Source organism: Saccharomonospora sp. CUA-673, assembly GCF_001942305.1.
Classification (GTDB): Bacteria; Actinomycetota; Actinomycetes; order Mycobacteriales; family Pseudonocardiaceae; genus Prauserella.
In genome coordinates, this window is record NZ_MKKE01000032.1 from 1 (window position 1) to 50,858 (window position 50,858).

The 50,858-nt window shown below is 71.3% G+C and carries 44 protein-coding genes and 9 pseudogenes; 33 read left to right on the plus strand and 20 right to left on the minus strand.

Going from position 1 to position 50,858, the window contains the following annotated elements:
- The first annotated feature begins 45 nt into the window (after nt 1–45).
- Nucleotides 46–1,200, plus strand: a complete 1,155-nt coding sequence (locus BJF85_RS14970; RefSeq protein WP_255375652.1) for an HNH endonuclease signature motif containing protein — start codon at nt 46–48, stop codon at nt 1,198–1,200.
- Nucleotides 1,201–1,244: 44 nt separating this feature from the next.
- Complete coding sequence (locus tag BJF85_RS14975; RefSeq protein ID WP_075848314.1) at nt 1,245–1,865, plus strand: GyrI-like domain-containing protein; 621 nt, start codon at nt 1,245–1,247, stop codon at nt 1,863–1,865.
- A 5-nt stretch (nt 1,866–1,870) separates the two neighbouring features.
- Here the strand turns inward: BJF85_RS14975 and BJF85_RS30215 are convergent, their stop codons facing one another.
- From BJF85_RS30215 to BJF85_RS30230, 8 genes and pseudogenes are all read right to left on the minus strand, one after another.
- Nucleotides 1,871–2,053, minus strand: coding sequence for a hypothetical protein (locus tag BJF85_RS30215; protein ID WP_255375653.1), 183 nt, complete (start codon nt 2,051–2,053; stop codon nt 1,871–1,873).
- The gene (locus tag BJF85_RS14980) at nt 2,053–2,640 is read right to left on the minus strand and encodes a FadR/GntR family transcriptional regulator (protein WP_369822183.1); all 588 of its coding nucleotides are present in this window, start codon (nt 2,638–2,640) and stop codon (nt 2,053–2,055) included. The genes BJF85_RS30215 and BJF85_RS14980 overlap by 1 nt, the downstream gene beginning before the upstream one ends.
- Nucleotides 2,637–3,760 (minus strand): annotated as a pseudogene (locus BJF85_RS14985) (3-isopropylmalate dehydrogenase). The gene BJF85_RS14980 and the pseudogene BJF85_RS14985 overlap by 4 nt, the downstream one beginning before the upstream one ends.
- A gap of 86 nt (nt 3,761–3,846) precedes the next feature.
- A complete protein-coding gene (locus tag BJF85_RS14990) occupies nt 3,847–6,036 on the minus strand; it encodes a hydantoinase B/oxoprolinase family protein (RefSeq protein WP_075848316.1) in 2,190 nt (729 codons plus the stop codon).
- Between the two features lie 17 nt (nt 6,037–6,053).
- Nucleotides 6,054–6,710 (minus strand): hypothetical protein, encoded by a 657-nt coding sequence (locus BJF85_RS30220; protein WP_369822185.1) that lies wholly within the window; start codon nt 6,708–6,710, stop codon nt 6,054–6,056.
- A 9-nt stretch (nt 6,711–6,719) separates the two neighbouring features.
- Nucleotides 6,720–8,152: pseudogene (locus BJF85_RS14995) on the minus strand (hydantoinase/oxoprolinase family protein); the annotation flags it as partial.
- A gap of 9 nt (nt 8,153–8,161) precedes the next feature.
- On the minus strand, nt 8,162–8,497 hold the full coding sequence (locus tag BJF85_RS30225; protein WP_255375655.1) for an FCD domain-containing protein: 336 nt from the start codon (nt 8,495–8,497) through the stop codon (nt 8,162–8,164).
- A gap of 187 nt (nt 8,498–8,684) precedes the next feature.
- A pseudogene (locus tag BJF85_RS30230) lies at nt 8,685–9,044 on the minus strand (GntR family transcriptional regulator); the annotation flags it as partial.
- 94 nt (nt 9,045–9,138) lie between these two features.
- Between BJF85_RS30230 and BJF85_RS15005 the strand changes: the two are divergent.
- The 3 genes from BJF85_RS15005 to BJF85_RS15015 are packed head-to-tail and all read left to right on the plus strand — an operon-like array spanning nt 9,139 to nt 12,021.
- Nucleotides 9,139–10,611 (plus strand): aldehyde dehydrogenase family protein, encoded by a 1,473-nt coding sequence (locus BJF85_RS15005; RefSeq protein ID WP_083666424.1) that lies wholly within the window; start codon nt 9,139–9,141, stop codon nt 10,609–10,611.
- Entirely contained in the window at nt 10,608–11,390 is a 783-nt protein-coding gene (locus tag BJF85_RS15010) for an SDR family NAD(P)-dependent oxidoreductase (protein ID WP_075848318.1), read from the plus strand. The genes BJF85_RS15005 and BJF85_RS15010 overlap by 4 nt, the downstream gene beginning before the upstream one ends.
- Before the next feature lie 52 nt (nt 11,391–11,442).
- The gene (locus BJF85_RS15015; protein ID WP_075848320.1) at nt 11,443–12,021 is read left to right on the plus strand and encodes a TetR/AcrR family transcriptional regulator; all 579 of its coding nucleotides are present in this window, start codon (nt 11,443–11,445) and stop codon (nt 12,019–12,021) included.
- Between the two features lie 34 nt (nt 12,022–12,055).
- Here the strand turns inward: BJF85_RS15015 and BJF85_RS15020 are convergent, their stop codons facing one another.
- From BJF85_RS15020 to BJF85_RS15030, 4 genes are all read right to left on the minus strand, one after another.
- Complete coding sequence (locus tag BJF85_RS15020) at nt 12,056–13,099, minus strand: SDR family NAD(P)-dependent oxidoreductase (protein WP_075848322.1); 1,044 nt, start codon at nt 13,097–13,099, stop codon at nt 12,056–12,058.
- Nucleotides 13,100–13,157: 58 nt separating this feature from the next.
- Entirely contained in the window at nt 13,158–13,520 is a 363-nt protein-coding gene (locus BJF85_RS31480; protein WP_369822184.1) for a CGNR zinc finger domain-containing protein, read from the minus strand.
- On the minus strand, nt 13,430–13,660 hold the full coding sequence (locus tag BJF85_RS30240) for a hypothetical protein (RefSeq protein ID WP_255375656.1): 231 nt from the start codon (nt 13,658–13,660) through the stop codon (nt 13,430–13,432). The genes BJF85_RS31480 and BJF85_RS30240 overlap by 91 nt, the downstream gene beginning before the upstream one ends.
- A gap of 296 nt (nt 13,661–13,956) precedes the next feature.
- The gene (locus BJF85_RS15030; protein WP_075848324.1) at nt 13,957–15,645 is read right to left on the minus strand and encodes a bifunctional 3'-5' exonuclease/DNA polymerase; all 1,689 of its coding nucleotides are present in this window, start codon (nt 15,643–15,645) and stop codon (nt 13,957–13,959) included.
- A 148-nt stretch (nt 15,646–15,793) separates the two neighbouring features.
- Between BJF85_RS15030 and BJF85_RS15035 the strand changes: the two genes are divergently transcribed.
- Nucleotides 15,794–17,419, plus strand: coding sequence for an acyl-CoA synthetase (locus BJF85_RS15035; RefSeq protein ID WP_075848326.1), 1,626 nt, complete (start codon nt 15,794–15,796; stop codon nt 17,417–17,419).
- 172 nt (nt 17,420–17,591) lie between these two features.
- Here the strand turns inward: BJF85_RS15035 and BJF85_RS15040 are convergent, their stop codons facing one another.
- On the minus strand, nt 17,592–18,467 hold the full coding sequence (locus BJF85_RS15040) for a hypothetical protein (RefSeq protein ID WP_075848372.1): 876 nt from the start codon (nt 18,465–18,467) through the stop codon (nt 17,592–17,594).
- 245 nt (nt 18,468–18,712) lie between these two features.
- On the opposite strand from BJF85_RS15040, the pseudogene BJF85_RS15045 reads away from it, so the two are divergent.
- The 3 genes and pseudogenes from BJF85_RS15045 (at nt 18,713) to BJF85_RS15055 (ending at nt 21,514) form a co-directional block, all read left to right on the plus strand.
- Nucleotides 18,713–19,911, plus strand: a pseudogene (locus BJF85_RS15045) (S8 family peptidase).
- A 186-nt stretch (nt 19,912–20,097) separates the two neighbouring features.
- Nucleotides 20,098–20,853, plus strand: a complete 756-nt coding sequence (locus BJF85_RS15050; RefSeq protein WP_075848328.1) for an SDR family oxidoreductase — start codon at nt 20,098–20,100, stop codon at nt 20,851–20,853.
- Nucleotides 20,853–21,514, plus strand: a pseudogene (locus BJF85_RS15055) (histidine phosphatase family protein). The gene BJF85_RS15050 and the pseudogene BJF85_RS15055 overlap by 1 nt, the downstream one beginning before the upstream one ends.
- Here the strand turns inward: BJF85_RS15055 and BJF85_RS15060 are convergent.
- The gene (locus tag BJF85_RS15060; protein ID WP_075848330.1) at nt 21,501–22,136 is read right to left on the minus strand and encodes a TetR/AcrR family transcriptional regulator; all 636 of its coding nucleotides are present in this window, start codon (nt 22,134–22,136) and stop codon (nt 21,501–21,503) included. The pseudogene BJF85_RS15055 and the gene BJF85_RS15060 overlap by 14 nt on opposite strands.
- A 28-nt stretch (nt 22,137–22,164) precedes the next feature.
- Nucleotides 22,165–23,847, minus strand: a complete 1,683-nt coding sequence (locus BJF85_RS15065) for a GMC oxidoreductase (protein ID WP_075848332.1) — start codon at nt 23,845–23,847, stop codon at nt 22,165–22,167.
- A gap of 144 nt (nt 23,848–23,991) precedes the next feature.
- Between BJF85_RS15065 and BJF85_RS15070 the strand changes: the two genes are divergently transcribed.
- Nucleotides 23,992–24,783, plus strand: coding sequence for a siderophore-interacting protein (locus tag BJF85_RS15070; RefSeq protein WP_075848334.1), 792 nt, complete (start codon nt 23,992–23,994; stop codon nt 24,781–24,783).
- 39 nt (nt 24,784–24,822) lie between these two features.
- On the opposite strand, the gene BJF85_RS15075 is transcribed toward BJF85_RS15070, so the two are convergent.
- The 3 genes from BJF85_RS15075 to BJF85_RS15085 all read right to left on the minus strand — a co-directional run bounded on the left by BJF85_RS15075 (nt 24,823) and on the right by BJF85_RS15085 (nt 27,425).
- Entirely contained in the window at nt 24,823–25,188 is a 366-nt protein-coding gene (locus tag BJF85_RS15075) for a hypothetical protein (protein ID WP_075848336.1), read from the minus strand.
- Nucleotides 25,189–25,285: 97 nt separating this feature from the next.
- On the minus strand, nt 25,286–26,104 hold the full coding sequence (locus BJF85_RS15080; protein WP_075848338.1) for a serine hydrolase: 819 nt from the start codon (nt 26,102–26,104) through the stop codon (nt 25,286–25,288).
- Between the two features lie 28 nt (nt 26,105–26,132).
- Nucleotides 26,133–27,425 carry a PTS transporter subunit EIIC gene (locus BJF85_RS15085; protein ID WP_075848340.1) on the minus strand — a complete coding sequence of 431 codons (1,293 nt, stop codon included), beginning with the start codon at nt 27,423–27,425 and terminating at the stop codon, nt 26,133–26,135.
- A 345-nt stretch (nt 27,426–27,770) separates the two neighbouring features.
- On the opposite strand from BJF85_RS15085, the gene BJF85_RS15090 reads away from it, so the two are divergent.
- The 8 genes from BJF85_RS15090 (at nt 27,771) to BJF85_RS15125 (ending at nt 34,410) form a co-directional block, all read left to right on the plus strand.
- Nucleotides 27,771–28,007: a glucose PTS transporter subunit EIIB gene (locus BJF85_RS15090; RefSeq protein ID WP_075848342.1), complete on the plus strand. Its 237-nt coding sequence runs from the start codon at nt 27,771–27,773 to the stop codon at nt 28,005–28,007.
- The gene (locus tag BJF85_RS15095; RefSeq protein WP_075848344.1) at nt 28,004–28,468 is read left to right on the plus strand and encodes a PTS glucose transporter subunit IIA; all 465 of its coding nucleotides are present in this window, start codon (nt 28,004–28,006) and stop codon (nt 28,466–28,468) included. Before BJF85_RS15090 ends, BJF85_RS15095 begins: the two co-directional genes overlap by 4 nt.
- 156 nt (nt 28,469–28,624) lie before the next feature.
- The gene (locus BJF85_RS15100) at nt 28,625–29,179 is read left to right on the plus strand and encodes a prepilin peptidase (RefSeq protein WP_255375657.1); all 555 of its coding nucleotides are present in this window, start codon (nt 28,625–28,627) and stop codon (nt 29,177–29,179) included.
- Between the two features lie 252 nt (nt 29,180–29,431).
- Nucleotides 29,432–30,625, plus strand: a complete 1,194-nt coding sequence (aroC, locus tag BJF85_RS15105; protein WP_075848348.1) for a chorismate synthase — start codon at nt 29,432–29,434, stop codon at nt 30,623–30,625.
- A gap of 2 nt (nt 30,626–30,627) precedes the next feature.
- On the plus strand, nt 30,628–31,242 hold the full coding sequence (locus tag BJF85_RS15110; protein ID WP_075848374.1) for a shikimate kinase: 615 nt from the start codon (nt 30,628–30,630) through the stop codon (nt 31,240–31,242).
- On the plus strand, nt 31,242–32,357 hold the full coding sequence (aroB, locus tag BJF85_RS15115) for a 3-dehydroquinate synthase (RefSeq protein ID WP_075848376.1): 1,116 nt from the start codon (nt 31,242–31,244) through the stop codon (nt 32,355–32,357). Before BJF85_RS15110 ends, aroB begins: the two co-directional genes overlap by 1 nt.
- Nucleotides 32,354–32,785 (plus strand): type II 3-dehydroquinate dehydratase, encoded by a 432-nt coding sequence (gene aroQ / locus BJF85_RS15120; RefSeq protein ID WP_075848350.1) that lies wholly within the window; start codon nt 32,354–32,356, stop codon nt 32,783–32,785. Before aroB ends, aroQ begins: the two co-directional genes overlap by 4 nt.
- A gap of 392 nt (nt 32,786–33,177) precedes the next feature.
- Entirely contained in the window at nt 33,178–34,410 is a 1,233-nt protein-coding gene (locus BJF85_RS15125) for a beta-xylosidase (protein ID WP_139320650.1), read from the plus strand.
- A 46-nt stretch (nt 34,411–34,456) separates the two neighbouring features.
- On the opposite strand, the gene BJF85_RS31485 is transcribed toward BJF85_RS15125, so the two are convergent.
- Complete coding sequence (locus tag BJF85_RS31485; RefSeq protein WP_369822186.1) at nt 34,457–35,317, minus strand: B-4DMT family transporter; 861 nt, start codon at nt 35,315–35,317, stop codon at nt 34,457–34,459.
- A gap of 17 nt (nt 35,318–35,334) precedes the next feature.
- Between BJF85_RS31485 and BJF85_RS15135 the strand changes: the two genes are divergently transcribed.
- From BJF85_RS15135 to nusB, 3 genes are read left to right on the plus strand one after another with little or no spacing between them, the layout of a single operon-like run.
- Entirely contained in the window at nt 35,335–36,399 is a 1,065-nt protein-coding gene (locus tag BJF85_RS15135; RefSeq protein ID WP_075848354.1) for a Xaa-Pro peptidase family protein, read from the plus strand.
- 39 nt (nt 36,400–36,438) lie between these two features.
- Nucleotides 36,439–36,996, plus strand: coding sequence for an elongation factor P (gene efp / locus BJF85_RS15140; protein ID WP_075848356.1), 558 nt, complete (start codon nt 36,439–36,441; stop codon nt 36,994–36,996).
- Between the two features lie 8 nt (nt 36,997–37,004).
- The gene (gene nusB, locus BJF85_RS15145; RefSeq protein WP_075848378.1) at nt 37,005–37,457 is read left to right on the plus strand and encodes a transcription antitermination factor NusB; all 453 of its coding nucleotides are present in this window, start codon (nt 37,005–37,007) and stop codon (nt 37,455–37,457) included.
- Between the two features lie 112 nt (nt 37,458–37,569).
- Here the strand turns inward: nusB and BJF85_RS15150 are convergent, their stop codons facing one another.
- Nucleotides 37,570–38,058, minus strand: coding sequence for a transcriptional regulator (locus tag BJF85_RS15150; protein ID WP_003096372.1), 489 nt, complete (start codon nt 38,056–38,058; stop codon nt 37,570–37,572).
- A 259-nt stretch (nt 38,059–38,317) separates the two neighbouring features.
- Between BJF85_RS15150 and pyrR the strand changes: the two are divergent.
- The 12 genes and pseudogenes from pyrR to BJF85_RS15210 form a co-directional block, all read left to right on the plus strand.
- Nucleotides 38,318–38,949 (plus strand): annotated as a pseudogene (gene pyrR / locus BJF85_RS15155) (bifunctional pyr operon transcriptional regulator/uracil phosphoribosyltransferase PyrR).
- Between the two features lie 25 nt (nt 38,950–38,974).
- Nucleotides 38,975–39,909: pseudogene (locus BJF85_RS15160) on the plus strand (aspartate carbamoyltransferase catalytic subunit).
- Nucleotides 39,910–39,976: 67 nt separating this feature from the next.
- Complete coding sequence (locus BJF85_RS15165) at nt 39,977–41,275, plus strand: dihydroorotase (RefSeq protein ID WP_075848358.1); 1,299 nt, start codon at nt 39,977–39,979, stop codon at nt 41,273–41,275.
- Nucleotides 41,275–41,808, plus strand: coding sequence for a transporter (locus BJF85_RS15170; RefSeq protein WP_075848360.1), 534 nt, complete (start codon nt 41,275–41,277; stop codon nt 41,806–41,808). The genes BJF85_RS15165 and BJF85_RS15170 overlap by 1 nt, the downstream gene beginning before the upstream one ends.
- Nucleotides 41,805–42,928 (plus strand): annotated as a pseudogene (carA, locus tag BJF85_RS15175) (glutamine-hydrolyzing carbamoyl-phosphate synthase small subunit). Before BJF85_RS15170 ends, carA begins: the two are co-directional and overlap by 4 nt.
- Nucleotides 42,928–46,275 carry a carbamoyl-phosphate synthase large subunit gene (carB, locus tag BJF85_RS15180; RefSeq protein WP_075848362.1) on the plus strand — a complete coding sequence of 1,116 codons (3,348 nt, stop codon included), beginning with the start codon at nt 42,928–42,930 and terminating at the stop codon, nt 46,273–46,275. The pseudogene carA and the gene carB overlap by 1 nt, the downstream one beginning before the upstream one ends.
- On the plus strand, nt 46,272–47,138 hold the full coding sequence (gene pyrF, locus BJF85_RS15185; protein WP_075848364.1) for an orotidine-5'-phosphate decarboxylase: 867 nt from the start codon (nt 46,272–46,274) through the stop codon (nt 47,136–47,138). Before carB ends, pyrF begins: the two co-directional genes overlap by 4 nt.
- 375 nt (nt 47,139–47,513) lie before the next feature.
- The gene (mihF, locus tag BJF85_RS15190) at nt 47,514–47,831 is read left to right on the plus strand and encodes an integration host factor, actinobacterial type (RefSeq protein ID WP_030531795.1); all 318 of its coding nucleotides are present in this window, start codon (nt 47,514–47,516) and stop codon (nt 47,829–47,831) included.
- Nucleotides 47,828–48,538 carry a guanylate kinase gene (gene gmk, locus BJF85_RS15195; protein WP_075848366.1) on the plus strand — a complete coding sequence of 237 codons (711 nt, stop codon included), beginning with the start codon at nt 47,828–47,830 and terminating at the stop codon, nt 48,536–48,538. Before mihF ends, gmk begins: the two co-directional genes overlap by 4 nt.
- Nucleotides 48,539–48,627: 89 nt before the next feature.
- On the plus strand, nt 48,628–48,903 hold the full coding sequence (rpoZ, locus tag BJF85_RS15200) for a DNA-directed RNA polymerase subunit omega (protein WP_030531793.1): 276 nt from the start codon (nt 48,628–48,630) through the stop codon (nt 48,901–48,903).
- Between the two features lie 88 nt (nt 48,904–48,991).
- Entirely contained in the window at nt 48,992–50,215 is a 1,224-nt protein-coding gene (gene coaBC, locus BJF85_RS15205) for a bifunctional phosphopantothenoylcysteine decarboxylase/phosphopantothenate--cysteine ligase CoaBC (protein ID WP_075848368.1), read from the plus strand.
- A gap of 167 nt (nt 50,216–50,382) precedes the next feature.
- Nucleotides 50,383–50,858: pseudogene (locus BJF85_RS15210) on the plus strand (S-adenosylmethionine synthetase N-terminal domain-containing protein); the annotation flags it as partial.

Here is a 50,858-nt window from a genome sequence, read left to right on the forward strand (position 1 = left end):
GGTGTTGTGAGAGATGTTGAGGGGATCGTTGATGAGGCCCGTTCGGTGCTTGCTTTGCGGGCTCGGGCTGATGCTGCTGAGGTGTCGTTTCTGGCCTCGGTGGATGGTGGGTCGTCGTCGGATTCGTGGGAGCGGCGGTCGTTGGCTGAGGCGTTGGCGCCTGAGCTTCGGTTGTCGCCGCAGGGTGTGTTGGATCGGATTCATACCGCGCTGGCGTTGACGTATCGGATGCCGCGGCTGTTGCAGTCGATGAGCGAGGGGCGGGTGGATCGGTATTGCGCCGAGCGGGTGTTGAACGTTGTTGTTCCGGTTTCGGATTCCGATGCTCTTGAGGTTGATCGGCTATTGGAAGAGAAGCTTGGCCGTCTGTCTCTTACTGCGTGGCAGCCGCGGAATATGGCTTGGCATGCCTCGCAGATCGTCAAGCAAGTCGATCCAGGCGCTGAGACGGCAGCCGCTCGTATGGCTCATGAGGGGCGCAAGGTCACCCTCGATCACGGGGTCCATGCCCAGTCGCGGATCTCGGCCGACCTGCCCTCCGCCGTCGCCTCGGCTGCCTATGCCCGGGTGGATGCGATGGCGCGCAAGCTTCGCCTCTCCGACTCCTCGCGCAACCTCGACCAACTACGCGCGGACGTGTTCGCCGACCTGCTGTTGGGCAACGATCCCGGTGTCCAGGTGCCTCAGTCTGCGGCGATGGTCTATCTGCACATGCCCATCGACACCGCGCTGTCGATGTCGGAGACAGGCGCGTCGATCGACGGGATCGGACCCATCCCGGCCACCTACGCCCGCGAGATCATGACGAACCCGAAGTCGGTCTGGCGCAAGGTGTTGTGCGACCCGGCCACCGGCAACCCGGTCGACCTCGGCCGATCCTCGTATCGTCCGACTTCGACGATCCGCACACTCGTCGAGGTCCGCGACCGCATGTGCGTCGTGCCCTGGTGTCGCAGGCCCGCCCGGCACTGCGACTTCGACCACCAACAACAGTGGGCCAAGGACCAAGGCTCAACATCCACCGACAACGCCGCACCACGCTGCCGCAAGCACCACCGGCTCAAGAACGCGCCCGGCTGGATCCACTCGTACGACCCCGTCCACGGCACGTCCTCGGTCACCACACCGCTGGGCGTGACCTACACCGACAAACGCGAAACCGTCCTCGAACCACGCCCGTCGGAACCCGACAACGAGTAGGCTGACCTGCACGGACATGTCGACGGGACGCGGGGGACGGAACGGTGGACAAGGTCGACTTCAAGAAGACCATCGCGGCCTATCGCGCACGCCGCGTGCGGTTCGACGTCGTCGACGTTCCCGAGCTGCGGTACCTGATGATCGACGGGCACGGCGACCCGAACAGCTCGACGCTGTTCCGCGGCGCGGTCGAGGCGCTGTACCCCGTGGCGTACACCCTGAAATTCACCAGCAAATCGGAACTCGGCCGCGACTACGTCGTCATGCCGCTCGAAGGGCTGTGGTGGGCCGACGACATGGCTTCCTTCACCACCGCGCGCGACAAGAACCGCTGGCACTGGACACTCATGATCATGGTTCCCGAGTGGACGGACAACGCTGCCTTCGCCGCAGCCGTCGACACGGTGGCCAGGAAGCGGTCACCCGAGCGGTTGAACGACGTTCGACTGGAAACGGCGACCGAAGGGCGCTGCGTGCAAACCCTCCACGTCGGGTCGTTCGACGACGAGGCCGACGTGCTCGACCACATGCACCACACGGTCATCCCCGACCACGGCCTGCGGATGACCGGACGCCACCACGAGATCTACCTCACCGACCCACGCCGCACGCCACCCCACAAACAACGCACCATCCTCCGCCAACCCGTCGACGACGCGAGCTGACCGGGTCAATCGGACACCGTGCCGCCGCACTCGCGCACAAGATCGGCCATGACGGCGCGATCGGCGGGGGAGACGCGCTCGGCGTAATAGGCGTACAAACTCTCCCGCGCCAGACGCGACGCGGTCAGACCGTCACCCTCGGAGATGGCGGCGAACACGTCCCGATGGTGCCGGATCGACTGCAACATCAGCGCCGTACGATCGTCGCGTCGAGAATGGTGCGGGCGATCAGATCGAGAATCGCCTCGCGAATCACATCGCCGTACACCTGCACCACACGATTGCCGCCCGCCTCGGCGATCACCTCGTGGAACTCCAGATCCGCACGACTGAACGCGGCGTGATCCCGGCCCATGGACGCACGCATGCGCGCCATCGCACGCTCCATGCGCAGCAAATGGTCCTCGGTCCTCCGCGACGCCGCCAGCAGATTGGCCGACGCATCCGCGATCATGCGGAACTGCACCAGCTCCGCCAGCTCCATGCCGCCGCTCAACGTCAACATCGCGACCGACCGGCGCATCGGCTCGGTCGACACCGGCAACACCAACGGGCCCCGCGGATCGCGCGGACTGGAACGGACCAGATGCATGTTCTCCAGCACCCGCAGGCCCTCGCGTACCGACGCCCTGCCGATCCCGAACTGCTCCACCAACTCCCGCTCGCTCGGCAGCCGATCACCCGGCCGGAGCTCACCCGAGGCCATCGCACCCTGCACCCAGTCGACAACGCGCTGGAACAGGCGTTGACCGCCGGTACCGTCGCCGGCGCTCATGCGCGCGCGGGCGCGAGATCGGCCAGCGCGGTCAACAGCGAACGGCCCGCATCGGCCACCTCGATGCCGGCCGCACGGGCCGCGATGCGGTCGCCCAGCTCGTCGGTCGTCGCGCCATCCCCGGCCCGGCGAGCGCGGGCAACTCCGCCAACACCGACGCCGCGGCCGACTCCAGAGCCAGCGCGGCGTCCCGCTCGCCGAGGCCTGCCAGGCACATCGCCGCCGACAAGGCCGCCGCGGCCGGGTTCGCCTGACCCGTGCCCGCGATGTCGGGCGCCGAACCGTGCACCGGCTCGTACATGCTCGGAGCCGAACCGTGCGGATTGTGATTGGCACTCGCGGCCAACCCCAGTCCACCCTGGACAGTCGCCCCGAGGTCGCTGATGATGTCGCCGAACAGGTTGTCGGTGACCACCACGTCGAACCGCCCCGGATCCATCGGCAGGTGCAGGCACATCGCATCGGCGTGCACGTAGTCGTGCTCCACCTCCGGATAGCGGGCACCGACCTCGTCGACGACGTCCTGCCACAACCCACCCGCATGGGTGAGGATGTTCGTCTTGTGGCACAGCGTCAACCGGCCCCGCCGCGCCGCGGCCAACCGGAACGCGAACTCGACCGCCTCCGTCGTCGCGGCCGCCGTCGTCACCGAATTCTGCAGCGCGACCGCGTTCGGCGTGCCCGGATGCGACAACCCGCCGCCACCGGCGTACAGCCCCTCGGTGTTCTCCCGCACGATCACCAGGTCGCAGTTGTCCGCGGTGACACCCGAGACCGGGCTCGTCACCCCCGGGTACAGGCGCACCGGCCGCAGGTTCACCGACTGGACGAACGCGATCCGCAACGCCACGATCAACCCGCGCTCCAACACCCCCGGCGCCACCCGCGGGTCGCCGACGGCGCCCAACAGGATCGCGTCGTGCTTGCGCAGCGCCGTCAACGCCTCGTCGTCGAGCACCTCACCCGTGCGCAGATACCGCTCGGCGCCCAGATCGAAATCGGTGGTCTCGACCTCGAAACCGAAACGCCCCGCCACCGCGCGCACCCCGGCCAATGCCGCCGAGGTCACATCCGGACCGATACCGTCACCGCCGATGACCGCGAGCCGATAGCTGCGCATGCGTCGTGTTCTCCTCGTTCGTCGCTGCGGTGTGGTGCGGGCCGTCGTCCCGCACCACACCGCAGGGCATCAGTGGTGCGGCACCGTCAGGCTCGCAGGGCGAAATCGTGCCACGTCTTGCCGTCGGCCGGAACGACGTCCACCCACAGCGCCGTGACGCAGTGCGGGCAGACGTAGGCGAGCGCGCCGAGCTGCTCGTGCACGTGGACCCGGGCACCCAGGTCGTCCGGGCCGAGCGGAACCCGGCCCGCAACGGCCTCCCAGCCGCCGGTGACGTCACCGAGCACGTGCTCGCAGTGCCGGCACACCCCGACCAGCGCCTCGCCGTCGGCATGAATCCGCAACGCACCGCCCCAGATGCCGGACGGTTCGCCCGTCGGCGGCACGTCGCCGGCGGGCCGTTCGGGGGCGAGCATGCGGGCGCGGCGCGCGTCGCGGATGCTCTCCCGCTGCCGGTGCGTGCCGGACTCGTCCACGGCGCCGTCGGCGACGACGACCCCGTACAGCCGCCGGGCGGCGGACTCGCCGACCGCGCCGGAGGCGACGTCGGCCGCGACGCGCTGGGGTTCGCGCAACAGCGGGTCGCCGTAGCCGCCGCCGTTCTGGACGGTGCACTCGAACACATCGCCGCGCGCGATCCGCGCCGCCGGCGCCACACCCGGCAGCACCTGGTGGTCACCGTCCACATCGGCCAGTTCCGCGATCGGCGCGCCGGCGGCGAACCGGTCCAGCGGCGCGGCGCCGGTGACCCGTTCGAAACGGGCACACGAGCCGGGCAGTCCGCCGAACACGCCCGTCCGGTTCGGCAGCGCCACGCCGTGGGTGCCGAGCACACCGGTCACCTCGTCGGTGTCGATGGGCGTCATGGCGAACTGGACTCCGTTGCCACCGCGGAACATGCCCGCACCGCCGGAGTCCGGCACGATCCGCCGCCACAGATACAGCAGCGGATGGCGCATCTCCTGTTGCTCCACGTCACCGGCGCCGCCGGCGAGGATGACCATCGCACCGCCGGCGTCCACCCCGTCGCGGAACGAGAACGCGGGACCGCCCCACAGCAACGAGTCCATGTACATCGACGCGAACGGCTCGCCGTGCTGGTCGATCCCACCGAACTGGCTGAGCTGCCACGACCCGTCCGACGGTCCGAACGCGTAACTCTCGTACTTCTCGGAGAACGACAGCATCTTCGCGATCGCCCCGCCCGCCGAGCAGGTCGCCGTCCAGTTCGCGCCGGCCGCACCGCCGGAGACCGGCATCGGCTCGACCGCCGTGACACACAGTCCGTCGGGTGCGGTCACCTCGACCGGCCGCATCAGCCCGTGGTTCCACGGGATGTCCGACCCGAACGTGCACAGCATCAGCGTCGCCACGGCGCCCAGCAGGCCGCCGCGGGTGGTCATGCCGTACGCGGGCGACTGCGGGCTCGACTCCGAGAAGTCGAACACGATCCGGTCACCGGTCTTCTCCAGCCGACACGGCACCTGCAGCAGTTCGATGCCCTCGTCGCCGGTGCGCTCGCTGCCGTCCGGACGGTCGAGATAGGACGTGTGCTCGTAGACACCGTCGGGCAGTTCCCGCAGCATGGCGCGGAGTTCTGCCTCGGAATTGTCGAGCGAACGCGCCATCGTTGCGCGCACGGCATCGGCGCCGTAGCGGTCGCACAGTTCGTGGAAGCGCTGCTCGGCCACGCGCAATCCCGCAAGGAACGCGCGGAAGTCGTTCGCCACGGTGTCGTGCACGCGCGAGTTCAGCACGATCGTGTCCCACAGCTCCTGGTTGACGACGTCCCCGCGGATCTCGTCGCCCCGCACGATCCGGCCGGGCGGGATGCGCAAACCCTCCTGGAAGACGTCGGTCGCCGTGGTGCACCAGCTGCCCGGGTCCATGCCGCCCAGGTCGACCTGGTGGGCCATGCACCCGAGCCAGGCCACGATCTCGCCGTCGCGGAACACCGGCTTGCAGAACTGGACGTCGTTCTGGTGCATCGCCGCGAGATACGGGTCGTTGATGATGAATACGTCGCCCGGCTCGATGTCGTCGAAGCGTTCCAGGAACACCTCGATCGCCATCGATCCGGTGTAGATCGGGGTGAGCAGGTAGGTGCCGATGACGGCCATCTCACCGGAGGCGGTGTAGATGCCGAAGTTGTAGTCGGTGGCGTGCACGACGGGCGAACCGGAGACGTGCTCGACGGTCGTGGATCCCTCGGAGTTGATCGACCAGAGCTTGTGCCGGATGACCTCGTAGGTGACCGGGTCGACGGTGGTGGTCATGGCTTCGTCCTTCCGCCTCAGCGCTTCTCGATGACGATGTTGCCGAGGCCGTCCACGACGGCGCTCTGGTCGGGTCCGATCACGACGGTCGTGTCGCGCAGCTCGACGATCGCGAGACCGTCGATGCCCAGGCCCTCCCGCAGTTGCTCGATGCGATACACGGCGGCATCGCGCCACGCCCCCTGCGAGAACACCTGCCGGGTCGCCGGGGGGGCGGTCGACGAGCCGTGCGAGCCGGCGTCGACCTCGACGTGGGGGACCGGACTCGTGGCCACGACGCGGAACGTGGTGATCTCGACGCCGCCGTCGAGGAACGCGGCGCCCTTGCCGAACCGGCCTTCGTAGATGTCGACGAACCGTTCCACCATGGCGTTGACCTGCCCCGCGGTGACCGGTTCCGCGCCGATCGGCACGGTCAGCACGTGGATCTGCGCGCGGAAGCGGATCTCGACGAACGTCGCGACCGACACCGAGTCCTCGTCGGCGCCTGCGGCCACCAGGTTCCGGCGGGCGCGGCCGGCGAGCTCGCGGAACGTCGCGTCGAGCTCGTCGGGCGGCAGCGCCGCGGAATGATCGGTCGTGCCCGGCGGCGTCTGCATCGGCTTCGAGAGCTCCTCGACCATCGTCAGGTCGGAGCTGCCGATCCCGAACGCCGAATGCACCGACGCGGTCATCGGCACGACGACCTGGGGACAGCCCAGCTCGGCGCCGTAGGAGAACGCGTGCAGCGGACCGGCACCGCCGTAGGCGAACACGGCGAAATCGGCTGGGTCGTACCCCTGTTCCACCGTCACCTGCCGCACCAGGTCGGCCATCCGCGCGTCGACGATCGTCTTGATGCCCTCGGCCGCCTCCTCGACCGACAGCCCTGCGGGTTCGGCGACGTGCTCGGCGATCGCGGCGCGCGCCCGACCGACGTCGAGGCTGAGGCGGCGCCGAGGAAGTTGTCCGGGTTGAGATAGCCGAGCACGAGGTCGGCGTCGGCCACGGTGGGCCGGGTGCCGCCGGTGCCGTAGCACGCCGGCCCGGGCCGCGCGCCCGCCGATTCGGGGCCTACCTGCAGCACCCCGCCGCGCACCGAGGCGATCGACCCGGCCCCGGCGCCGATGGCGCGCACGGCTACCGACGGCAGGGCCAGCTGGTCCCGGCCGATGAGCGTGGTGTTGGCCATGACCGGCCGCCCGTCCAGGACGAGTCCGACGTCGAAACTGGTACCGCCCATGTCGGTGGTGACGATGTTGCGGTAGCCGGCCCTGGCCCCCAGCGACTGGGACGCGACGACCCCGCCGACCGGACCCGACATCACGGTCGCCGCCGGCCTGCGTTCGACGTCGGCGAAGGTGGCCAACCCGCCGTTGGACTGCATCAACAGCGGACCGGCGGCCAGCCCCGCGCCGCTCAGGGTCGATTCGAACGAGTCGAGCGACGTGCGCAGCACCGGCCGCAGGCTCGCGTTCACCGCCGTGGTGAGCGTGCGCGCGTACTCGCCGATGCGCGGCAGGAACTCCGAGGACAGCGTCACCGGCACGTCCGGGGCCTCCTCGGCGATGATCTCCGCGACGCGCCGCTCGTGGACGTCGTTGGCGAACGACCACAGCAGCGACACCGCGAACACCTCGGCACCGGCCGCGAGGAGCTCGCGCACCGCCCGGCGGACGTCGACCTCGTCGAGCGGGCAGACGACACGGCCGGCGTAGTCGAGCCGCTCGGTGACCTCCGCGGTGCGCTGCCGCGGTACCACCACGGGTTGCTTGACCAACGTGCGGAACCGTTTCGTCGCGTCCTCGTCGAGTCCGCCCGCCTTGAACCCGCGCATGATCGGCAGCGTGTCGCCGAAGCCGCGGGTCTGGATCAGGCCGACGGCGCGGCCGCGGCCCTCGAGCATCGCGTTCGTGGCGACGGTCGTGCCGTGGGCGAACACGTCGACGTCGGCGAGGAACGCCTCGAGGTCGACGCCGCGGTCCTCCGCGGCGAGCACGAGCGTGTCCAGCACGCCGCGGGCCGGATCGTCGGGCACGGTCGAGGACTTGTAGCGGCCGACGGCACCGGCCTGGTCGATGACGACCGTGTCGGTGAAGGTGCCTCCGATGTCGGAGGCGACGTGGTAGGCGGGCATACCGGCGGATCACTCCTTTGTGGCGCTGGCTGGGCTGGATCGCGCCTTCCTGGCGCGGAGTTCGGTGATGGTGGCGTCGATGTGGGCGCGGGCGAGGCGTTCGGCGTCGGGTCCGTCGCCGGCCGCGATCGCGTCGGTGATGGCGGTGTGCTGCTCGATGGCCCGCCGCGCGGTGTCGGGTTCGACGAGCGCGACGGGGGCGAACACCTGCGCGGTCATGCGCAGGATGGGTAGTTGCCCGACGACGAACTCGTTGCCGGACAGGTGCACGATGTCCTCGTGGAAGTCCACATTGGAAGCCGTGTAGTCGTGGGCGCGCCACGGATCGAGCGTGGCGCGCTGCACGTCGATGGTGCGGCGCAGCGGCCGGCCACGTCGCCGCGCGCGTTCTCGGCGACCAGCCGGGCGGCCAGTCCGTCGACGACGGCGCGCAGGGCGTAGCGTCGAGGAGCGTGTCGAGGTCGCCGGTCACCACGCGGGCGCCCTGCCCGGCGGTCACGACGACGAGGCCTTCCTGTTCGAGCATCCGCAGCGCCTCGCGCAGCGGCGTGCGGCTCACCCCGAGTTCGGCCGACAGCTGGTGTTGGCGCAGCCACGTGCCGGCGGGGTAGCGGCCGGCGTAGATGCGCTCGCGCAGGACCGACGCCGTCTCGTCGACCAGCGGTAGCGCGCGCGTGCTGCTGTCGCGGTGGGCCACATTCCTCGCCGACCTTCCTTGCTCAGCGGGCTGGATACCGTGTCTCGGAGCCTGACCCACCCGGCGGCGGGCGTCAAGCCGGGGCCGGGTGGTGCGGGTCCGACGGTGGCCGTCTGCGCAGCTACATCGCGGGTCGGAGAGTGTGGCGGGCGCCGCGTGAGCGGGTTCTTGACGTTGTCGAGCCGACTGCAGCATGCTCGGCGCGGTGCGTGCTGGTCGTACCAGCAGGCGGCGCGGACCCGAACGGCCTGCGGTATGCCTGGACGACGACGTCCGAAGGAGTGAGGGTATGGATTCCGCAGGTGTCGGGACGGGTTTCGCGGTGCCCGAGCTGCCTCCCGGACTGCCGATCGGCGACGGGTGGATGGCGGCCGAGGCGAGCGCGCCGGTCGTGTTCCCGTACGACGGATCGGTCGTGGCCGAAGGGCCGCTCGGCTCGACCGCGCACGCCGAGGCCGCACTCGACGCCGGGTTCGCGGCCCGCGGCCCCGTCCGGAAGCTCACCTCCGAGGCGCGCCGGGCGATCCTGCTGGACGTCGAGGTGGCGCTGCGCGCCCGCTCCGACGAGCTGGTCGAGCTGTTGATCGCCGAGACCGGCAAGACGCGCGCCGACTGCGGCGTCGAGGTGGCGCGGACGCTGTTCACCTGGTCGGCCACCGCCGAGGAGGTCGGCCACATCCACGGCGAGACGGTGCCGCTCGACATGCAGGCCTCGGGCGCGGGCATGATCGGGTACTGGACGCGCAGGCCGATCGGACTGGTCGTCGGGATCGCCGGGTTCAACGCGCCGCTGCTGCTGGCCAGCCACAAGATCGCGCCGTCGATCGCCGCGGGCTGCCCGGTGATCTGCAAACCGGCGCCGGCGACGCCGTTGAGCGTGCTGTGGTTGGCCGAGCTCGTGCGCGAGGCGGCCGCACGGCACGGCGCGCCGCCCGAGATCGTCCAGGTGGTGACCGGGGACGCCGAGGTCGGCAAGGCGCTGGTGACCGACGAGCGGGTGGCGGCGGTGTCGTTCACCGGCTCGGCCGAGGTCGGGCACCGAATCGCGCGGGACGCGGCACCGCGGAAGGTGCTGCTCGAACTCGGCTCGAACGCGGCGCTCGTCGTGGACTCCGACGCGGACCTCGACAAGGCCGTGGACGCCGTGCTGCGCGGCGGGTTCTACTTCAACGGCCAGGCGTGTATCGCGGTGCAACGGGTCATCGTGTGCGAGCCGGCGCGCACGGAGTTCGTGGCGCGATTGAGCGCGCGGATCGGCGAGCTGACCGTCGGCGACCCGCGGGACCCGGACACGCGGGTGGCGCCGTTGATCAACCGGGCCTCGACCGAGCGCGTCCTCGCGTGGATCGACGAGGCGCGGCGGGCCGGGGCCGTCGTGGCCCACGGCGGGTCCGTTGTGGACGGTGCGGTCGAACCAACGGTGCTGCTGGATCCGCCCGAGGACGTGCAGGCGTGGTGCGAGGAGGTCTTCGCGCCGGTGATCGCGGTGCGGACCGTGCCCGATCTGCAGGCCGGGCTGGAACTGGTGAACCGGTCGCGGTACGGACTCCACGCGAGCGTGTTCACGCGGTCGCTGGCCACGGCGTTCGCGGCGATCGAGGAACTCGACGTGGGCGGCGTGGTGATCAACGAGGTGCCCGGTTTCCGGTCGGACATCATGCCCTACGGCGGCGTGAAGGACTCCGGCGTCGGCCGGGAGGGCCCGCGGTTCGCGATCGAGGAACTGACGGTGACGCGCATGGCGATCATCCGGCCGGAATGAGAGTGGAAGGACCTGTGGTGACGGATTATTCGACGTTGTTCCGGTTGGACGGCAAGCGCGCGTTGCTGCTCGGGGCGGGCGGTATCGGCCGGGAGGCCGCGGCGGCGCTCGCCGCGCACGGCGCCGACGTGGTCTGTGCGGATCGGGATGTCGACGTGGCGACGTCCACGGCCGACGCTGCCGGCGGCCGCGCGCTCGAACTGGACCTGATGGACCCCTCGGCGGTGGAGCGGGTCGCGGCCGACGTCGACGCCGACGTCGTGGTGCTGACCGCGGCGATGAACGTGCGCAAGCGGATCGTCGACTACACGCCCGAGGATTTCGACCGGGTGGTGGGCCTGAACCTGCGCGCGACGTTCACGGTGCTGCAGGCGTTCGGACGGCGCATGATCGAGCGCGGCGCGGGCAGCATCATCGTCTTCTCGTCCGTGCGCGGGCAGGTCGTCGAACCGGGGCAGAGCGTGTACGCCGCGACGAAGGCGGGCGCGGTGCAGCTGGTCAAGACCGCGGCCGCCGAGTTCGGACCGGCGGGGGTGCGGGTCAACGCCGTCGCGCCGGGCGTGGTGGAGACACCGCTGACGAACCAGACCAAGGCCCACCCCGAGTGGTACGACGCCTACGCCGCCAAGAGCGCCCTCGGCCGGTGGTCGCAGCCGTCGGAACTCGCCGGCGCGGTGGTGTACCTGGCCTCGGACGCCTCGACGTACGTCACCGGGTCGACGGTGATGGTCGACGGCGGCTGGACCGCCGTGGACGGACGCTTCGACCCGCCCGCATGACCGGCCGGCGTGTGGACGTCGGACCGGCCGTGGGCTCGTTACGCTGAACCGGATGGCCACACGTGCGTCGGGACGCTCCACCCGGGAGGCGATACACGCGGCCGCGTCGCGCCTGTTCCGCGAACGCGGTTACGCGCGCACCCCCGTGCGGGACATCGCCGCGCTCGCCGAGGTCAACCCGGCGTTGGTGATCCGCTACTTCGGGAGCAAGGAGGAGCTGTTCCTGGAGACGATGCGGCTCACGATCGACGACGAACCGCTGCTGGACGTGCCGATCGAGCGGTTCGGCGAGCGATTCGTGAACGTCGTGCTCTCCAGCGATCAGGACATCGTGGACGTCTACCTCGCGCTGGTCCGGGGGAGTGGGGAGCAGCGGATCGCCGAGCGGCTGCGCGAGGTGCACGAGGACTCGCTCGTGGCCCCGCTGCGCACCCGGCTGTCCCGAGTGGACACCGCAGGTTGCGCGGATCCGGCGGATGCGGACCTGCGGGCGCGGATGGCGGCGGCGGTCGTCGGCGGCCTGCTGTACTCGGTATGGGTCGCCGGTGACCACACGCTCGCCCGGCAGCGGGACGCGCTCGTGCGGCGCTACGGGGCGATCGTGCAGGACATCATCACCCCGGGAGGCTGAACGTCGGCTCCGCTTCCGGCGCCGGATCGGTGCATCACTGCACCGACCAGCCTCCGTCGGAGGGCAGGATCGCGCCGTTGACGTTCACGCCGTCGTCGCTGAGCAGGAACGTGATCGACGCGGCGAGCTGGGCCGCGGTGGCGATCGGCGGGATCATCCGCAGGAACGGTCCGGTGCGCGCGCCGCCCCATTCGGACGCGCCCCCGCCGCCGGCCGCGATGCCGGTCGCCACACCGCCGGGGGCGACCGCGTTCACACGGATTCCGCGGTCGCCGTACATGAACGCCGTGTTCCTCGTCAGTCCGACGACGGCGTGCTTGGAGGCCGTGTAGGCCGCGCCCGCCGCGTTGCCCCGCAATGCGGCCTCGGAGGCGACGTTGACGATCGAGCCGCGGCCGCGTTCCAGCATCGCGGGCAGCACGGCGCGCGTGAGGCGGAAAGTGCCGTCGACGTTGACGGCGAACACGCGCCGCCAGATCTCGTCGGACGTCTCGTGCGCGGGGGAGAAGTCGTCGGTGATGCCGGCGACGTTGGCCAGGCCGTCGATCCGGCCGCCCGCCGCGGCGACGATGCGGTCGACGTCGTCGCCGCTGGTGATATCGGCCGCGACCGGCGACACGGTGTCGGCGTCGAACTCGGCGGCCAGCCGGTCGAGCCGGTCGGCGGTGATGTCGACCGCGATCACACGTCCGCCCTCGCGCGCGATGCGGGAGGCCGTCGCCCGGCCGATCCCGGAGGCGGCGCCGGTGACGACGACCGTCCGGCCCTCGAACCGTCCTTCCACGATCCGTTCCCGCCATGCCGCGGTGGCCGGTTCGTCGTCCGTAGCGTCGGCCGGGTTGGCGGGTGTCGAGCCGTTGTGGACGCGGCGCACGAGGGTTTCGACGTGGTCGTCGGTGAGTCGGCCCTGGCTGAGTTGGACCAGTTCGGACAGTGGCAGGTTGGACACGGGTGCCAGTACTTCGGGGCCGAAGCCCGATTCGCCGAGCAGTTCACGCAGCGCGGCGCCGCCCTCCGGATGGGCCAGCCATTCGCCGACCGTGCTGTCCGCGGTGACGCCCCGTGCCGCAGCGCTCATGTGGTCCTCCGTGCCCTCGACTCCCGTGCCGGCAACGCATCCCGGCCGTATCGTAAACTTAGTTTACATAGTTGGCTGCGCGACGCGCACGATGTCGCCGCACGGTTGCGCGGTTCCCGCAACGCGCACTGCAGAACCGTTGCCGCCCGTTGCGTGAGACGTCGGCGTAGACCCGGGCGCAGTCGTCCGCGTCGCACCGTCCGAGGCGGTCCATGCCACGGCTCGTCAGGTGGACAGCCGTGCCGACGGTGATCAGTGCCGCGAGCTGGCGGTCCGGTGCGATGTTGTCGTCCCGGAAATGCATATGCCAGCCCGTGCCCAGGTGATTGGTCAGTCGTGGCCGGGACGAGTACTCGGCGAGGAGTGCGTTGAGGAGTTCTGCTCGTGCCGGAGGTTCGTCGCGTCGGCGATGCATGCCCATTCGGCGAGGAACGCGTGTACCGCGCGGACCTGGCGCGCCGACGGAGCGCGGGTGAGTGCGATACAGGCATCGCTGCAGCGCTGTGCCAGGTCCGCAGGGGTGGCCGCTGGTTCGTTGACCAGCTCGGCAGCCAGGACCACCGGATCGATCGTGTAATGGTTGATATGCACAAACCCATGACAGCACGCTGGGGTCATGCTGTCACGCCACGCGGTTCACCACTGGAGCGTCGAGTCGTCCCACGCAACGAGCGAGGGACACGTTGTGTACCAACGGTGCGACTGCGGGGTGCGCCGGATGATCGCCGTCGATCTCCGGGCGCCGAGGCCGTCGCTGTTCCGTGGTCGGGTCATCGCGCCGCGGGACAACACGGCGACGCGGGACGCTGACACGGCGACGTGAGGTGCTGACACGGTGTCGTGGGGTGCTGACACGGTTACTTGGCTTCGGCGTAGGTGTCGACGACCGAGGCGGGCATGGGGAAACGCACCGGGCAGGCCGGGCCGAACACCAGTGAGGTGGTCTCGGCGACCGCCTCGCCCAGCTCGGCGACGACGGTGTCGGCGAGGTCGGCGGGGGTGTGCACGAGCACCTCGTCGTGCTGGAAGAACACCAGGTGCGCCGGCGGTGGCAACCGTCGGCGCAGGGTCGCCAGCAGCACCGCCGTCCAGTCGGCGGCGCTGGCCTGCACCACGAAGTTGCGGGTGAACCGGCCCCAGTCCCGCGACGCGCGCCGGGCCACGTCCTCGGCGCCGTCCCCGCCGGTGAGCGCCCGCCAGGCCTCCGACGGCGGTGGCGACGTGCGGCCGAGGCGCGAGCGCACGACCTCGCCGCGTTCGCCTGTCGCCGCAGCATGCTCCACATAGGACGCCGCGTCCGGGAAACGCCGCCGCAGCACCGCGAGTGTCGGGGCCGCCTCACCGGCGGTGCCGCCGTACATCGCCGAGAGCATCGCGATCTTCGCGCTCGGCCGGTACTCCGCAGCAGCGCCGGGATGCAGCTCCTCGGCCAGGCTCGTGTACAGATCCGTCGCCCCCGACACCTCGGCGAGCCGCCGGTCGCCGGACAGCGCCGCCAGGATGCGCGGTTCGAGCTGGGCCGCGTCGGCCACGACGAGCTTCCACCCAGGGTCGGCCGTGACGCAGCCGCGCAGCATGCGCGGGATCTGCAACGCGGCCCCGCCGCGGCTGGCCCACCGGCCCGACACGACCCCGCCGACGACGTACACCGGGCGGAACCGGTCGTCGCGCACCCACTGGTCCAACCACGCCCATCCGTGCGCCGAGTGCAGCCGCGCCAGCTCCTTGTACTCCAGCAGCGGCGCGACCGCGGGATGGTCCACCCGCCGCAGCACGTGTGCGCGTGCCGAGGGCACCGAGATCCCCGCCCTGCCGAACGCACGCACGACGCTCTCCGGATGGTCGGGATTGACCGGCCGGCCGAACGCCTCGTCGATCCGTTCGACGAGCGCCGCCAACACGGCGGGGCGCGATCCGGCCGGCACGCGCGGGCCGAGCAGCTCGGTCAACAGCGCGGCATGCCGTTCGGCGCGCCACGGCAGCCCGTCGGCCGACATCTCCGCCGCCGCGAGCGCGCTCGCCGATTCGGCCGCCACCAGCAGCCGCATCCTGTCGTGTTGCGCGCTGCGCGCGAGCTGATCGGCCAGCACCACGGCCGCCGCGTCCACGGCCTCGACGCCGTCGGGCAGGCCGCCGTCGCGGGGGTCGAACAGGACCGGCCGGTCGTCGAACGCCGCGTGCGGTGCGCTCTCGCGCGGAGCGGGCAACCCGCGGGCACGGGCGTGGGCCGCCGCCAGCGAGCAGGACTGTCCGTGCCGCCCCTCGGCCGCGAGCAGCAGACCTTCGACGAGCGCCAGATCGTGACAGCGGCGCACCCGCACACCCGCCTCGAGCAGCGGCCGGTAGTCGCGTTCGGCCGACGGCAGCACCCAGCGCGGCGCGTGCTCCCGTTCGATCCGCTCGGCCCGCGCCGCCACCTGCTCGGCCGACAGCCCGTCGGCGGCCACCGTGTCCCCAGTCGTGTCCCCAGCCGGGTCGCCGGCGGGGCCGTCGGGGCTGCGCACGGCGAAGCGACCGGCCCGGTCGCGGGCGACGATGACATGCACACCGGCGATTCTGCGCCACGCCGCCGACAGTTCCGTGCCCGCCGGTGAGACGTCCGTTACGCGGCGCCGACGTTCGCCCGCGCGAGGGTTGCTCCAGTTGCCCTACTAGCGGGTAGGTTATGTTCCACGAGCTCGAGGAGGTGCCCGGATGAAGTCGCCATCGGCGGTGTCGGAGCTGACCACGCGCATGGTCGAGAAGGTGCGCAGCGTCGGCGTCATGTGGAGGGCGGGCCTGGTGCCCTTTCCCCGGCTGGACGAAGCGATCCGCTCGCTCGTCCTCACCAGCCGGTACGGGCCCATCGCCGGTGCCGTGCGCATCGCCGCCCGCCGCAACCCGGGCGACATCGGACTGGTCGACGAACGCGGCCCGCTGACCTTCGCCGAGCTCGACCGGCGTTCGAACGCCCTCGCCCGCGCGTGGAGCGAACGCGGCGTCGGGCCCGGCGAGAGCATCGCGGCCCTGTGCCGCGACCACCGCGGCCTCGTGCTCACCATGCTCGCCGCGAACAAGCTCGGCGCGGCGCTGTTGCTGATGAACACCGGCTTCGCCCGGCCGCAGCTCACCGACGTCGCCCGGCGCGAGAAGGTGCGTGTGCTGGTCTACGACCAGGAGTTCACCGACCTGCTGGGCGGCATCGACGAGGTCGACCGCTACCTCGCCTGGGTCGACGACGAGGCCACAGCCGGCGGCGTGAGCACCCTCGACGCGCTGATCGACGCCGCCGACGACTCCGCCCCCGAGGCCCCGCCGAAGCCCGGGGGACTCGTGCTCCTCACCAGCGGCACCACCGGGACGCCGAAGGGCGCGCCGAGGCCGAAGATCTCCGGCCTCGACTCGGCGCAGTTCCTGGACCGCATCCCGCTGCGCGTCGGCGAGGCGACCTACATGGGCGCCCCGCTGTTCCACGGCACCGGGATCTCGCAGTTCATCCTGTCGCTCGCGTTGGGCAACACGGTGGTCGTGCGGCGCAAGTTCGACCCGGAGGAGGCGCTGCGCGGCGTCGCGCAGCACGGCTGCACAGCGCTCGTGCTCGTGCCGACGATGCTTCAGCGGATCATCGACCTCGGCCCCGACGTGATCGGCAAGTACGACACCTCCAGCCTGCGGATCGTGTTCCTGGCCGGCTCGGCCCTGCCGCCCGACATCGGCAACCGGGCCACCGAGCTGTTCGGCCCGGTGATCCACAACCTGTACGGCTCCACCGAGGTCGCCGTCGCCACCGTCGCGACCCCCGAGGACTGGGCCGCCGCACCGGGGACCGTGGGCCGGCCGCCGGTCGGCTGCCGCGTCGCGCTCTACGACGAGGCGGGCGAGCGCATCACCGCGCCGAACGTCACCGGCCGGGTGTTCGTCGGCAGCGGGCTGGCGTTCGAGGGCTACACCGACGGGCGCACCAAGGAGATCATCGACGGGCTGTTGGCCAGCGGCGACGTCGGACACCTCGACGAGAACGGTCGGCTGTTCATCGACGGCCGCGACGACGAGATGATCGTGTCCGGCGGCGAGAACGTGTACCCCATCGAGGTCGAGAACCTGCTCGTGGAGCACCCGGAGATCCTCGAGGCGGGCGTCGTCGGCGTGCCCGACGAGGAGTTCGGACAGCGGCTCAAGGCGTTCGTCGTGCGGTCGACGGGCTCCATGCTCGACGTCGAGGGCGTGCGCTCGTTCGTGCGGGACAACCTCGCCCGCTACAAGGTGCCGCGCGACGTCGAGTTCCTGGACGCGTTGCCCCGCAACGCCACCGGAAAGCTGCTGCGCAACCAGCTGTCCTGAACGGGTTCCGGGTCGCATGCGGCCCCGGAACCGGGGATGACCGCGTCGGCGTTGTACGCGTCAGCGGGTGAATCGTTCGAAAAGGACCAACAAGACCTTCGTGATGTTCCCGGTCCGGGGGAGGTCCGGACCTCGGTGAACGTCGCCTGTGTGGGTGACCAGACGAAAGTCGCTAGATCCAGCCGATTCCGAAGACGCCGGGGCCGAAGTTGGTGGCGATCGCGTGAACGCGTCCGTGTTCGTCCACGGTGAGGTCGTGCGACTCGGCCGCGCCGCCATTGTTGCGGTGCGAGTACCGCCAGCACTGCTCGGGCGGGTGCGCGGATTCGAAGTCGATTTCCAGCAGGTATTCCGGAATGGATTTCCAGAATTCACGGAAGTGGGCTTTCCGGGCGGTCGAATCCGGATCGTGCCGGTAGGTGAGCGCGTATTCCATCAAATGCGTCTCACCGGTGTCGATCGGTCGACTGAACAGCAGCTCGGCGAGCGTGAGCCCCGAGTCGCCGTCCTCCTCGATCCGGCCCACCGTGCAGTTGCGCACGGCCGACAGCACGGGCGCGACCGCGTCGATCCCGGGGGCGCCGCCGGCACCGGCGGCGCGGGGCGCGAGGCCGTCCTGGCGGTAGGCGAGCAGCCACCGGTCCTGTGCGTCGGCCTGTGCGCGGAAGACCGCCTTTGCCGTCACCGTACTGCGGCTGACCTGATCCTCCTCGGTGACCACGCAGTGGTCGTGCAGGCCGACGAGCGTCACGTCCGGCTGGCGGTCCAGACTCAGCGGCGCGCGACCGGCGTCCTCGTGCAGTCGTCGGGACGACGTGCCGCGGGGGCGTGGCGGGGGCAGCAGGCCGAGCAGGGAGCCGGTGGGCACCTCGAGGATCTCCTCGAGCGCGCGGACGGCGGAGATGGAGCCCTGACGTTCGGGCTGGCGCTTTCCGGATTGCCAGTAGCTCAGCGCCGTGACGCTGATGGCGATTCCGTGGTCCTGGAGGCGGGCCTGAATTCGGTCGAGGCCGAGTCCGCTGGTGGCGATCGCCGAACGGAGCGCCATCGAGAATGCGGTGCCGCCCACGTGAGAAATCGCCTCCGAGATGCCGTAATGGTAACGATATAGCCAATTTTAACAGAACCGTGTAACGCGTCACGCCCTGGATGCGCAGAGTGAGGACTAGACCGTTCGGAGTATCACGCGATACGGTGACCGGCCCACAACTGGTAACTGTGAATCATTGCCCAACCCTGGCTGCCCGGCTTGCATGACTCACGAACCTGCCGGGGATAACGGAAGGAATCCGAATGGGTAACTCGCGCAAGCTGAGGCGGAGCCTGAACGCAGGCGTCGTGGCCGCCGGTGTGACCGGTCTGGTCGCCGCCGGCCTGGGAACCGCCGCTGCGGCGCCGGAGGGCAAGATCCTCTCGGCGGACACGCCCAACGCGGTCGACGGCAGCTACATCGTCGTCCTGAACGACAGCCTGAACGCCTCCGCCGTGGCCTCCAAGGCCTCGGAGCTGGCCGGGAAGTTCGGCGCCGACGTCTCGTCGACCTACAACACGGTGCTGGACGGCTTCTCGCTCGAGGTGAGCGAGGCGGCGGCGAAGCGGCTCGCGGCCAACCCCGCGGTCGACTACGTCGTGCAGAACCAGCGTGTGCAGGCCGCCGAGACGCAGTCGCCGACGCCGTCCTGGGGTCTCGACCGCATCGACCAGGCGGAGCTGCCGCTGGACGACTCGTACACGTACAACACGACGGCCGACAACGTGACCGCCTACATCATCGACACCGGTGTGGACCTGGCGCACGAGGACTTCGGTGACCGGGTGCAGCCGGGTGCCGACTTCGTCGACGGCGGCGGCGACGGTGACGACCAGCAGGGTCACGGCACCCACGTGGCCGGCACGGTCGCGGGCAGCGAGTACGGCGTGGCCAAGGCGCGAGCATCGTTCCGGTGCGGGTGCTCGACGCCAACGGCTCGGGCACGACCGCCGGCGTCATCGAGGGCGTCGACTTCGTCGCCGAGGACGCCTCGGGTCCGGCCGTCGCCAACATGAGCCTGGGCGGCACCGCCGACACGGCGCTCGACGACGCCGTGCAGGGCGCCATCGACTCCGGCGTCACGTTCGTCGCGGCCGCGGGCAACGAGAGCTCCGACGCGAGCAACAGCTCGCCGGCGCGGGTCGAGGACGCCCTGACGGTGGCGGCCTCGGACGAGAGCGACGCCCAGGCGACGTTCTCCAACTACGGCTCGCTCGTGGACCTCTACGCCCCGGGCGTGGACATCACCTCGGCGTCCATGGGCGGCGGCTCGGAGGCCCTGTCGGGCACCTCGATGGCCGCTCCGCACGTGGCCGGCGCCGCGGCGCTGTACCTGGCCGACAACCCGCAGGCCACCCCGGCCGAGGTCGCGGAGGCGCTGACCTCGCAGGCCACCGAGGGTGCGATCAGCAACCCGACGGGTGAGACGCCGAACCTGCTGCTCAACACCGGCGTGGAGTGATCCGCTCCGCATAGCCGGACACGGCGGTACGAACCGGTGGCCAGCGCTCGCGTGGCGCTGGGCCACCGGCATGTCCGGGCAGATCCGGTCCGCGGCGGCCGGCCGGGGCCGCCGGTCGTGCGCTGTGCCGGTGATCTTGGGCGCCGGTCGTTCGGTGCCGGTCGGCGGCAATGGCAGAGTGCGGGAATGACCACGCGCACGAGGATTCTGATCACGGGAGCCAGTTCCGGACTCGGGGAGGGCATGGCCCGCCGGTTCGCCGCCGAGGGCAGGGACCTGGCGCTGTGCGCCCGCCGCACCGACCGGTTGGACGCGCTCGCCGCCCAGCTCACCGAACAGCACCCGACGATCCGGGTCACGACCGCAGGCCTGGACGTCAACGACCACGACGACGTCTTCACCGTCTTCCGCGCCTTCCGCGACGAACTGGGCGGTCTGGACCGCATCGTCGTCAACGCCGGCCTCGGCAAGGGGCAGCCGATCGGTACCGGCTACTTCGAGGCCAACCGCCAGACCGTCGAGACGAACATGGTCGCCGCGCTCGCGCAGTGCGAGGCGGCGATGGAGATCTTCCGCGAGCAGAACGCCGGACACCTCGTCGTCGTGTCGTCGTTCAGCGCGATCCGCGGCATGCCACGGAACATGACCGCCTACGGCGCGTCGAAGGCGGGCGTCTCGGCGCTCGCCGACGGGATCCGCGCCGACGTGCACGGCACGCCCATCCGCGTCAGCACCGTGCTGCCCGGGTTCATCGAATCGGAGATGACGTCCCGCTCCGGCGGGCGCACCCCGCTCGTGGCCGATGCCGACAGCGGCGCCGACTCACTGGTCAAGGCCATCGAATCCGAGCGCGCGACGTCCTACGTGCCGTCCTGGCCGTGGACCCCGCTGTCGGTGCTGCTCAAGGCGGTGCCGGTCGGCCTGTTCCGGAGGCTCGTCTGATGGGCGCGATCCTCCTGGTGCGGCACGGACAGGCCTCGTTCGGTTCCGCGGACTACGACCGACTCTCCGACCTCGGCCGGGAGCAGGCTCGGCTCGTGGGCGTCGAACTGGCCCGGCGGCGCGTGCGCGTCGACCACGCGTGGTGCGGATCGTTGTCCCGGCAGCGCGCCACGGCGGAACTCGCGCTCGCCGAGTGCGCACCCGACGTCGAGCTCCGGCAGGATCCGCGGTGGGACGAGTACTCCGACGCGACGTCCTCGGCGCCTACGGTGGCGGCCGACCCCAGGACGCGGGCGACCCGCGGGGGTTCCAACGCGTGCTGGAGGCCGCGTTGGCGGCCTGGACGGCGGCGGGGGAGTCGGGGCCGGAAGCCGAGTCGTGGCCCGCGTTCCGGGCGCGGACCGAACGTGCACTGGCCGACGTCGCGGGCGCACTCGGCAAGGGGCAGCAGGCGGTCGTGTTCACCTCCGGCGGCGTGATCGCCACCCTGTGCGGGGCGTTGCTGGGCAGTCCCGAGACGCACCTGGTGCCCTACAGCCGGGTCGCGGTGAACGCGGGCATCACCAAGATCGCGACGGGACGCTCCGGGCTGACGCTGGTGTCGTTCAACGAGCACGGCCACTTCGACGGCCCGGCGGCCGAGTTCGTCACCTATCGGTAGCGGTCTGCTGTCCGGCGCGGGGGATCACGTCGGACAGCAGGCTCAGCAACACCCGCGACAGCACCGTGTGCACCTGCTCGCGGTTGAGCGTCGCGCGGTCGAGCCATTCCCTGCTGGCGGCCTTGACCATGCCCGCGTAGGTGCGGATGACGGCGATCTGCTGTTCCCATCGCGGGTCGGTGGGGTCGAACCCCATGGCCTCGAGCACGAGCGTGGCGGCCTCGCGGTCGGCGTCGTCGAGGATGCGCTCGACCTCCTCGTCCCGCCCGATGCCCTCCGGCGTGATCGCGGCCAGCCACGTCTTCTGCTGCTTGCTGACCATGTCGAGGAACCAGTCGACGGCGGCGTCGGTGCGTTCGGCCAACGAACCGTCGGGCAGGGTGGTCACCGCCGACGGCGGCAGGGTCAACGTCCTGCGGACGACGGCCAGGTACAGCTCACGCTTGGTGCCGAAATAGTGGTTGATCAGGCCACGGGCCACGCCGGCGCGGGCGGCGATGTCGGCCGTGGACACCGCCGCGTACGGGCGTTCGCCGAAGAGCTCGGCCGCGCAGGCGAAGATCTCCTCCCTACGCTGGTCCGGCTCGAGCCTTCGCCATTTCGGCGCGGATTCGGCGCTCATGCGGTGCAGCTTCGCATGTGGGCCCCGCTCATGCCGGGGACAGGGGGAGTCGGAGCGCGCCCGGCGCGGCCTCGGGCACGACGGGACTGCGCGGCGCCACCGGGTCGATCCGCCGGTAGTCCGCGCCGAGCGGCGGACGGGCATCGCGCTCGCCCTTGTTGGGCCACAGCGCCATCGCGCGTTCGGCCTGCGCGGTGATCGTCAGCGACGGATTGACGCCGAGGTTGGCCGAGACGGTCGAGCCGTCGACGATGTGCAGGCCCTCGTGGCCGTACACCCGCTGGTACGGGTCGACGACACCGGTCTCCGGCGAGTCGCCGATGGTGCACCCACCGATGAAGTGCCCGGTGAGCGGCACGTTGGCCAGGTCGTTCCAGCCGCCGCCGGGGATCCCGTCGATCTTCTCGGCGACCCGCCGGGTGACCTCGTGCCCGGCCGGGATCCACGTGGGGTTGGGTTCGCCGACGCCCTGCCTGGTCCGGAGCCGGCCCCGACGGGTGTAGGTCGTGACCGAGTTGTCGAGGGTCTGCATCACCAACAGCGCGATGGTCTGCTCCGACCACCGCCTCGGATCGTGCAGCTTGGGCAACTGCCTGCGCCTGCGCCACATCTCCTTCAGCCCGAGCCACCAGCGTGGCCGGCCCGGCTGCGGATCGACGAGCACGGCGCCGAGCAGTCCCAGCAGGTTGCTGCCCTTGCCGTAGCGGACGGGTTCGACGTGGGTCACCTCGTCGGGATGGATCGACGAGGTGATCGCGACGCCGCGGTGGTACTCGGTGTCCTCGGCGACCGACCGTGCGGCCAGGATCGCCTCGGAGTTGGTGCGGGCCAACAGGCCGAGGCGGCGGGACAGGTGAGGCAGCGTGCCGCGGTCGCGCATCGCGTGCAGGAGGCGCTGCGTGCCGAGCGCCGCGGCGGAGAACACGACCTGCGCGGCGGTGAACGTCTGCTTCCGCCAGGGCTTCCCGGTGGTGGCGGTCCGTACGGCGTGGCCGCCGCCGGGCAGCGGCCGCACCTCGGTGACGGTGGTGAGGGGATGGACCGTCGCTCCGGCCCGCTCGGCCAGGTGCAGGTAGTTCTTGACGGTCGTGTTCTTCGCGTTGTGCCGGCATCCGGTCATGCACTCGCCGCAGTGGGTGCACGTGCGGCGTTCGGGGCCGGCGCCGCCGAAGTACGGATCGGCCACGGTGGTGCCCGGCCGGCTGCCCGGCTCGCCGAAGAACACCCCGACCGGCGTGGGCCCGTAGGTGTCGGCGATGCCCATGTCCTCGGCGACCGAGCGCATCACCTCGTCCGCGGGCGTGGTGCCGGGGTAGCAGTTGACGCCCAGCATGCGCCTGGCCTGGTCGTAGTACGGCGTCAGCTCGGACTTCCAGTCGGTGATGTGCGCCCACTGCGGATCGGCGAAGAACGCGTCGGGCGGTTCGTAGAGGGTGTTGGCGTACACCAGCGAACCGCCGCCCACGCCGGCTCCCGACAGGACCAGGGCCTCCTTGAGCGGGGTCATGCGCAGGATGCCGGTGCACCCGAGGGCCGGTGCGAACACGTAGTCGCGCAGTCGCCACGACGTCCGGGGCAGCTCGTGGTCGGCGAAGCGCCGGCCCATCTCGAGCACGCCCACCCGGTAGCCCTTCTCGGTCAGCCTGAGCGCGCTCACGCTGCCGCCGAATCCGGAGCCGATGACCACCACGTCGTAGTCGAACTGCGTCATGACGGCTACCGTCGTCCGTTGTTGGCGGAGTGTCAAGAGTGCCGCACCGTTCCGGTCGGCGGCACGGGTCGGGGTCAGGGGGTGCATGCGCGCGCTAGGAAGGTTAGCCTTACCTGAAAGGTGCGACGAGGTGAGGAGGTCCGGATGTCCGACCGACAGGGACGCAGCAGGCCGGTGATGCGAGCGCAGGTGCTGCGCACCGAACGCCTCACCCCGCACATGATCCGGATCGTCTGCGGCGGCGACGGGCTCGCCTCGTTCCGACCCAACGACTGCACCGACAGCTACGTCAAGGTGCTGTTCGCGCCCGACGGGGTGCACTACCCCGAGGGCACCGACCTCGCCGACGTGCCCGCCGACCGGCGTCCGCGCATGCGGACCTACACGGTGCGCTCGTTCGACACCGACGCCCGCGAGCTCGTGCTCGACGTCGTCCACCACGGTGACCAGGGACTTGGCGGTCCGTGGGCGGCCGCATCGGGACCCGGCGACGAGATCCTGCTCGTCGGACCCGGCGGCGGCTACGCGCCCTCGCCCGAGGCCGACTGGCATCTGCTCGCCGGCGACGAGAGCGCCCTGCCCGCGATCGCGACCGCCCTCGAGACGATGCCCGACGGCGCCGCCGCCCACGTCTACGTCCTCGTCTCCGACGAGACCGAGCAGCAGCCGCTCGTCACCAAGGCCGACGCGCACATCCACTGGTTGCACCGCCGCCGCGGGGACGACCTGGTCGCCGCCGTCCGCGCACTGGACTGGCCCGAGGGGCAGGTGCAGGCGTTCGTCCACGGCGAGGCCGGCGCCGTGCGGGACATCCGCCGCTATCTGCTCGGCGAGCGCGGCATCGCCCGGGAGTGGACGTCGATCTCCGGCTATTGGCGCCGCGGCGCCGACGACGAGCAGTGGCGAGCCGAGAAGGCCGCCGAACGCGCCGCCTGAGCCTCGGCGGGCGCTCTGCTTCGGGTCAGTCGGTGCGCTTCAGTCCTGCTGCGATTCCGGGCGTGCGCGCCACGCGGCGACGGCGGTCGCCGCACATACCGGCGCCCACACGCGTTCGGTGGGGGAGCGGGACACGGCGTTGAGTGCGGTGCCGAAGGCCATGAACGCCGCGAGTCCGGTCAGACCCCGGCGCCGTGCCGGCACCGAGCCCCGTCGGGTGGCCACGAGTCCGGCCGCGACGACGTAGCCGACCGCGGCTGCGCCACTGACCCGGCGCAGCGGCGCCGGCAGGGTGCCGGGATGGCCGCCGCCGTAGGCCATGTGTCCCCACGGCGCGCCGGCCGCCAGTCCCGTCTGGAAGACGCCCAGCCCGGCCAGGGCGGCCGCGGTGAACCGTGTGCTCATGCCTGTACCCCCAGGATGTCGACGACGCCGGTGTCTCCGGCGTCCCCGTCGACGAATCTAGGGAAGTCGGGTCACGGCACGGTCTCGGTCGACGGGGTCAGAGCTCGGCGAGGACGGCGTCGGTGAACGCGGGCCAGGCCTCCGCGGCCCACGGGCCGAAATCCCGGTCCGTCAGGGCGATGCACGCGGCGCCGGCGTCCGGGTCGACCCACAGGAACGTGCCGGACTGTCCGAAGTGGCCGAACGTGCGAGGGGAGCTGCGGGTGCCCGTCCAGTGCGGGTCCTTGCCGTCGCGGATCTCGAAGCCCAGACCCCAGTCGTTCGGCTTCTGGTGACCCAGGCCCGGCAGCACGCCGTTCAATCCGGGGAACTGCACCGACGTCGCCTCGTCCAGGGTGGACCGTGCGATCAGGGTCGGTGCCTGCAACTCCGCGGCGAACCGGATCAGATCGTCCACCGTGGACTCGGCCTCGGCCCCGGGCGCGCCGGACGTGCCGGTCGAGGTCGTCGCCGTCATGCCGAGCGGCTGCAGCACGGCCTCGGCGAGGTAGTCGGCGAACTTGATGCCCGAATGTCCGGCGATCACCTCCGCCAGCTGCTCGTAGCCCGAGCTCGAGTACAGGCGCCGCTGCCCGGGCGGTGCCTGCGCCCGGTGCTCGGTGAACGCCAACCCCGAGGTGTGCGCCAGCAGGTGCCGGACCGTCGCACCGTCCGGCCCCGCCGGCGTGTCGAGCTCGACCACGCCCTCCTCGACCGCGATCAACGAGGCGTACGCGGTCAGCAGCTTGGTGACCGACGCCAACCGGAACACCTGCGAGGTGTCGCCGTGGGTGCCCACCACGGTGCCGTCGGCGGTGACGACGGCCGTCGCCGCGTGGGGCACCGGCCAGTGGTCGATCAGGCGGAGGCTGTCCATGGCCACACCCTAACGGCGGGAGGCGGCGTCAGGGATCGACCGTCTTCCCACCCTTTCCTGCCTTGTCGCCACCGGCGTCGCTGTCGGCCTTGTCGTCGTCCTGCTTGTCGTCACTGTTCTCGTCGTTCGAGCCGGCGTCCTCGTCGTCCTCGCGGCCCGGGGTCCGCAGGTTCCACTTGATGATCACCCAGCGGAACAGCAGGTAGTAGATCGCCGCGTACGCCAGGCCGATCGGGATGAGCAGCCACGCCTGGTTCGCCGCGGCGGCACCGGAGTTGAGCAGGAAGTCGATGGCACCGGCGGAGAACGAGAAGCCCAGGTGGATGTCGAGCGCGTTGACCAGCATCATCGACGTGCCCGTCAGGACCGCGTGGATCAGGTACAGCGGCCACGCGACGAACATGAACGCGAACTCGATCGGCTCGGTGACACCCGTCAGGAACGCGGTCAACGCGGCCGAGATCATCACACCGCCGACGACCTTCTTCTGGCTCGGCTTGGCGGACTGCCAGATCGCCAGCGCCGCGGCGGGCAGGGCGAACATGAAGATCGGGAAGAAGCCCGTCATGAACGCACCGGCGTTCGGGTCGCCGGCGAAGAAGTTGTTGATGTCGCCACCGTCGAAGATGAACCACAGCGGCACGTTGAGCAGCTGGTGCAGGCCGATCGGGATGAGCAGCCGGTTGAGCATGCCGTAGATGCCACCGCCGATGACCGCGTCGCTCGTGGCCGCCTCACCGATGTTGTGGATGGCCGCGTCGATGACCGGGAACGCCAGACCGAACACGACACCGAGCAGCAGCAGCGCGAACGAGTTGATGATCGGCACGAACCGGCGGCCGCCGAAGAACGCCAGGTACGGGGGCAGCTTGATGCGGTGGAACCGCTGCCACAGCACCGCCGTCACGAGGCCGACGACCACGCCCGACAGCACGCTGTAGGGCCATCGGATCGGCGCCAGCATCCAGCCTTCCTCGTAGCCGTCCAGCTCGTTGATGGGCGCGAAGACCTGGACGACCTTGCTGAACACGACGAAGCCCACGACCGCGGCGACACCGGTCGAGCCGTCGCCCTTGCGGGCGAAGCCGACCGCGATGCCGACCGCGAACAGCAGCGGAAGCCAGTCGAACAGGCCGCCACCGGCGGCGGCCATGACCTCGGCGACCTTGGCCGTGGCCTCCCACCGGCCGAGCATGTCGTCCTGGCCGAGTCGACTGAGCAGACCGGCCGCGGGAAGGGTGGCGATGGGCAGCATGAGACTGCGCCCGAAGCGTTGCAGCCCGGCAAGTCCTGGACGCTTGCCTTTCGTGCGTTCGCTCATGACGTCCTCCGTGTGCAGGCCGGTCGGGGTGCGGGTCCGTGCCGGGCCGCCCGTACAGGCGACCCGGGGCGGAAGACTAGCGGGAAACCGACGCTGACGTGCGCTGTTCGCCGTAGGCGGGCGCGGGCCCGGTGTCGGCGTGGCGGGCGCACCGCCGCGGTCGCGGTGGTAGTTTCCCGGTCTAGACCACTTGGTTGAGGAGGGAGAATGCTCCTCGCTCGACCGGGTGTCAAGCCGTGGTCGTCTGCGGCGAGAATGACGGCGAGAATGACAGTGCGCACGAAGGTCGGTGCGGCAGCGGCGGTCCGGTAGCGGTACCGGCGCCAGGACATCAGGGAGGCCGGGATGGCGGACGAGAGGCCGAAGCAGATCCTCGCGGCGTTGGGCGGCGCGGACAACGTGATCGAGATCGAAGGGTGCATCACGCGGCTGCGCTGCGAACTCGAGGACGGCTCCGTCGTGGACGAGGCCGCGCTCAAGCAGGCCGGCGCCCACGGCGTCATGAAGGCGGGCACCGTCGTGCAGGTCGTGGTGGGCCCCGAGGCCGACACGATCGCCGAGGACATCCAGGACCTGATGTGAGCGCCGCGGCACTGACCGTGCAGAGCCCGGTCGCCGGCACGGTGGTCGCGCTCGCCGACGTGCCCGACCCGGTGTTCTCGCAGGCCATGGTGGGCCCGGGGATCGCGGTCGAACCCCTCGACGGCCGGGCCGACGCGCTCGCCCCGATCGACGGCACCCTCGCCACCGTGCACGCGCACGCGTTCGTGGTCGCCTCCGACGACGGCAGGGCCGTGCTCGTGCACCTCGGCATCGACACCGTGAAGCAGCAGGGCGAGGGCTTCACGCTGCACGTCGTCAAGGGTGAGCGGGTGCGGGCGGGCCAGCCGGTCGTCGGCTGGGACCCCGCGGCGGTCCGCGAGGCCGGGTACGCACCGGTCGTGCCCGTCATCGCGCTCGACGCGGACGGGGCCGCGCTCGCGGTCGCCGAGTCCGGCGTCGCCGTGCAGCCCGGTGACGAGCTGTTCGCCTGGAACGCCTGAGGGGCTGAGGCTCGGTACCGGCCGCGCGCGAACGGAACCGTTCGCGCCGGCGATCCTGCGCCGCTCGGGTGACGTTCGTGGCCCGTGTGCGGTGAACGGTCCGTTCGCGTCGCGGGCCGATTGCCGTGCCCGCGGCACCCGCCCAGGCTGGGCAGCGTGATCCGAGAACATGTGATCGACCCGACGGTCTCGCTGGTGGCGCCGGTGGTGGCGGGCCTGCTCGGCGCCCTGACGGCGTGGGCGCTGTGCCGGGTCCTGACGCGCGGTCCGCGACCTGCGGCCGTGCCCGTGGCCGCCTGCGCCGCGGGGACCGCGGTGCTGTGGGCGCTGGTGGCGTGGCGCGCCGCGGCGGGCGGCCTGCCGTGGTGGTGGCTTCCGGTGCCGCTCGTCGTCGGCGCGCTCGCGGTGCCGCTGACGGCGACCGATCTGCGCTACCGGCGCCTGCCCGATGTCCTCACGCTGCCCGCGGTGCCGCTGGTGCTCCTGGCCGTGTCCGTGGCCGCGCTGGCCGCCCCGGACGCCGGCGGTGGCCTCGTCGTCGGCGCCGTCCTGGGCGTGGTCGGTTTCGCCGGCGGGCACCTGCTCGTGCGGATGCTGCTGCCCGGCTCGCTCGGCGCCGGTGACGTCAAACTGGCCGCCGGCCTCGGTGCGGCGCTCGGCGCACTCGGGTGCCTGCGCTCGTCGTGGCGGCGTGCACGGCGTCGGTCGTGACGCTCGCGCTGGCGGTACTGACGTGGGTGCCGGCTCGTGTGCGAACCGGCGTGCCGTCGGTCACGCGGCGGCCGACTCGGAGCGCGGCCGCGCCGGGCGCCCGGACCGCGGGATTCCCCACGGGCCGGGATTGCTGCTGGGTACGTGCCTGGTCGTGGTCTTTCCGGGGGCGGGAACGGGGGTGGTCGCCACGGGCGTGTCCTAGCCGAGCCGGCTGCGCCCGCGTCATCGCGGCGTGACAGGATCGGCGGTGTGTTGCGCTGGATAACCGCAGGTGAGTCGCACGGCCCGGCTCTCGCCGGAATTCTCGAGGGCATGGTGGCCGGGGTCGAGGTGACGACCGACGACCTCGCCGAGCAGCTCGCCCGCAGGCGACTCGGATTCGGCCGGAGCCCGCGGATGGGCTTCGAGACCGACAAGGTGGAGTTCGTCGGCGGCGTTCGCCACGGCAGGACGCAGGGCGGCCCCATCGCCGTGCAGATCGAGAACTCCGAGTGGCCGAAGTGGGAGAAGGTCATGTCGGCCGATCCCGTCGACCCGGCCGAGATCGAAGGGCTGGCGCGGAACGAGGCGCTCACCCGTCCCCGGCCCGGTCACGCCGACCTGCCCGGGATGCAGAAGTACGGCTTCGACGAGGCCCGGCCCGTGCTCGAGCGCGCCAGCGCGCGCGAGACCGCGTCGCGGACCGCGCTCGGCACCGTCGCGCGGGCGTACCTGAAGCAGCTGCTGGGCATCGACGTGATCAGCCACGTGGTCTCCATCGGCGCGGCGGAGGCCCCGGCGGGCGACCTGCCCGAACCGGGCGACCTCGCGGCCATCGACGAGAGCCCCGTGCGCGCCTTCGGCGAGGCGGCGACCGACGCGATGGTGGCCGAGGTCGACGCCGTGCGGAAGGCGGGCGACACGGTCGGCGGCGTCATCGAGGTGATCGCCTACGGACTTCCCCCGGGGCTCGGCTCGCACGTGCACTGGGACCGCAGGCTCGACGCCAAGCTGGCCGGTGCGCTGATGGGCGTGCAGGCCATGAAGGGCGTCGAGGTCGGCGACGGCTTCACCACCGCCCACCGGTGGGGCAGTCAGGCGCACGACGAGATCGACCCCGGGCCCGGCCCGAAGGGCGTCACCCGCCGTTCCAACCGCGCGGGCGGACTCGAGGGTGGCATCACCAACGGCGAACCGCTGCGCGTGCGGGTGGCCATGAAGCCGATCTCGACCGTGCCCAAGGCGTTGTCCACTGTGGACGTCGAGACCCGGGAGCCGGCGGTGGCGATCCACCAGCGCTCCGACGTCTGCGCCGTGCCGCGCGCCGGCGTGGTGCTGGAGTCGGTCGTCGCGCTCGTGCTCGCCGACGCCGCGCTCGAGAAGTTCGGCGGTGACTCGCTGGCCGAGGCCACGCGCAACGCCGAGGCCTACGTGGCCGGACTCGACGAATGGTGGAAGCGCTGACGATGGGGCAGACAGCCGCTGCCGGCGACGCGGCCGGGTCGGGTGGAACGACCGGCCCGGTGGTCGTCGTCGGCCCGCCCGGCTCCGGCAAGACCACCGTCGGCCTGCTGCTCGCCGAGCGGCTCGGTGTGCCGTTCCGGGACGCCGACGCCGACATCGAGGCCGCCGAGCACCGCGCGATCAGCGACATCTTCGCCGAGGACGGCGAGGAGGTGTTCCGCGCCATCGAGGAACGCACCATCGTCGAGACCCTCGCCGAGCACGACGGCGTCTACGCCCTCGGCGGCGGGGCGATCCTCTCGGAACGCACCCGCGCCGCACTGCGCGGCCACACGGTCGTGTTCCTCGAGGTGGGCATGGCCGAAGGCGTGCAGCGCACCGGCTTGTCGACGGCGCGACCCCTGCTGGCCGGCGTGAATCCCCGCGCGACGTACAAGGCGCTGCTCGACGCGCGGCTGCCGCTGTACCTCGAGGTCGCCACCTGCCGGGTCGGCACCGACGGCCGCGACCCCGAGGACATCGCCGCCGAGGCCCTGAACCGGATCGCACCCGGTCACGAGCCGCAGCAGAACCCGAACGAGAGCAGCCAGGACCAGAGCAGCATGAGGAGCACGTGATGACCAGCGATCCGGTCCGCATCGGGGTGCGCAGCGGGCAGCCCTACGACGTGGTGGTGGGCCGCGGCCTGCTCGGCGAGCTGACCCAGATCGTCAGCGACGCCTCGACGGTCGCGCTGATCCACCCGCCCACGCTGACCACGACCGCCGAGGCCGTCCGTGCCGAGCTCACGGAGGCCGGCCTGGACGCCCACCGCGTCGAGATCCCCGACGCCGAGGACGGCAAGGCGCTCAAGGTCGCCGACTTCTGCTGGGACGTGCTCGGCCAGATGGGCCTCGACCGCAGGGGTGTCGTCGTCGCGCTCGGCGGGGGCGCGGTCACCGACCTCGCCGGGTTCGTCGCCGCCACGTGGATGCGCGGTGTGCGGCTCGTCAACGTGCCCACGACGCTGCTGGGCATGGTCGACGCCGCCGTCGGAGGCAAGACCGGCATCAACACCGAGGCGGGCAAGAACCTCGTCGGCGCGTTCCACGAGCCGACCGCGGTGCTTGCCGACCTGGCCACGCTGGACACGTTGCCGCCCAACGAACTGGTCGCCGGCATGGCCGAGATCGTCAAGGCCGGTTTCATCGCCGACCCGGTGATCCTCGACCTGATCGAATCCGACCCCGCCGGGGCCGTCGACACCCAGGGCGAGCTGCTCGGCGAACTCGTCCGCAGGGCGATCCAGGTCAAGGCCGACGTCGTGGCCAGCGACCTGCGGGAATCCGATCTGCGCGAGATCCTCAACTACGGCCACACCCTGGCCCACGCCATCGAACGGCGCGAGCGCTACCGCTGGCGCCACGGCGCGGCCGTCAGCGTCGGTCTCGTGTTCGCCGCCGAACTCGGCCGGCTCGCCGGCCGCCTCGACGACGCGACCGCCGACCGGCACACCAGCGTGCTGCGAGCCCTGGGCCTGCCGACGCGCTACGACGCCGACGCGCTGCCCCAGCTGCTCGAGAGTATGCGCTCGGACAAGAAGACCCGGTCCGGCACGCTGCGTTTCGTGGTCCTCGACGGACTCGCCAAGCCCGGCCGGCTCGAAGGGCCCGACCCGGCCCTGCTCGCCGGCGCCTACTCGGCGATCGCGTCCGACGAGCCGACCTCGCAGGGCGGAGGGCTGCTGCTGTGAAGGTCCTCGTCCTCAACGGGCCCAACCTGGGCCGGCTCGGCACCCGTGAACCGGACGTCTACGGCTCCACCACGCACGACGACCTCGTGACGCTGGTCGGTGACACCGGCCGCGACCTGGGCCTGGACGTGCAGGTGCGGCAGACCGACCACGAGGGCGAACTGGTCGGCTGGCTGCACGAGGCCGCGGACCTCGGCGCGGCGGTCGTGCTCAACGCCGGCGCGTGGACGCACTACTCGATCGCCGTCCGCGACGCGGCGGCGCAGCTGACGGGTCCGCTCGTGGAGCTGCACATCTCCAACGTGCACCGGCGCGAGTCGTTCCGGCACCACAGCGTGCTGTCCGACATCGCGACGGCCGTCATGGCCGGATTCGGCGTCGACGGCTACCGCCTCGCGCTGGAATGGCTGGCCCGGCGCCCCTCCTGACTCACGGAGACCGTGATCACCGACCGGGTGAGCCCCCGTCGTACACTGGGCCTCCACCTGCGTGAGCGGCCGGGGAGGGGACGGAGGTTGGGCGGCGCTGTGCACGAACGACGGACGCACGAACGACGGACGCGCGGCCGGCGGGCCACCTCGGCCGGAGCCGCTCTCGCCGGCGTCGCCCTGCTCGTGGCGTGCACACCCAGCGATGCCGAGGTGTCCGGCGACGCCCGGGGCGGCGACGGCCGGGGCGACACCCGGCCCGCCGAACCCGCCGACCCTGTTGCGCTCGACGTCGACCGGCCCCGGCAGAGCGATCACGTGGTCGCGGCGGCGGGCGCGACGGGCCGTACAACTACGGACCGACCGTCGTCCAGGACGGCGACACGACCCGGATGTGGTGGTGCAGCCAGTACGGCAGCGCGCCGCCACCCGGCGACGACATCCTGTACGCGCGGGCCGAGGGCCTGCACGGACCGTTCCGCGGTCCGGGCGGCGGCAAACCGGAGGCCGTGCTGTCGGGCTCGCCCGGCAACTTCGACGGCAAACACACCTGCGACCCGTCGGTGATCCGCGTCGGCGGGGTGTACCACCTGTACTACACGGGCGCGGCGGGCAGCCACGCCCACGGCAACGCCATCGGCCTCGCCACCAGCACCGACGGGCGGAGCTGGCGCAAGAGCGACGAGCCGGTCGTCGACGCCGCCCACGACATCGAGCGCGACAACACCTACGGGGTGGGCCAGCCCGCGGCGGTGCACGTCGACGGCTGGTTCTACCTCATGTTCACCGACACCACCGGCGAGGCGGCAGGGTGGAACGGCGCCGGCCAGTTCGTGCTGCGGGCGCAGGAGCCGACGTTCTCGGGCAACGTCCAGGCGCTCGGTCCCGACGGCTTCGCCGACGTCGACAGTCCCGAGGCGCCGCGGCAGAAGTCGGTGGTCGACGCGTTCAGCGCCGATCTGATGTGGATCGACGCGATGGACGCGTTCGCCATCGCCCACCAGACCGACGACGGCACCTCGTTCACGTTCTGGAACAGCGATTTCACCGCCCAGCCCTACGAACCGGTGGTGCTGCCGGTGCCGTGGCGCGAAGGCCCCGGGTTCGTGCGCACCGGCGAGGGACACGCGCGGATCTCCGCGGAGGACCCGTGCGGCCGGGTGCCGCTCGACGTCATGCAGGCCACGCGGATCGGCAAGGCCGACGCCCCCACCGACCTGCGCCACTTCGGTACCGACGTCACCGGGTTCGACGGCTGCACCACCGAGAACGGGGCACTGGCCGCGCTCGACGGGGTCATGATGCCGTCGCCGGAACGCACCATGGACGTCGTCGCGGACGGCCGGATCCTGCGCGTCGAACGCCGGTCGGTGGCCGACGCGGTGACCTCGGGGCTCATCGAGGGGCGGCCGGAGGGACTGGCCGACACGGAGGTCGCGGGCAGGCTGCCCGCCGGAGCGCGGGCCGTCGAATCGCCCGAGGGGCGGGGTTTCGTCGTCGGGCGCACCATCTGGCCCGTGGCCGACAGCGCCCGGGACGCCTTCGACCTGAACGGCTCGGAACTCGAGGAGATCAGCACCGACGAGTGGCGCTCGTACGCCCTCGGCTCGACGCTCGGCGGTTGAGGGATCGGCGGTTGAGGGATCGGCGGTTGAGGCCGGGCCGTCGGGCTCAGTCCTCGGTCCGACCGGTGTCGCGGGAGCCGTCGCGCGGGGCGGGCCGGGGCCGGCGGTGCGGCCGCGGCTTCTTCAGCAGCACCGTCTCCTCACGCTCGTCCGGCTTCGTCCGCGCCCGTGCGGTCGAGGACGTCGAGGGGATCTCGGCGACAGCCGGTGCCTTCCACACCTCGTGATCATCCTCGGTGGCTCCGGCGTCCCCGGCATCCTCGGTGTCAGTGCTGTCGGCGGGGGTTTCCGACGCTGCGGCTGTCGATGCCGGGGTCCTGCGGTCGTCTCCGGCGTCTCCGGCGTCTCCGGTGTCGTCGAGGTCGCCGCCGGGGCGGGGGAGGCGTCCGCCGACGAACAGGCCGAGCCCGGCAGGCAGGATGATCAGCAGCGCCGTGAACGCCGCGCCGCTGGTCAGCGCCGGTCCGAGTTCCGAGGTGCTCGTGTTGTCGACGAACACCGCGCGGCCGATCACGCTGAGCAGACCGGACAGCGGACCCGCCGCCAGGCCGGTGATGAACCACGTGCGCCCGCCGTCAGGCCTGCGCATCCACCCGTCGAGCGACGCCCACAGCGCGGCCGAGCCCACGAGCAGGGCGAGCGCGGCGGCGCGGGCGAACGTCGTGTCGCCGGGCTGGACCACGGCGATCTTGGCGAGTGCGACGGCGGCGGTGGCATGCAACAGTGCCATGCCGAGCAAGCGAAGGACCCAGGGCGCCATCTCGACACTGTAACCGCGCGGCCCGCCCCGTCCCACCAACCCGGCACCGGCCGGGCCGGGCACCGAGCGGCGGCGGGCACTCCTAAGCTGACCGCCATGTCCGTCTCCTCTCCGAGTGCCCGAACCGGCGAGCCCGCCGCGGTGCATCCGCGCGCCGGGCGGCGCTGCGGGACCTGCTCGCGGCGACCGATCTCGACGCACTGCTGGTCACCGACCTGCGCAACATCCGGTACCTCACCGGTTTCACCGGGTCGAACGCCGCGCTGTTGGTGCACGCCGGCGGTGAGGAGCACACGGTGTTCTGCACCGACGGCCGCTACACGACCCAGGCCGCGGCCGAGGTGCCCGATCTGCCGACCCGCGTGCAGCGGGCCAGCGCCCACGAGCTCGCGACGACCGCGGCCGCCGAGCGCGCCCGGTACGCCCGGACCGGTTTCGAGAGCCAGCACGTCAGCGTCGAACAGGCCGCGAGCCTCACCGATGCCGCCGGCGACGTCGAGCTGCGCCGCAGCCCGGGGCTCGTCGAGCGGCTGCGCGCGGTGAAGGACGAGGTCGAGATCGACGCGCTGCGCCGGGCCTGCGGGGCCGCCGACCGCGCGTTCGCGGACCTGATCGCCGCCGGCGGCGTGTGTGCGGGCCGCACCGAGCGCGCGGTCGCCCGTGACCTGGAGACGCGCATGCTCGACCACGGCTCGTCGGGTGCGTCGTTCGAGTCGATCGTCGCGGCGGGCGCGCATTCGGCGATCCCGCACCACCGGCCCACCGACGCGGTCCTCGAGCCGGGCGATCTCGTGAAGTTCGATTTCGGCGCGACCGTCGACGGGTACCACTCGGACGTGACGCGGATGGCCGTGCTCGGCGAGCCCGCCGACTGGCAGCGGGAGATCCACGACCTCGTCCACGCCGCGCAGGCGGCGGGTGTGCGGGCGGCCGCGGCCGGCGCGCGCACCGCCGACGTCGACGCCGCGGCACGCCGGGTGATCGCCGACGCGGGCCGGGGAGCGGAGTTCCTCCACGGGCTCGGGCACGGCGTCGGCCTGGAGGTTCACGAGGCTCCGAGCTTGGCCGCGACGGCCGACGGTACACTGGCCGCCGGCATGGCGGTCACCGTCGAGCCCGGCGTGTACCTCGCCGGCCGAGGTGGAGTCCGCATCGAGGACACGCTCGTCGTACGGGAGTCAGATCCCGAGATCCTCACCCTCAGCACGAAGGAACTCGTGGTCGTCTAAGCGCGCGGCCCCGACCCCGACACAGGAGAACTCACACCAGTGGCCAGCACCAACGACCTGAAGAACGGCATGGTCCTCAACCTGGACGGCCAGCTGTGGTCTGTCGTGAACTTCCAGCACGTCAAGCCGGGTAAGGGCGGTGCGTTCGTGCGCACGACCCTCAAGAACGTGCTCTCCGGCAAGGTCGTCGACAAGACCTTCAACGCGGGTACCAAGGTCGAGACCGCGACGGTGGACCGCCGCACGATGACCTACCTGTACAACGACGGCACCGACTACATCTTCATGGACGGTGACACGTTCGACCAGGTGCCCGTTCCGCCTGCGGTCGTCGGTGACGCCGCGAAGTTCATGCTGGAGAACAGCGAGGTGCAGGTCGCGCAGCACGAGGGCGAGACGCTCTACGTCGAGCTGGCCGCCTCGGCCGAGCTGACGATCGAGCACACCGACCCGGGTCTGCAGGGCGACCGCTCCACCGGCGGTACCAAGCCCGCGACCCTGGAGACCGGTGCCGAGGTGCAGGTCCCGCTGTTCGTCAACCCCGGCGAGAAGATCAAGGTCGACACCCGCGACGGCCGCTACCTCGGCCGCGTGTGAGCACCCCGGTGAGCTCGGAGTCGAAGTCCCGGCGAGGCGGCTGGATCAGCCGCCGCGACGCGCGTCGGCGTGCCGTGGAGCTGCTCTACGAGGCCGCGCAGCGGGAGCTCTCGCCCGCGGCGGTGCTGCGGGACCACGTCGGATCGCCCGAGGTGGACGTGATCGGCGACTACACGATCTCGGTCGTCGAGGGCCTCGAGGCCCATCAGGACCGGGTCGACGAACTGCTCGCCGAACACGCGCAGGGCTGGACGCTCGACCGGATGCCTCCGGTCGATCTGGCGATCCTGCGCGTCGGCGTGTACGAGATGCTCTGGTCGGCCGACGTCCCCGACCCGGTCGCGATCGACGAGGCGGTCGGCCTGGCGAAGGAACTGTCCACGGACGACTCGCCGCGGTTCGTCAACGGCGTGCTGGGCCGGATCGGCGGTATCGCCGACCGGTTGCGTGCCGTGCTGTAGATCCGCGGCCGCGAGCTCACCGGCGTCGCGCCGGTGTCCACAGCGCACGGGTTTCGACGATGCCGCCTGCGTCCACACGGGCCAGGCGGCATCGTCCGTCCCGAGGCCGGTGTCAGTCCTCCTTGGACGGACGAGCCTCGGGAGGCAGCACACCCCAGTCGATGAGCTGCTCGGTGAGTTCGCCCGGCGTCATGTCGTAGATGATCGCCAGCGAACGCAGGTCCTCCGTGCGGATGGACAGCACCTTGCCGTTGTAGTCGCCGCGCTGGCTCTGGATCGTCGCCGCGTAGCGGGCCAACGGACCGACCTTCTCCGCGGGCAGCTGCTGGAGCCGCTCGAGATTGATCACGATCTTCGTCGCGGGCTCGGCCCCCGACGGGACGCGGCCCTCGGGCAGGAGCTCGACCACCGGCACGCCGTAGAAGTCGGCCAGCTCGGCCAGTTTCTGGACCGTCACCGCGCGGTCGCCCCGTTCGTAGGAGCCCACCACGACCGCCTTCCAGCGGCCGCCGGACTTCTGCTCGACCCCGTGCAGGGACAGACCCTGTTGCTGACGGATACCGCGGAGCTTGGCCCCGAGCGCCTTGGCGTAATCGCCCATGTGGTGGTTCTCCGTTTCCTCGCCCCGGATCGGCCCGGCTGACCGACAGGGAACTCGTGAGTCCGAATACTCAGAGTAATGGTTACGCGTTGTCGTCACCAGGTCAAGGACGTCATCGCACCCGGTGAGTTGTTTGCCACAGATGGACCACTCGATCGGGTAGGGCTGTACTGCTGCTACGGTCCGTACTGGACCTCCTAAAGTAGGGGTTCGTCATCCTTTAAAGACCCGTCCGGTGAGGCGGGAAAGGAGCTGCACCGTGGCACCACCTCGTGGTGCGGCGGATCCGGCCGAGCGCGAGCTGCTCTCGGCCGGCGACGTCGCGCGCACCATCGCCCGCATGGCGCACCAGGTCATCGAGAAGACCGCGCTGACCTCCCCGGACACCGCGCCCGGCGCCGACGGCACCGATTCGAGTGCGACCCGGCTGCCGCCGGCGATCCGGTGACCTCGCCCGTGCTGTTGGGCATCCCGACCCGCGGCACGCCCCTCGCCGCCCGGCTCGCCGCGCGCATCGCGGAGTTCTCCGATGTGACCGTGCCCTTCGGCGCGCTGGACGTGACGCTCTACCGCGACGACCTGCGCCGCCGGCCCACCCGCCCGCTCGAGGAGACGGCCCTGCCGCCCGGCGGGATCGACGACCGGGTGGTGATCCTCGTCGACGACGTCCTGTTCTCCGGCCGCACGATCCGCTCGGCCCTCGACGCCCTGCGCGATCACGGCCGTCCCCGCGCGGTGCAGCTGGCCGTACTGGTCGACCGGGGGCACCGGGAACTGCCGATCCGCGCCGACTACGTGGGTAAGAACGTGCCCACCTCGCGCTCGGAGGACGTGTCGGTGCTGCTCGCCGAGACCGATGACCGCGACGCCGTGCTGATCAGGGGGCAGTGAGATCACGATGACACCGATTTCGCCGATGCAGCATCTGCTCAGCACCGAGGGTCTCGGTCGCGACGAGGCCACGGCGGTGCTCGACACCGCCGACGAGCTCAAGCGCACCCTGCTCGGGCGCGAGGTCAAGAAGCTGCCGACCCTGCGCGGGCGCACGGTCATCACGATGTTCTACGAGAACTCGACCCGGACGCGGGTGTCGTTCGAGATCGCCGGCAAGTGGATGAGCGCCGACGTCGTGAACGTCTCGGCGGGTGGTTCGTCGGTCGGCAAGGGCGAGTCGCTGCGGGACACGGCGCTGACCCTGTCGGCGGCGGGGGCGGACTGCGTGATCGTCCGGCATCCGGCCTCGGGCGCACCGAAGCGGCTGACCGAATGGCTCTCCGACACGCGCACCTCGGTCGTCAACGCGGGCGACGGGATGCACGAGCACCCGACGCAGGCGCTGCTGGACGCGGCGACCTGCGCGAACGGCTCGGGGGGATCGAGGGCAGGCGGATCGCGATCGTCGGCGACGTCCTGCACAGCCGGGTGGCGCGCTCGAACGTGCACCTGCTGGCGACCCTCGGCGCGGAGGTGGTGCTCGTGGCGCCGCCGACGCTGCTGCCGCAGGGCGTCGAGCAGTGGCCGGTGACCACGGCCCACGAGCTCGACGCGCAGCTGCCCACCGTGGACGCGGTGATGATGTTGCGGGTGCAGGCCGAGCGGATGCACGGCGGGTTCTTCCCGTCGGCGCGCGAGTACTCGATCGCCTACGGCCTCAACGAGAAGCGGATGGCGATGTTGCCCGAACATTCCGTGGTGCTGCACCCGGGGCCGATGCTGCGCGGGATGGAGATCGCCTCGCCGGTCGCCGACAGTCCGCGGGCGGCGATCACGGACCAGGTGAGCAACGGTGTCCACGTGCGGATGGCCGTGCTGTACCACCTGCTCGCAGGAGACGGAGACCACCATGGCTGATACTCGGCGCCTTTTCCGGACATGGTGGTCGACGGGTGCGGGTGTCCCGCAGAAGACGGAGATGCGAATGTCTGAGGTTCTGCTGAAGGGTGTGCGCCCGTACGGCGAGGGCGACGGTGTGGACGTGCTCGTCGCCGACGGCGTGATCGCCGAGATCGGCGCCCCCGGTGCGGTCGCTGCGCCGGGGTCGGCCGAGGTCGTCGAGGCCGAGGGCCAGGTGTTGCTGCCGGGTCTGGTCGATCTGCACACGCATCTGCGCGAGCCCGGCCGCGAGGACACCGAGACCGTCGAGAGTGGATCGCGGGCTGCCGCCCTGGGCGGCTACACGGCCGTGTTCGCCATGGCCAACACCGACCCGGTCGCCGACAACTCGCTCGTCACGGGCCACGTGTGGCGCCTCGGCCAGGAGGTCGGCCTCGTCGACGTGTACCCGGTGGGCGCGGTGACGGTGGGCCTGAAGGGCGAACGGCTCGCCGAGATGGGGACCATGGCCACCTCGGAGGCCGGGGTGCGGGTGTTCTCCGACGACGGGCTGTGCGTGGCCGATCCGCTGGTGATGCGGCGGGCACTGGAGTACTCGACCGCCCTGGGTGTGGTCGTGGCCCAGCACGCCGAGGAACCGCGGCTCACCGACGGTGCGCAGGCCAACGAGGGCGAACGCGCGTCGCGCTTGGGGTATGTGGGGTGGCCGTCGTCGGCGGAGGAGTCGATCGTCGCGCGCGACTGCATCCTCGCCCGGCACGCGGGTGCTCGACTGCACATCTGCCACGTCTCCACGACCGGTACCGTGGACGTGCTGACCTGGGCGAAGGAGCTCGGGATCGACGTGACGGCCGAGGTGACCCCGCATCACCTGCTGCTCACCGACGAGCGACTCGAGACCTACGACCCGGTCAACAAGGTCAACCCGCCGCTGCGCGCCGAGCGTGACGTCGACCGGCTCCGGCAGGCGCTGGCCGAGGGTGTGCTCGACTGCGTGGCCACCGATCACGCGCCCCACGCCGAGCAGGACAAGTGCTCCGAGTGGAGTGCGGCGCGGCCGGGGATGCTCGGCCTGCAGACGGCGCTGTCGATCGTGGTGGAGACGATGGTGCGGCCCGGGCTGCTGGACTGGCGAGGGGTGGCGCGGGTGATGAGCGAACGTCCGTCGGAGATCGCGCGGCTGCCCGACCAGGGCAGGCCGCTGGCGGAAGGGGAGCCGGCGAACCTGGTTCTCGTCGATCCGGACGCCGAGTGGACCGTGCGGGGACCGGAGCTGGCAAGCATTGCGCACAACACCCCGTTCGAGGGGATGCGACTGCCCGCCGTGGTGACGGCCACGCTGCTGCGTGGGCGGATCACGGCTCGTGAAGGGAAGATTGACTGATGGAACGGCTGTTGCTCTCGCTGTTGTTCGCCGCGCTGCTCGCGCTGTGTGTGTACGGCATGTGGCGAGGCTGGCGACGACAGGCGCGGACGCAGAGTGTGCGCATCCCTCCGTTCCCGGAGCGCCCGGAGTCCCCGGGTGCGGCCGAGCTGGAGGAGTCGGGGCTCTACGTGGCGACGACGTATGCGGGGCACTGGCAGGAGCGCATCGTCACGCGCGGTGCGGGCCTGCGCGGCCCGGCGACCTTGCGGCTGCACGCCGACGGGATCGACGTCGACCGGGCGGGCATGCCCGGGTTCTGGATCCCGCGCTCGGCGATCACGGGCGTGGCCACGGGCCGCGGCATGGCCGGCAAGGTCATGGGCAGCAACAGCCTGTTGGTCGTGACCTGGGTGGTCGGTGACGGGGACGACGCGGTGGAGGTCGACACCGGCTTCCGCGCGGACGACCGCGGGGTCTATCCGCAGTGGATCGAACGCCTCGACGGCACGCAGGTCGAGGCCGGGCAGGGGAATGGAGGTGCCCAGGTATGACCGGCACACGTACACCGGCCGCACTCGTGCTCGAGGACGGCCGGATCTTCCGGGGCACCGCCTACGGCGCGAGGGTTCGGCGCTCGGGGAGGTCGTGTTCTGCACGGGCATGACGGGGTATCAGGAGACGCTGACCGACCCGTCGTACCGCAGGCAGATCGTGGTGCAGACCGCGCCGCAGATCGGCAACACCGGCTGGAACGACGAGGACGACGAGTCGAGCCGCATCTGGGTCGCCGGCTACGTCGTGCGGGACCCGGCGCGAAGCCCGTCGAGCTGGCGCGCGACGCGGGGGCTCGACGACGAGCTGCGCACGCAGGGCGTCGTGGGGATCTCCGATGTGGACACCCGCACGCTCACCCGGCACATCCGCGAGCACGGCGCGATGCGCGCGGGCGTGTTCTCCGGTGAGGGTCTGGCCGGGCCGGACGAGATGATCGCGGCCGTGACGGCGAGTCCCGCCATGGCCGGCGCCGACCTGGCCGGCGAGGTGACGACGGCGCAGCCGTACGTCGTGCCCGCCGCGGGCGAGGCCCGGTTCCGCGTGGCCGCCCTGGACCTCGGGATCAAGTCGAACACCCCGCGCCGGATGACGCAGCGGGGCATCGAGGTGCACGTGCTGCCCGCCTCGTCCACGGTGGACGATCTGCTGGCCGTCGAACCGGACGGGGTGTTCCTGTCCAACGGTCCGGGCGACCCGCAGACCCAGGACCACGCGACCGAGCTGACGAAGTCGGTGCTGCAGCGCGAGATCCCGCTGTTCGGGATCTGCTTCGGCAACCAGATCCTCGGCCGCGCGCTCGGGCTCGGCACGTACAAGATGCGCTACGGCCACCGGGGCATCAACATCCCGGTGATCGACGCGGCCACCGGCCGGGTCGCGATCACCGCGCAGAACCACGGGTTCGCCCTCGAGGGCGAACCGGCGCAGCGGTTCGAATCGCCGTTCGGCGCCGCGCAGATCAGCCACCACTGCCCGAACGACGACACGGTCGAAGGCGTGCGCTGCCTCGACGTGCCCGCGTTCTCGGTGCAGTACCACCCGGAGGCGGCGGCCGGCCCGCACGACGCCGACCCCTTGTTCGACGAATTCGTCTCGCTCATGGAGGCGCGGAACTGATGCCCAAGCGCACTGACATCGAGCACGTGCTCGTGATCGGCTCGGGGCCGATCGTCATCGGCCAGGCGGCCGAGTTCGACTACTCCGGCACCCAGGCGTGCCGGGTGCTGCGCGAGGAGGGGCTGCGCGTCAGCCTGGTGAACTCCAACCCGGCGACGATCATGACCGACCCGGAGTTCGCGGACTCGACCTACATCGAGCCGGTGACCCCGGAGTTCGTCGAGAAGGTCATCGCGGCCGAACGCCCGGACGCCGTCCTGGCCACCCTCGGCGGGCAGACCGCGCTGAACTGCGCCGTCGCCCTGCACGAGAACGGGGTGCTGGACAAGTACGGCGTCGAGCTGATCGGCGCCGACATCGACGCGATCCAGCGCGGTGAGGACCGGCAGAAGTTCAAGGACATCGTGCGCCAGGTCGGCGGCGACGTGCCCCGCAGCGCCGTGTGCCACTCGATGGAGGAGGTCCGCGCGACGGTCGCCGAGGTCGGTCTGCCCGTCGTCATCCGGCCCTCGTTCACCATGGGCGGGCTCGGCTCGGGCATGGTGCACACCGAGGAGGAGATGGAGCGCCTCGCCGCCCTCGGCCTCGAGGAGAGCCCCGTGACCGAGGTGCTCATCGAGGAGAGCGTGCTCGGGTGGAAGGAGTACGAGCTCGAGCTGATGCGCGACCGCCACGACAACGTGGTCGTCGTGTGCTCCATCGAGAACGTGGACGCCATGGGCGTGCACACGGGCGACTCGATCACCGTGGCACCGTCGATGACGCTGACCGACCGCGAGTACCAGCGCATGCGCGACGTCGGCATCGACGTGCTGCGCGCGGTCGGGGTCGACACGGGTGGCTGCAACATCCAGTTCGCGTTCAACCCGGACGACGGGCGCATGGTCGTCATCGAGATGAACCCGCGGGTGTCCCGGTCGTCGGCGTTGGCGTCGAAGGCGACGGGCTTCCCGATCGCCAAGATCGCGGCGCGGCTCGCGATCGGCTACACGCTCGACGAGATCAGCAACGACATCACCGGCGAGACCCCGGCGAGCTTCGAGCCGACGCTCGACTACGTCGTGGTGAAGGTGCCGCGGTTCGCGTTCGAGAAGTTCCCGGGGGCCGACCCGGAGCTGACGACGACGATGAAGAGCGTCGGCGAGGCGATGGCCATCGGGCGCAGCTTCCCGGAGGCCCTCGGCAAGGCGATGCGGTCGATGGAGACCAAGCGCGTCGGCTTCTGGACCCGGCCCGACCCGGAGGGCGCCACGGTCGAGTCCACTCTGGACGATCTGCGCACGCCGCACGACGGCCGGATCTACGCGGTCGAGCGCGCACTGCGGCTCGGCGCGACCCCGGAGCAGGTGCACGAGGCCAGCGGTATCGATCCGTGGTTCGTCGACCAGGTGGCGTTGATCGGCGAGGTCGGCGCCGAGGTCCGGGACGCACCCGTGCTGTCCGGTGACCTGCTGCGCCGCGCGAAGCGCACCGGACTGTCCGACCGGCAGATCGCGGCGCTGCGCCCGGAACTGGCGGGGGAGGACGGCGTCCGCTCGCTGCGTCAGCGGCTCGGCGTGCACCCGGTGTTCAAGACGGTCGACACGTGCGCGGCCGAGTTCGCCGCCCGCACGCCGTACCACTACTCGGCCTACGAGTCCGACCCCGCGGCCGAGACCGAGGTGACGGCCCAGCCGGACAAGCCGAAGGTGCTGATCCTCGGCTCCGGGCCGAACCGCATCGGCCAGGGCATCGAGTTCGACTACTCGTGCGTGCACGCCGCGCTGGCGCTGCGCGAGGCCGGTTTCGAGGCCGTGATGGTCAACTGCAACCCGGAGACCGTCTCGACCGACTACGACACCTCCGACCGGCTGTACTTCGAACCGCTGACGTTCGAGGACGTGCTGGAGGTCGTGCGCGCCGAACAGGAGTCCGGCACGGTCGCCGGTGTCATCGTCCAGCTGGGCGGTCAGACGCCGCTCGGCCTGGCCCAGCGGCTCGCCGACGCCGGAGTGCCCGTCGTCGGCACCCCGCCCGAGGCGATCAACCACGCCGAGGACCGCGGCGCGTTCGGCGAGGTGCTCACCTCGGCCGGGCTGCCCGCGCCGAAGTTCGGCACGGCGACCTCGTTCGAGGGCGCCAAGCAGATCGCCGACACGATCGGCTATCCGGTGCTGGTGCGCCCGTCGTACGTGCTCGGCGGCCGTGGCATGGAGATCGTCTACGACGAGTCCTCGCTCGAGAACTACATCGCCCGCGCCACCGAGGTCACCCCCGAGCACCCGGTGCTGGTCGACCGGTTCCTCGACGACGCCATCGAGATCGACGTCGACGCCCTCTACGACGGCGAGGAACTGTTCCTCGGTGGCGTGATGGAGCACATCGAGGAGGCCGGCGTGCACTCCGGCGACTCGGCGTGCGCGCTGCCGCCGATCACCCTGGGCCGCACCGATCTGGACCAGGTGCGCCGCTCCACCGAGGCGATCGCACGCGGCGTGGGCGTGCGCGGCCTGCTCAACGTGCAGTACGCGCTCAAGGACGACGTGCTGTACGTGCTCGAGGCCAACCCGCGGGCGTCGCGGACCGTGCCGTTCGTGTCCAAGGCGACCGCCGTGCCGCTGGCCAAGGCCGCCTCGCTGGTCATGACCGGCTCGTCGATCAAGGACCTGCGCGAGCGCGGGGTGCTGCCGGCCGACGGCGACGGCGGGGACCTGCCGGTCGACGCGCCGGTGGCGGTCAAGGAGGCCGTGCTGCCGTTCCACCGGTTCCGCACGCCGGAGGGCGACGGTGTCGACTCGCTGCTCGGCCCGGAGATGAAGTCCACGGGCGAGGTGATGGGCGTCGACACGGCGTTCGGCACCGCGTTCGCCAAGTCCCAGTCCGGCTCGTACGGCTCGCTGCCCACCAGCGGCACCGTGTTCGTGTCGGTGGCCAACCGGGACAAGCGTTCGCTGGTCTTCCCGGTCAAGCGGCTCGCCGACCTGGGCTTCGAGGTCGTGGCGACCGCGGGCACCGCCGAGGTGCTGCGCCGCAACGGCGTCGACTGCCGCGTCGTGCGCAAGCAGCACGAGGACGAGGCGGCCGAGGCGGCCGGCACGGCGAGCACCGTGGACCCCGACGGGCCGAACGTGGTCGACCTGATCCTCGACGGCGCCGTCGACATGGTCATCAACACGCCGTACGGCAACAGCGGGCCGCGCATCGACGGCTACGAGATCCGCAGTGCGGCCGTGGCCCGGGGCATCCCGTGCGTCACGACCGTCCAGGGCGCGTCGGCCGCGGTGCACGGCATCGAGTCGATGATCCGGGGCGACGTGGGCGTCCGGGCCCTCCAGGAACTGCAGGCGGCGCTGCGGGCGCAGTCGTGACCGAGCGGTTCGGCGCTCGGCTGGCCCGCGCGGTCGCCGCGCGCGGGCCGCTGTGCGCCGGGATCGACCCGCATCCGGGCCTGGTGTCCGAATGGGGGCTTCCGGGTGATGTGAGCGGTCTCGACCGGTTCGCCCTGGGCGCCGCGGAGGCGCTGGCCGAGCATGTGGCGGTCGTCAAACCGCAGTCGGCGTTCTTCGAGGCGCACGGCTCGGCCGGCGTGGCGGTGCTGGAGCGGGTGATCGCGCGCTGCCGGGAGGCCGGGGCGCTCGTGCTGCTCGACGTCAAACGGGGCGACATCGGCTCGACGATGGCGGCCTACGCCGCGGCGTACCTGTCCGACGACTCGCCGTTGGCGGCCGACGCCGTCACCGTGTCGCCCTACCTGGGCTTCGGGGCGCTGGAACCGGCGTTCGCGGCCGCGGAGGCGTCCCGGCAGGGTCGGGGCGTGTTCGTGCTCGCCCGCACGTCGAACGTCGACGGACAGGCGCTGCAGACGGCCGAGGTAGGCGGGGTGGGCGGAATCTCGGTCGCCCAGTCCATAGTGGACCAGGCGGCCGGGCGCAATGCCGGCGTCGACCCGCTGGGCGACGTCGGGGTGGTCGTGGGTGCGACGAACGTCCCGGGTGAGCTTCGCCTCGCTGGGCTGAACGGCCCAATTCTGGCGCCCGGTTTCGGCGCCCAGGGGGCGACGGCGGACGACCTCGCGACGGTGTTCGGAGACGCTCTGTCGGCGGTGCTGCCCGCCTCGTCACGGGCCCTGCTGCGGGCCGGTCCGGACCCTGCGGCGATGCGCGCACAGCTGCGTCTGGTGCAGGACGAGCTGGCCGGGATCACCGCCGGTGCCGGCGGCTCCCCGGCGTGATCCGGATGGGGGAGTCCGGTTCGCGGAAGTGAATGGATCCCCAGGTCCACCGGGATTTTGATCTTGCACTACGCTGTCGACGAAGATGGCGCGGCGGGGGTACGCGGTGTCATCGTCACCGCCTTCCGGGAGGCGGAACCCCGGCTTGTGGCGATCGAGGAGGGTGCCACGGGTAGGGTCTTCCCGGATCGCGTGCCGCGGCCCCCAGTCGCGGCACAGGAGCGACACGGCGGGCGCCGAAGGACCGGCCGGTGCCGGGAATTCCCGGGCCTTACCGGCCCGGGTTCAGCGCTCACCCCCGCATTGTGAGTCCAGGTCAGGGGTGGGTACGGTCGCCACACCCACCCAGAATTTTGAGTAATACCGGAGGAAAACGTGGCACTTCCCCAGCTCACCGAGGAACAGCGTGCTGCGGCGCTGGAGAAGGCCGCCGCCGCCCGTCGCGCCCGCGCGGAGCTCAAGGAGCGGCTCAAGCGCGGCGGTACGACCCTCGCTGATGTGCTGAAGCAGGCCGACGAGGACGAAGTGCTCGGCAAGATGAAGGTCTCCGCGCTGCTGGAGGCCCTGCCGGGTGTGGGCAAGGTACGTGCACAGCAGACGATGGAGCGCCTCGAGATCGCGGCCAGCCGTCGTCTGCGCGGCCTCGGTGAACGGCAGCGCAAGGCGCTGCTCGCCGAGTTCAGCGGCGAGTGAGCGAGCAGCGACAGCGCGGCTCGAACCAGGCCGGCGTGCGCGGCGGCCGTAGGGCATCCGGTGAGCCGGTGTCGGGCACGTCCGCCCGGCGCCGGCTCACCGTCGTATCGGGCCCGTCCGGGGTCGGGAAATCGAGCGTCGTGAGCGAACTGCGCCGCCTCGATCCGGACATCTACTTCAGCATCTCCATGACCACGCGCGCACCGCGCGAGGGCGAGGTCGACGGCGCGCACTACCACTTCGTCGACCGTGCGACGTTCGACGAGATGGTCGAGCAGGGCCGCTTCCTCGAACACGCCGAGTTCGCGGGCAACTGCTACGGCACCCCGCGCGGCCCCGTCGAGGAGGCGCTCGAATCCGGCAGATCGGCCGTGCTCGAGATCGAACTGCAGGGCGCCCGTCAGGTTCGCCAGGCCATGCCCGAGGCGCAGCTGGTGATGCTGCTGCCGCCGTCGTGGGGCGAACTCGTCGACCGGTTGACCGGCCGTGGCACCGAGGCCCTCGAGGCCGTGCAGGCCCGGCTGGGGGAGGCCGAGCGTGAACTGGCCGCCGCCAGCGAGTTCGACGCGCAGGTCGTCAATGCCGACGTGACGACCGCCGCGCGGGAGTTGTTAGACTTGGTCGACGGTGCCTCCGGGGAAGCCGGAGCCGCCGACGACGCCGATGCCTCGGACGTTTCGGACGCCTCCGATTCGTCGCGACCCTGAAGCCCCGGGGCCGTGGAAGCACCGGCGCCGACGAGAATCATTCCCACCAGACATCTTCGCGACACCGCTTTCGCAGATTCGGAGCAGTAGTGACCGCGTTCACGTTGGGCCCGCAGAGCGAGCAGCTCGAGGGCATCACCAACCCGCCCATCGACGACCTGCTCGACAAGGTCAGCTCGAAGTACGCGCTCGTGGTCTACTCGGCCAAGCGGGCCCGCCAGATCAACGACTACTACGCGCAGCTCGGTGAGGGCCTGCTCGAGTACGTCGGCCCGCTCGTCGAGCCGGGTCCGCGCGAGAAGCCGCTGTCGATCGCGCTCCGCGAGATCCACGCCGGTCTCCTCGAGCACACCGAGGGCGAGTAACCACCACGGCGATGCCGGGTGTCCAGCCCGAACGCGGCGTGGTGGTGAGCACGTTGCGCTCGGGCGCGTGTCCCCGTAGGACCTACCTATGAAGCGGATCGTTCTCGGGGTCAGCGGCGGCATCGCGGCCTACAAGGCGTGCGAGGTCGTGCGCGGACTCACCGAAAGCGGCCACGACGTGCGGGTCGTGCCCACCGAGGCGGCCCTGAACTTCGTCGGTGCCGCCACCTTCGAGGCGTTGTCCGGACACCCGGTGCACACCGGGGTGTTCACTGCGGTGTCCGAGGTCCAGCACGTGCGGATCGGCCAGGAGGCCGACCTCGTGCTCGTCGTCCCGGCCACCGCCGACCTGCTCGCGAAGGCCGCGCACGGCCTGGCCGACGATCTGCTCACCGGCACGCTGCTCACCGCGCGGTGTCCCGTGGCGTTCTTCCCCGCGATGCACACCGAGATGTGGGAGCACCCCGCCACCCGCGACAACGTCGCCACCCTCCGTGCGCGCGGCGCGGTCGTCGCCGAACCGGCCTCCGGCAGGCTCACCGGCGTCGACAGCGGCAAGGGCCGCCTCGCCGACCCCCGCGAGATCGTCGACCTCGCCCGCCTGCTGCTCGCCCGCGCCGATGCGCTGCCGCAGGACCTCGCGGGCCGCCGTGTGGTCGTGTCCGCGGGCGGCACCCGCGAGCGCCTCGACCCGGTGCGCCACCTCGGCAACCGCTCGTCGGGCAAACAGGGCTACGCCCTGGCCCGCGTCGCCGCGCAGCGCGGTGCGGACGTGACGCTCGTGTCCGCGCACACCGACGCACTGCCCGAACCGGCCGGCGCCCGCATCGTGTCCGTCTCCAGCGCCGCCGAGCTCGGGGACGCCGTCGACGAGGCCGCGCGCGAGGCCGACGTCGTCGTCATGGCCGCCGCCGTCGCGGACTTCCGCCCCACCGGCTCGGCCAACCACAAGATCAAGAAGAGTGACGACTCGCCGGACCCGGTGATCGAACTCGCGCGCAACCGCGACATCCTCGCCGACCTCGTCCGGCAGCGACGCCCCGGCCAGATCATCGTCGGTTTCGCCGCCGAGACCGGCGACGAGCACGGCAGCGTCCTCGACCACGCCCGCTCCAAGCTCAAGCGCAAGGGCTGCGATCTGCTCGTCGTCAACGCCGTCGGCGACGGCAAGGCGTTCGACACCGAGGACAACACCGGCTGGTTGCTGGCCGCCGACGGCGCCGAGGAGCAGATCCCGCTGGGCGCCAAATCGCAGCTGGCCGCCACCGTGTGGGACGCCGCGGCGCGCCTGCTCGGCGACGCCACTGCCTGACTCGCTGCCGGGGCGGACCCGCCGTGACCGGCGGCGTCTCACATGGCAGGACTGGCGCCGTGCCGCCGATAGGGTGACAGTGGCTTCAGTCGTCTGTAGGCCTCGGCGAGTACTCAGCGACAGAGGCCGCAGCGAACGAGTCCCCAGCGAAAGGTGAGGTGCCGCCGGTGCCCGTCCAGCGTCTGTTCACGAGTGAGTCCGTGACCGAGGGTCATCCGGACAAGATTTGTGACGCGATCAGCGACACGATTTTGGATGCGATGTTGTCGCAGGATCCGCGGTCGCGTGTCGCGGTGGAGACGTTGGTGACTACGGGTCAGATTCATGTGGCTGGTGAGGTCACGACGGCGGCGAACGTGGATGTGAACGCGTTGGCTCGGCAGGCGGTGCTCGACATCGGGTATGACTCGTCGGAGAAGGGTTTCGACGGCGCGTCGTGTGGCGTGAATGTGGCGATCGGTGCCCAGTCGCCGGACATTGCGCAGGGTGTGGACACCGCCTACGAGTCCCGCCTCGAGAACGCCCTCGACGACCTGGACAAGCAGGCGCCGGTGACCAGGGCCTGATGTTCGGTTACGCCTGCTCGGACACTCCTGAGTTGATGCCGTTGCCGATCGCTCTGGCGCACCGCCTGTCGCTGCGG

Bases quoted from the DNA above. Each gene is read 5' to 3' on its own strand.
- BJF85_RS30215 (WP_255375653.1), bottom strand. From the start codon at position 2,053: ATGTTGCAGTCGATCCGGCACCATCGGGACGTGTTCGCCGCCATCTCC.
- BJF85_RS14980 (WP_369822183.1), bottom strand. From the start codon at position 2,640: ATGAGCGCCGGCGACGGTACCGGCGGTCAACGCCTGTTCCAGCGCGTT.
- BJF85_RS14990 (WP_075848316.1), bottom strand. From the start codon at position 6,036: ATGACCACCACCGTCGACCCGGTCACCTACGAGGTCATCCGGCACAAG.
- BJF85_RS30220 (WP_369822185.1), bottom strand. From the start codon at position 6,710: ATGACCGCGTCGGTGCATTCGGCGTTCGGGATCGGCAGCTCCGACCTG.
- BJF85_RS15005 (WP_083666424.1), top strand. From the start codon at position 9,139: ATGGATTCCGCAGGTGTCGGGACGGGTTTCGCGGTGCCCGAGCTGCCT.
- BJF85_RS15010 (WP_075848318.1), top strand. From the start codon at position 10,608: ATGAGAGTGGAAGGACCTGTGGTGACGGATTATTCGACGTTGTTCCGG.
- BJF85_RS15015 (WP_075848320.1), top strand. From the start codon at position 11,443: ATGGCCACACGTGCGTCGGGACGCTCCACCCGGGAGGCGATACACGCG.
- BJF85_RS15020 (WP_075848322.1), bottom strand. From the start codon at position 13,099: ATGAGCGCTGCGGCACGGGGCGTCACCGCGGACAGCACGGTCGGCGAA.
- BJF85_RS31480 (WP_369822184.1), bottom strand. From the start codon at position 13,520: ATGGGCATGCATCGCCGACGCGACGAACCTCCGGCACGAGCAGAACTC.
- BJF85_RS15035 (WP_075848326.1), top strand. From the start codon at position 15,794: ATGAAGTCGCCATCGGCGGTGTCGGAGCTGACCACGCGCATGGTCGAG.
- BJF85_RS15040 (WP_075848372.1), bottom strand. From the start codon at position 18,467: ATGGCGCTCCGTTCGGCGATCGCCACCAGCGGACTCGGCCTCGACCGA.
- BJF85_RS15050 (WP_075848328.1), top strand. From the start codon at position 20,098: ATGACCACGCGCACGAGGATTCTGATCACGGGAGCCAGTTCCGGACTC.
- BJF85_RS15060 (WP_075848330.1), bottom strand. From the start codon at position 22,136: ATGAGCGCCGAATCCGCGCCGAAATGGCGAAGGCTCGAGCCGGACCAG.
- BJF85_RS15065 (WP_075848332.1), bottom strand. From the start codon at position 23,847: ATGACGCAGTTCGACTACGACGTGGTGGTCATCGGCTCCGGATTCGGC.
- BJF85_RS15070 (WP_075848334.1), top strand. From the start codon at position 23,992: ATGTCCGACCGACAGGGACGCAGCAGGCCGGTGATGCGAGCGCAGGTG.
- BJF85_RS15075 (WP_075848336.1), bottom strand. From the start codon at position 25,188: ATGAGCACACGGTTCACCGCGGCCGCCCTGGCCGGGCTGGGCGTCTTC.
- BJF85_RS15080 (WP_075848338.1), bottom strand. From the start codon at position 26,104: ATGGACAGCCTCCGCCTGATCGACCACTGGCCGGTGCCCCACGCGGCG.
- BJF85_RS15085 (WP_075848340.1), bottom strand. From the start codon at position 27,425: ATGAGCGAACGCACGAAAGGCAAGCGTCCAGGACTTGCCGGGCTGCAA.
- BJF85_RS15090 (WP_075848342.1), top strand. From the start codon at position 27,771: ATGGCGGACGAGAGGCCGAAGCAGATCCTCGCGGCGTTGGGCGGCGCG.
- BJF85_RS15110 (WP_075848374.1), top strand. From the start codon at position 30,628: ATGGGGCAGACAGCCGCTGCCGGCGACGCGGCCGGGTCGGGTGGAACG.
- aroB (WP_075848376.1), top strand. From the start codon at position 31,242: ATGACCAGCGATCCGGTCCGCATCGGGGTGCGCAGCGGGCAGCCCTAC.
- BJF85_RS15125 (WP_139320650.1), top strand. From the start codon at position 33,178: ATGTGGTGGTGCAGCCAGTACGGCAGCGCGCCGCCACCCGGCGACGAC.
- BJF85_RS31485 (WP_369822186.1), bottom strand. From the start codon at position 35,317: ATGCACCGCGGCGGGCTCGCCGGTTCGGGCACTCGGAGAGGAGACGGA.
- BJF85_RS15150 (WP_003096372.1), bottom strand. From the start codon at position 38,058: ATGGGCGATTACGCCAAGGCGCTCGGGGCCAAGCTCCGCGGTATCCGT.
- BJF85_RS15165 (WP_075848358.1), top strand. From the start codon at position 39,977: ATGTCTGAGGTTCTGCTGAAGGGTGTGCGCCCGTACGGCGAGGGCGAC.
- BJF85_RS15170 (WP_075848360.1), top strand. From the start codon at position 41,275: ATGGAACGGCTGTTGCTCTCGCTGTTGTTCGCCGCGCTGCTCGCGCTG.
- carB (WP_075848362.1), top strand. From the start codon at position 42,928: ATGCCCAAGCGCACTGACATCGAGCACGTGCTCGTGATCGGCTCGGGG.
- coaBC (WP_075848368.1), top strand. From the start codon at position 48,992: ATGAAGCGGATCGTTCTCGGGGTCAGCGGCGGCATCGCGGCCTACAAG.